The following is a 47142-nucleotide window of genomic DNA, read 5'->3' as shown; positions in this document are numbered from 1 at the left end:
TCATTTTCTTTTCAGCTGTTTTAGATTTTCTTGATGGAAGAATTGCGAGAAAATTAAAAGTGAACAGTGAGTTTGGCGTAGAATTGGATTCCTTAGCTGATATTGTTAGTTTCGGCGTTGCTCCTGCGCTTTTATTTCATACGATAGCAACACCTTCTATTTTAACTTCTTTGGCATTTATCCTTTTCCCAACAATGGGTGCTTTAAGATTAGCTAAATTTAGTATTAAACCAACTATTGGATATTTTAAGGGATTACCTATTCCAGCTGCAGGATTATCATTGACTGTTATGGGATTGTTTTCATATAGCAATGCATGGATTACATTAATTCTGGCTCTCTTAATGGTTAGTCCCATTAGATTTAAAAAATTTTAATTGAGGTCACGCCCAACGTCATTAAGGGAGCATTTCAAATGAATTTAACGCGTCAATTAGTATAAAAAAGCGGGAAAATAATATTAAATTAAATGCCATTCTTAAAAATTTAAACCTTGTTTTTAAGACTATTGGGTTAATTCATCGATATGTTGTTCTGGATACTTTTAACAGGAGCTCCCTTTATCAAGAGAGCTCCTGTTCTTATTTCTTCTTCTTTTCTGTCGGCTGGCTTTGTTTAGCAAAATTAGATGAATCATCAAAATTTGGTTGATTTTTACCAGCATTATTACTTCTACCTTTTCCCATATGTAATGCACCTTCCCTCCCCCTTACTATTCCTAATAAAAAAATTCTCTTGCATCCAAGAGAATTTTAAATTGGGTTCTTATTGATAATACCTAAGTACTTCCAACACTGCCATTCCATAAAAGATGGATCCACTGTTAAATTATTTAATGCTGAAACAAGCATTACATTTTCATATTTAACTGGATAACCAATAAGTAATGTTTTTAAGCAAAATATTATCTAACATCTTAGCTGTTACAATAAGTATATTCGCATAATTCACACCTATAACAAGTATTACATATTACTTATGTTTCGTTACCTTTTTCTGTATATAATAATAAAAAATTGTGAAATTTTATCGCATTATGTAAGACACTTGATATCAAATATATTACTTTTACTATGAACTAAATGTATTTTATAGGATTTTTCTAGATAAACAAGGTGCTAAATTAATTCTTGAGAAGTCATTACCATTACATTTATCTAAAAATTGAAAAAATATGTGTAGATAGATATCATCTTAAATACATATATAATTAACTTTAATTTTCTGACACGATTTCACATTATTCTTAAACTGACTTTTACGTACATTATGAATAAAAATTGTACCGTGTCAATCTTTAAAAGATTATATATCATAACTTTAAGAGAGGAAGGAAAACTATGAAGATGAAAAGAAAAAGCATCATGACAACAGCCCTTGCAGCTACATTAGCTACAGGTGCAATACCTACTACCTCAGTGTTTGCTGCAGAAAAAGAGGTTCCTATTCAACAAAAAGAGGCACAAATGAGTATTCAACCTTTTGCACAAAACAATTTGGAAACAGCCGTTCAAGCTGCCTTAAACGGTCCAGAAGTCAAAAAAATCAAAGTATTTGAGCATGAATTTAATGTGAAAGAAATAGAAGTAGTAAATCTAGGTGCAGGAAAAAAATATGTTAAGGGGCAAATTTCTCATCATTTAAGTTTTCGTCCAGATGATCAATTTTATTATGAGTTTACCGTACAAGATGGAAAGGTACTAGATAAACCTGTATTTAATATTGATAGAGGTGGTTGGACACCATTTGCTGCTCCACTTTTATCAATTCTTGCTGCGTATAATGGAATTCCAGTTAATCCAAATGATTTAAATACACTTGGTCAGCAGATTGGTAAAGTTATAGACGGAAGCTGGGAACATGCAGCCCAATCAATCGCAACTGTAGTTAGTCTAAGTTTTAATGAGTAGGATTTCCCAATTTTTATTAGCATTGTTATAAGAGATTCTAAAACAGCTATTAATAAATTTTTACCACTCAGTCACATTATCTTGATTTGTTTACCACCTTATCATTCATTATATGTCACAAAATAGAAGTCTTTTTTAAGGCTTCTGTTTTGTTTGTATACAATACGAGCAACGGTTGGTTTTTGGAGGCTATATTTCGATTTTTCAAGAATACGTTTGGCTATTAGGTACAATTCATAAAAACAAATTATTAAAGTCTCAAATAACTTACTCCCCCTATTTTTAATTATTATCAACTCCAAAAATTTATTACCTTAAGAATGAAAAACAATAAATATAGTAAAAAATCATCTAGCGATTATTTAAAAATCAGGAGAGATCAAATGAAGAAAATAAAAATGAGAAATTTCATTAAAATTAGCATCCTCACTTGTATTACACTAGCAAGTTTAAGTACACCATCTACTATTTTAGCTGATAGTCATTCAGGTTATTCCTATGAATCCAATATAGGATATCAAAATCCAGCGTGGATGTCGAAAATAGAAGATTCTACAAAATTAAGTGAAATATCTATTCCAGGGACTCATGGTACCATGGCTTTACATGGAGTAAGCTTTCTTGATGAAAATTTGACAAGAAATCAAACTATGAGTCTATCACAACAATTAAATTCTGGAATCCGATATGTAGATATGCGTGTTAAACGTGTAAAAGATTCTTTTGCAATGTATCATGGCATTGTAAATCAAAAAACTATGTTTGAAGATGTATTAAAAGAGACAATTCAATTTTTAAAAGATCATCCAACAGAAACAATATTAATGCGCCTAAAAGAAGAAACTACTCCTGAAAGCGGCTCTCTATCATTTGAGGAGATATTTTTAAAATATAAAAACGTTAATGCTTCATATTTTTGGAATCCTAATTCCGTATCAACTTCAGATAGAAATACCCCTACTTTAGGAGATACCCGCGGGAAAATTGTAATCTTACAAAACTTTACATCCACTCAATTGTACGGTATTGATTACGAAGGTTTGAATATACAAGATAAGTTTGAAATTGGAAGCGGACCAGATGAAATATATGCAAAATGGACTGAGATAAAAAACCATCTACAAAATGCAAATACTAACTTTAATAATGGAAAAATTTATCTCAACCATTTTAGTGGTACGGGAGGCGCAGCAGCATTTTTAAATAATGTATATCCTTGGTTTATTGCAAGCGGAAAAGAGAGCAGAAATACTGATAGTAGTCCTAAATTGATTCAAACGAATTCCACAAATGCATGGAGTGATTTCCCTCGCGATAGAAACGGACAAGTATACTATGGGGGAATGAATACACTTGGGACCGAACTCTTACAACAAGGCATAATTAAACATTCTGGTATCATCGCAGCTGATTTTCCTGGTCCAGGTTTAATTGATAGTATCATTAAATTAAATGGCATACATTCTAATGAAAAAGAAATATTAATTTCGCAAATTTCATCTGAATCTAGTCCATTATCCGGACAACAAAATCGATCCAGTCAAAACTTTAAAATTGATAGTTTACCTGTAGGTACCAAAGAATTAAAATGGGTTATTGAGCCTTCAGAAAAAGATTATTCTTCTACTATCTCTTTCAATGTAATGATTGATGTTTCCCTAGGAATAGATTCTACTCGTTGGAAAAACATTTCACATGGATCTAGGACTGAAGCTTACACAAATACTAAATATTATATTGCAAGTCCAATGGGTGCCACTAACAAATTCACAGTGAAAATATACGCTATTACAAATTAGAAAATAAAGAATCCCAATGAAATTCCATTGGGATTCTTTTTTAATTTCATTTCGTAAACATTAGGATGGGATTTAAATCTTATTGATTTATCGTTTTCCGAAAGAAGACTCCTTCCTCAAAAATGTGAAGGTGCGAAACACCAATTTTAGGTGGGAGATGAATGTCGGTTGGCATAAGTCAACATATTTGCTATCATTTACTTGTACAGATTGCTCTTCGAAAACTGAAGATATGAGGTTGGTTGCAGAAAAACGTTGCAACCGTAAAATCTTCAACGTTCTATCGCCCCACGCTTCTCAAAATCGCGAAAACCAAGCTAAAGTAGGGAGTGTGGTGAGTCAGCGTACAAGATACTTATGTTCTCACCGTAGGGACTGCGGGTAGAGCCTGCTAAGATAACTGATGGATACATCGGTGTTCGCAGGAATCTCCCACTTCAAACAGTCCGTTAGGACGTTAAGTGGTGAGTAGTTCAACATTTAAATCATAAGATAATTCATATTTGGAACAGCCCTTAATTTTTAAAAGAAAACCCAAAAATGTTAACTACCTTTTCCCACCTGTCACTTATTCAAAACTGGCTTCCAAAGCGATAAGGCAAAAATCCAATTTGAGTCGCCATTTCCTTGATGATCTTGAACTGCTTCATACACTTTTCCCTCATGTATTACTCTATCGCCTTTAGTATATGCTTTTCTTGCATCCCATTTTTCATATGTGGAATCCTCTGACTTTGTTGTTACATTCAAAACATCACTTCTACTAGATTCATTTCCAGCTAAATCAACCGCCGTCACTACATATTTATACGATGTATTAGCCTTCAAATCTTTATCCATAAAGGATGTATTAGCCGCTGTCCCAATTTTATTCATAACCCCAGCGCTTTCTCTATATACAATATAATGGTCAACACCTACATTATCTTCAGACGGACTCCACATCAAATCAACAGTTGTCGCTGTTGTACCCATACTATGTAATCCTTTTGGTTGAGTTGGAGCCTCTATATCTGGGATTGCATGTGCTGTCTTAACCTTTAGTTTTTCACTTTCTTTTGATATGTTTCCAGCAGAGTCTAATGCCTTTATTGTATAGGTATATTCCGTATCTGCTTTTAGTTTTTTATCAATAAAAGTTGTACCTGGTACCGTATCAATTACTTCGCCATTACGTAACACTTGATATTCTTTTACACCTATATTATCAGTAGAGGCCTTCCATGTTATTTCAACACTATTGGCAGAAACTTTAGAGGCATTTAATTCAGTTGGTTGACTTGGAGCTACTGTATCGGGAGTTTCATTATTTACTAGATTTACATCAATTACATTATAAAACGCATTTGACGTATCTGCTACATCCCATACAGCTAAAATGACATGATAACCATTGCGATCAGTTGGTACATTAATTGTATGTGTTAAATTATTTGATGCGGCAGAACCATCATGTTTCACAGTTCCAATTGGTTCTAATTCAGCACGTGTTAATGGTTTATTAGGATCCCATCCCTTTTTTGTAATGTAATAATGCCATTTACTTGTAGGATGTGCAGCTGTATATTTCCATGTAAAGGTATTTGCTCCACCCTTAATCGTGTTTTTGAACCAGCGATTTGATGTTTGTTGGTCAAGAATTCCTCCAAACAGTCCTCCTGCCGAAGCGATTTTTCCATCAATCGGTCCCCCATCTGGGAATCCTTTAGGTGCTTCTAGGCTTTGAGGTTCGTACATTATATTTCCACAATTTAAATTCAATGCTCCATAATTCTGACTACATAAAGCAGCACGGCTACTTGGCTTTTCAACAAATCCATGTGCATAAGCACTTTGAGGAATCATAGTAATAGCCGTTACCCCTGCAGCTAAAACACAAGCACCAATTCCTTTTTTACTTTTTCTTAATCTTTCCAATTTAGATGCAAATTTCAAATTCATTCTTGTCCCCCCAATATATTATTGTTATCGCTAATATAATAGCAATATAGAGATAAACGAACAAATTACTAATAAATATACTAATACCTCTCATACATTGGTACGTTTATTATTATTTTTAATCTCATATAAAAATAAAATAAATACAATAAGTCTATTTTGTAACATTATGTTTTAAAAAAAGTATAAAAACTTCGTTTAATTTCACAAAAAATTCAAATATTAAAACAGATAATTAAATCATGTAGGAAAAATAATTTTTTTATATTACAAAAAAGCAAAAAAAGTCTGGAAGAAACCGATTATATCCGTTTCTTCCAGACTTTCACTTCTTTTATAACACTCACAAATCCCTTAACCTTAAACATATACACTTGAGGTTAAAACCCACATAATCAATATAACCTATATGTTGACTAGCTGCTAAATGTTAAAATTCATAAATTAATAGTAACAGAACAATTAAAACAAGCCATTTAGCAAACACATATAATATTCTTACTAATTCAATCTAACGCTTAATTACTTATAAAATGACTTAAGGTATCTAGCTTAACTGTATTTTCTTTATTAATAACCATTGTCTATCCTGCATTTTCTCACTTTAAACAGATTATCAAGAGATTGTTAATATTTAAGGAGAAAAGATTTGAAAACCCATTTTTCATTATCATATTCTAAAAATTTATTATATTATTTTTATCTAATAAGGCACAGAAACAACGGGTAAACTTCAGTGTGCTTGAGAAACGTTCTTAGGGTGAAACGTTTAAAGGGTACTTTAGTACTGAGTTTTTATTAAATGTTCCTGTACCTAATATTTAAATTAACGTATGTCAAAATATTTTACAATACGAGTGTTAAACGTTACATATTTCTATATAAAATGATACATTTCATCAGCACGCCTCCCTAATATTTATGCTAAATATAGAAAATTCAGCTCGTTAGGATTTAATTTTAAAATTCTCATAAAAGCATATGATAGATTAGGCACGTAATTGTCACAAATTAATAGTCTATCTACTTTTTAATTACCTATGAAAACTCTATTACCGCTTTATTATTTACTCCTAAACCAAAGCACATCTATACCTACAATTTCTTAAAACTCTTTTAGATAATATTTCAAAAGAGTCGATAGTTTTATTTTTTTTATTTTTTTATTGTACATTTGTGCATTTGATGTTAGGATTATGCCTATTAAAATTGAATCCTAACGATTCTTCTTTATAATTTCCATATTTTAATTGTTAAATAAAAATATAGATTCTGATATATATTCAAAATCAGACCGAAAATATCTTTATTTTACAATGATGTCGTAGCATACCTTTAGAATGGAAAGATATATGCAACAACGTGTTAAGGGGTTACAGGAGGAACAAAAATGAGAGACTTTTTTGATGATAAGTACAAAAATATTGAATTAAAAAGGAGGTTAATCAATTTAATAAGTGAAATTAGCGAATTCAAAGGAAAATTAGCTGCTTATCAGGAACAAAACCCTGACATATTTAATAGTTTAGAAAAAACTATACCACTACATTACATAAAAAATTTCACAACTATTTATGAGGATATAAAAGTTCCTAATAAAAGATTAAAAGAACTTATTTTAGATGATATAGTACCTCAAAATATTTCTGAAGATGCTATTTTTTGTTATTATCAAACACTTTCTTTTGTACATAAAAACTCCTGTACTTTATCAATTAATCCAGCAACTATACAGGAATTACATTTTCAACTAATACATTACCTTACCTCTGACAGTGCCAAATGGCGTGAAAAACCTTTTATTATTCCAGGTATTCCTGAGCATGGAATGCACTTGAATAGTTACCGCATTCTTCCGCATGAACTCATTCCACAGTTTATGGAGCAATTATGTGATCAATACAACTCATTAAATACTAGTAAGGGGCTACATTCACTTTTATTAATAGCCCGTTTTATATTAAATTTTTATTGCATAGTCCCTTTCAATCAAGGTAATAACAGGCTGGCATTTATGTTAATGCAATTGCTGTTAATTAAGAGTGGACATACATTTGTAAAATATGTATGTTTGGATAAATATATTAAGAAAAATGAATCTGATTATTACAATTCGATTTATAAATCTTCGGTCAATTGGTACTGCGAGGAACATAATAATAGCTTTTGGTTAAAAACGTTTTTATCAATTATATTAGAGGCTTACAAAGATCTTCATAACACAGTTCTAGATTCTATATGTAAACATACTAAAGTTGAGAGAATTCAAGATTTTATACTTAAACAAAAACAACCTTTTACTAAGGAGAGTATTCGTAACACTTATCCAGACATTGCAGAAAGTACAATCAGTAAGGCTTTAAATTCCTTGCAAGTGTTTGGCCATATTAAGCTAGTTACAAAGGGAAGAAACGCAAAGTGGATTAAAATTTGACCATACTTTCAATACACCTGAGGTTTAAAAATTCAATTATAATCTTATCATTGAATTTCATTTTAATTTTAAGCTAATATTACTTTTTTAGTTATTTCTAATTCCAACAAAACATTTTATAGGAAAAGGTCCGCTTCCCCCGCCTTTTCCTATAATAAAATGAAATATAAACATAAAATAATTGTCGAAAAAAGTCTTATTTTAATATTTTTTCTTTATTTTCTGGTTGTAAACGCTTCTATTTCGTGTTACGATCTTAATCAAACAATAGATGGTCATAAAAATGAAAGTATTTCTTTCCCTTAGAAACATATAAGCGTACGGTAATATCATGAAAATAAGGCCAAAGGAATATTTGATACCTACCAAAATAATTAATAAGAATTTTGCCGCGTTATTTTTCTGATTATTAAGAAAATACATTTTGTCCCTAAACAAAATTTGTTAGTGCGCAAGATTCAAATACACTAGAACACCCAAATAAATGAAATATCCTTTTTCATTGAGCATTAAGGTATGGAAAAAGAATTCTTCCTACAAAATTCAGATGATTAACTTAAAGGCATCTAAATTACTACCTTAATCGCCATCTATTGTTGATAACATATTTACCAACTATGAAAAAGAGCCTATCAATGGTTCTTTTTTGTTATAATCATTGAAATTTTAATTCTATCTTGAAACTTAGATTTTCACACAAATTACCTCTACTTTTTTCCTCTCAATTATTGAATTAATAATATAGCACATCAAATTTATCAATTCTTACATCCAATTCAATTAAATTAATGAATAAAATTCAATTATATAAAAATAATAACTACAACTAATCGGTATATATTAAAGAGGTGTCAATTTTGTCCTTAAATGAAGAGACCTTAGAAACTAAGACATATAAAACCATTGAAAAGATCGAAACAAATAACCTAAAACAACTTAAAAATACACTAGATAATATCTTTGATATTAGTGCAGATTTGATTGAACATCCTTTGCAATTAAAAACAAACACGAATATTTTGCTTTATTATTTTGAAGGCCTTACAGATGGTGTTGCATTAAAAGCCAATGTTGTTACACCATTATTACAAGAAGTAAATGAAGACAGTCAAATATTTAATTCTAATATTATCGCTACTCATACCAAAATAGTATATACGTGGAATGAAATTAAAGAAGGATTACTTGAAGGTCAATGTGTACTATTTATGGAAGGAGAAAATCGTTCACTTCTAATAAATACAAAAGGCTGGGCAGAGAGAGCCATTCAAGAACCAATTTCAGAAGTTACTATTAAAGGCTCACATGATGGTTTTATTGAGAATGTCACAAAAAATATAGGCCTAATTCGTCGATATATTCCTTCTACAGAGTTAAAAATCAAAAAGCTGACGATTGGAGAACGAGCCACTTCTTTAGTCTATTTAATTTACTTAGGTGATGTAGCAAACGCAGATGTAGTCCAAGAAATAGAAACTAGAATCTGCAAAATCAAAACAGATGCGGTATTAAGTATTGGAGAGCTATCTAATTATACAAAAGATCAAAATTGGACTCCTTTTCCACAGGCTTATTTAAGCGAACGTCCAGACGCCATTTCAAATCATATACTTGATGGGAAAGTAGCAGTGTTAATGGATAGATCCCCTGGTGCTATGGTTGTTCCTATGAATTTGATTGGATTTTTTCAAACCCCAGATGACTATAATATTCATTGGCTCATTGCATCTTTTTTTCGCTTATTACGATTTGCAGGATTTATTATAGCTATTTTTTTACCCGCATTTTATATTGCTATAGTATCCTTTCACTTTGAGATCATTCCTATAGATTTATACACTTCTATTGCAACGTCAAGAGTTAAGGTCCCCTTCTCTCCCTTATTGGAAGCTTTTATAATGGAAATTACACTGGAAATGCTACGTGAAGCTGGTATTCGCTTACCACAACCTATTGGACAAACTATTGGTATTGTTGGAGGGATTGTAATTGGACAGGCGGCTGTTCAAGCTGGACTTGTGAGTAACGTTATGGTTATTATCGTATCTATTACAGCCATTGCATCATTTATTGTTTCTAATTATGATTTATCAAGTTCTATACGCCTTATTCGTTTTCCAATAATGTTATTGGCATACTTTTATGGGGTTGTAGGTATTGTTAGTGGATTAATGCTCTTATTTGCTCATTTTGTTTCACTGACTTCCTATGGTTCACCATACGGATTGCCAATCGCGCCATTTCGGCTTCAAGAGTTAAAAGATTCTTTTGTAAGGTTTCCTATTTCGATGATTACCACCCGCTCGAGTACTGGACAGCCGAAACAAGAAAAGAAAAAAGAAGGTGGTCCGCATGGGGAATCTTAAATTCAAAAATATAACTTTATTCGAATTTATTATTTTCATCCATTCGCTGCAACTTGCATCTGGTATGTTAATTATGCCAAGCCCACTTGCTACTACTGCTGGTACAGATGGCTGGATTTCGATCATTCTCGGATGGATAGTTACTTCTATAATCGGTGTAATTATTATATTAATGTTACAAAAAAATCCAAAAAAAAATTTCTCACAAATCTTAAAAACATACTTTGGTAAATGGATAGGAACAATTCTTTTTCTTGCATATGCCTCTTATCTATTTTTTGCTGGATTTAATACTTTATTAAAGGCAACTGATATTGTAAAAGTGTGGATATTCCCTTCCACTCCTGCTTATCAAATCACCATATTATTACTATTACCTTTTATTATTTTAGCTCTGAGTGGGTTAAGGGCTCTTACTAGTTATTCTATGCTTGTTTTCTTCTTCACTACTTGGATGCCACTATTTCTTCTTTTCTCACTAAAGACTAACTACAACCCTTTACACCTACTACCTATTTTTAAAGATGGATTATACCCTATTATAAAGGCAACAAAAGAAACCATTACACCTTATGCTGGCTTAGAAATTGCATATTATATATACCCGTTCTTACAAAAAAAACAAAAAGCCATAAAAGGGCTACTAATAGCGAATACTGGAACTATGCTTTTCTATCTATATGTGACTATTCTTTCTTATATATACTTTAGTCCAGAGGGGATAAAAGACGTAATCTGGCCAGTATTTCATCTGTTAAAAGGGGTTCGTTTTTCTTTCATGGAAAGATTAGAAATTATATATATCGCTTACTACTTGATTGTATTTTCCACTACAATATATCCGTATTTATTTTTCAGTTTTGAATCTGTGACCATTTCACTTCAAAAAAACGTTCGTAATTGGGCGCTACTTGCTTTTATGTTATTTATAGTTGGTCTATTTATTTTCCTAAATCCCGATGTGGATCAATATTTGTTTATATATTCTCTTATGGATATCTTAAATGTCGTTTTCTTTATTCTATTACCAATTATTTTTTTCGTTTACAGTATTCTTTTTACTTGGGTTACTAGGAGGAAACAACTTTGATTCGAAAATGGATATGGGTTTTAATTTGTTGTGTATATATAATTGGTTGTAGTCAAAGAATTCCTCTTGAGAAGGTTTCATTAATCCTGTTAATTGGCTTGGATAGAACCGCTAATGGAGACATAAAAGTTGGAACAAGTATACCACTCTTTCATCATAAGCAACAAAAAAGTACTATAGAACATTGGACAAAAGCATCAACTGTATATACTGGATTCAGTAAGATAGATACAAAGTTAACGGGCTTTATGACAGCTTCCAAAGCTGAAATCATTTTAATTGGGAAAAAATTAGCGCAAGAAGCAAATTGGTTACAGGAGCTTGATTCTTCTTACCGTGATCCTTACGCTACCATTAATGCTAAAGTAGTACTTGTAGATGGGCCTGCAGAAGAAATTTTTAAAATTTATAAGCCTAGTAAACCATCACTATCATCTTATATAAATGGTGTAATCGAATCCTCAATTCAAAATAACCAATCCGTCTCTTCTACAATTCAGCAATTAATGAGAGAACAAAATGAAGATGGAATGACGCAAACTGTTCCAATTATCAAAAAAACAAAGAATGAAATCGACACAGTAGGAATTGCATTTTTAAATCGAAAAGGGAAATATTTAACTTATATCCCTAAAAAAGATGTTAAATTTTTCAATCTTTTAAATAAGTCAAAAAGTAACGGGCGAATGATACTACACCTTGCACTGCCTCCTAAAAATTCCAACAAAAAAACAAATACTTCTATCTTCGTACAGAACGCGACAAGGAAGGTAGATGTTACTTTTCAAAACGGAAAGTTTGTATTTAATCTCGATATATATGCTAATGTAGCTTTAATAGAAAAAACCAATCCGAATTTAATTAAGGGGTACTATGATAATAAAAAAAATATATATCATTTAAAAAGTGCTATTCAAAAAGAAATTAATAATAATTTACAAAATATATTAAATGAAATACAACAGAATAAAATTGATCCAATCGGATTATCCCTATATGCTAGAGCTTTTCAATATAAAGAATGGAAAAAAGTAAAAGGAGATTGGTTGCAAGCGTTAGCAGAGGCTAAAATAAATGTAAAGACGCACGTCAAAATAAAAGATACTGGGACCATTAGAAATTAAAATAGACTAGTCTATATTTCTAAGTAGAAATTCCCTCTTTAATAATTATTATGCAAAAGATGCTAACTCGAAAAACTCTTTCCGTTCTCTTAAAAAGGCAATAATTTAACGAATTTCCCGAAAGAATTCTCCTTCCTCAAGCGTGTGAAGGGCGTAGCCCAACGGTAGGTGGGAGATGAATTTCGGTTTGGCGTAACCAAAAGGTTTTCCTTTTTATTTTGCCTCTGATATAAGCAGTCTTATCAATTATAAAGACTGGTATATAAATGAAATTAGATAGTAATAACCATTCAGTATTCTTGTTATATTATCACCTTGTGTTGGTCGTGAAATACAGAAGAAATGTGTTTGATGATGATATGTCAGACTATGCAAAAGATATGTTTGTTCGACTATCTGAAAACTATAACATCTCATTAGTTGAATGGAATCATAATGTAGACCATGTTCATATTTTGTTCAAAGCACACCCTAATACAGAAATGACAAAATTCATCAATGCTTATAAAAGTGCAAGTTCTCGACTTATTAAAAGAGACTTTCCACAAGTGAAAAAGAAACTTTGGAAAGAGATGTTTTGGTCAAGAAGCTTTTGCTTGCTAACTACTGGTGGTTCGCCAATAGACGTAGTAAAAACATATATTGAAAATCAAAGTGAAAAGTGAGGTGAAATGATATGACAAAGCAGAATAAAGCATATAAATTCCGTTTGTATCCAACAGGAGACCAAGCACATCTTATACGTAAAACCTTCGGTTGTGTACGTTTCGTGTATAACAGAATGTTAGCTGAACGGAAAGAAGCGTATGAAAAACATAAAGATGATAAGGATCAACTAAAGAAACAAAATCTTCCCACGCCTGCAAAATACAAAGCAGAATTTGAGTGGTTAAAAGAAGTTGATTCATTAGCTTTGGCAAATGCTCAACTAAACTTGCAAATTGCCTATAAAAATTTCTTTCGTGGTCAAAATGACTTCCCAACATTCAAAAGCAAAAAAGACAGAAAGTCTTATACAACGAATGTAGTGAACGGAAATATTATGTTGCTTAACGGTCATATCAAATTGCCAAAACTGAAAATGGTACGTATCAAACAGCATAGAGAAATACCACAAGGCCATATAATCAAGTCATGTACGATTTCTATGACACCTACTGGTAAATACTATGTGTCCATTTTGACTGAATACGAAAAAGAGATCGTACAAAAAGAAGTAGAAACAGTTGTTGGATTAGACTTTGCGATGGATCAATTATACGTCAGTTCTGAGGATGAGAGAGCCAATTATCCTAAGTTCTATCGTGAAATGTTAGACCGATTAGCAAAGGCGCAACGAGTATTATCAAGACGTACAAAAGGTTCAGGGCGTTGGAATAAACAACGTATCCGTGTAGCTAAGCTGCATGAAAAAGTAGCAAACCAACGTAAGAACTTCCTTCATCATAAGTCTAAAGAGTTAGCTACTCATTTTGATGTTGTCGCTATTGAAGATCTAAATATGAAGGGAATGTCGCAAGCACTTCATTTTGGAAAAAGCGTCGCTGATAATGCTTGGGGTATGTTCACCACTTTCTTAGCTTATAAACTACATGAACAAGGCAAACAACTTGTGAAAATAGACAAATGGTTTCCTTCCACAAAAACATGTAGCAGTTGTGGAAATGTGAAAAATATGTCATTGTCTGAGCGAATATATACTTGTATATGCGGTGTAAATCTCGATAGAGATTATAACGCAGCTATCAATATCAAAAATGAAGCAATACGCCTATTGGTGTTAGCATAGATAGCAATAAAATAACCCTTGGAACAAGGGATTTAGCTCGGCTGTCTTAGGACGAATTCGTTAGCTACCAAAAGTAACGACTAACCGAGAAGCCCCCACTTCAAACAGTCCGTTAGGACGTTAAGTGGCGGGTAGTTCACGAGGAACCATTTATATGCATAATAACTCAAATAAAATCGATACTATACTTAGGTTAGATCTTAAAATCTAAAAACCTTATTCCAAACTTAGACCTAATTGATTTCTCCTCTCCCTTCCCTGGAGCTAAGTAGCTAGCTTTTGCTAGCTGCTTTTTTATTAAACGGATAAAATTCGATATTCTAACAATACTACTCATAATACAACTTGAGCAGTTAACTTTTGGTAGCTGCTCTTTATTTGTACAAGGTACTCAATTGACTGGCGCACATATAATATCCTGAGTTCCTTTCTTTATAAAATAGTCGTTATAAAATGAGACTCGTCACGAGGGCACTTTACTAAGTGCTCTTTTTATACTCCAACTTAATACAAAATGAAAGTTTGATTAAGCTTATTTTTACTACCGCATAACATGTTTAATTCTGCTTATAATATAGTTGTAACTTAAAGTTACATATCTTTTACTTGTAGGGCCTAATTTTCTTTTGTACAACAAGCAGTTAGCTAATTAAGCTGGCTGCTTTGTTTTGCAAAAAGAAGTTTTTATACGATTTTAAACACATTTAAAAATAAATTCATATGATATTACGTATTCCTCTCTTTTACAAAATGGATTTTGGTCAAAAGAGCACTTTTACGAAGTGCTCTTTTCTCATGGAATTAAAGCTCTACAAAATAGCATTTTTGTTTAGTTTCACTCTAAAAGTAAAATTTTCATTTTTTCATTCCACCAAGTTCATAACATATTCTTTTCCCCCAATAAAATAATGATTAGGTGTCCCATGCGCATTTTATCCACTGGAAATAATACCTTTCACGTACTTACGTATTAGAAACTTCATTTCTGCTTCTTCTGCAATAGCAATTTTGTTCACTTTTTTGATACATTTATGAAACATTCACATGTTATCTTCAATATGTTCTATTCTTTTTGAAAAACCATGTGAGAATACCAAAACAAGAAGCCCTAGAGCCCTAACTCTAAGGCTTCTTGTTTTCAAATAAGGATTTTGTATTAAATCTGCACCAAGATTAAGAAGCATACATACCATATCTTGTGCACCTTTTTTACATAAATCTTGATCATTGGGCGCCTTTAAAAGCGCTCTTTTTTGTTGATAAACTACACAAAGAGAAAAAAAAACGCATACAATGTCACGTATTCTTTTTCATTGTAAGTTTGGGTGGAAGAGCGTCCTGGAGGACGCTCTTTATATTTGTTTATAAACAAATAATTTACTTAAAAATACTCACAGTTTGTATAAACCAAACATATATTTACATAGACAAGACATAGCTTTTTATTTAACAAAATAACTATTTTGTTAAATTCTTTATTAGTTCATTGCTTTCATAACTACTTTCTCTAGCTTTTTTAACAAATGAAATCTAATATTAAATTTCTAAATGTATACTGTACTAAACACCAGTTAACACTATATACATAGTGTTAACTATCTTAATTGAATATTAGTAATAGTAAGTATAAACATTATCAATTTACTATATATTACATTTATGTAAAAATAGATGTATGTTAAGCTTATTCAAAATCTTTCCCCTAATAAAGATTTGAAGTAGCATTTCATGATTCTCCTTACTGTTAATATGCCTTGAAAAAGAACCCTATAGGGTTCTTTTTCTTTTCATTATAACCTCAGTAAGTCCTTATTTAGCATGTAAAAAGGACTGCTAATTACCTGCAGCCCTTTACACTTCAAAGTTTAGAAGTATACAATAACAAATCTTTCCCAGCTTCCAGCTACATAACTAGTAGCCGTTAATTCTCTACCACCATTTGCTGATATATACCTACCATTACTGAGTGCTTGTAATACGTATATCCTATTGTCTCCACCATTATATAAGATAAACTTTTCCCATGTCCCAATTGATGTACGATCTGCTACTACTCTACCATTTGGCTCAAACGAAACATACTTCCCATTACTTTTGGCTTTTAAAGCGTACGTATATAATTCTCCAGTCGGAATTAATTCGAATTTCTCCCATTCATTAACTACATTACGATTTGCTGTTACATTTCCCAAAGGCTCAGCAGAAACATATTGTAAATTTGCTGCCTGTATAGCAACTGTCCAACTTCCATTAAATAAATTCACGCCTTTTAATGTAGCTGCTTTTGATAGGTTGGCTGCAGATACATCATTGGATGGTGTAATCATAAATATCATTAAAACCATCGACAACACCATTAAAACTAAATTTTTTGAGACTGTATTACCTCTTGCACGTGTTATAAACCTTTTCATTCCCATTCCTCCCTTAATATACATAGAACTCATTTACATCATATCAAATATGTAAAACATTGTAATATTTGAGAGGATTTATCAATAAATACCCTACTATTCTGTTTCTTTTTTCTCAAATCTATTGCACTTAAACATTTATTAATTCAAAAACATATTTATAAAAAAATGTAGCATTTGATGGCAACGAGAGTATATAAAAAAGAGAGCGTATTGTTAAATAAAAGCCAAATAGCCGTTCATAATGAACGACTATTTGCATCTAACTAATAATTAGAATGTTCTTCATATTAATCTATTTTGTTTAATCCCGTTGAAGTAACTAGATAGATTCTTTTTTTGCCTATATATTCTTGTTTATTATTCTCAAAGTTAATAAGTGTAGCGCGTGTCTTTTCCTTTACTGCTTCCCCTTCTATATGGGTCAACTCAATGTAATCTCCCACTTTTACCGGCACGGTTTGACTTTCAGCAGTTTGTTGACTATTTCCCACTATATCCTTATTGTATACAACACTACCGGTTGAATTCTTTACTGTAATACTTGCATACGTATTATTAAAGTAAGAATGTGGTACGCCTGCTTCTAAATTCACCTGCATTTTCTCTGTTGCCCTATTATAATCAACTTTTGCGATTTCTCTATCACTATATCCTTTTAAAGACCACCCAAAATGATTTCCATCTAAAACTGTTGTTTCTGGCATTTTTTCTACTTTCTTCAAGCCTTCTTTTGTAACTTGGTACATGACTTTTTTTCCAAAGCTTTCTTGTTTACTGCTGTCTACATTTATTAAAGTAGCTCTATGCACACCTTCTAGGTGTGTCAACTCAATATAATCTCCTACTTTAACTGGAACCTTTTGCGATTCAGCATTTTGTTGTTTGTTTCCATAAATGTCTTTATTGTATACTACTTTCCCTGTTGCATTTTGTACTTTAATACTCGCATACGTTTCATTAAAATAATGATGCGGTACGCCTGCTTTTAAGTCGATTTGCATTTCTTCTGTCGACTTATTAAAATTAACTTTTGCAAACTCGAAATCACTAATTCCTTTTAGGGACCATGCAAATTGATTTCCATCTAAAACTGTTGTTTCTGGCATTTTTTCTACTTTCTTCAAGCCTTCTTTTGTAACTTCGTATATGACTTTTTTTCCAAAGCTCTCTTGTTTACTATTATCTACATTTGTGAGAGTAGCTCTATGCACACCTTCTAGATGTGTTAACTCAATATAATCTCCTACTTTGACTGAAACTTTTTGCGATTCAGCATTTTGTTGTTTATTTCCATAAATGTCTTTATTGTATACTACTTTTCCTGATGCATTTTGGACTTTAATACTCGCATATGTTTCATTAAAATAATGATGCGGTACGCCTGCTTTTAAGTCCACTTGCATTTCTTCTGTCGATTTATTGAAATTAATTTTAGCAAACTCAAAATCACTAATTCCTTTTAGGGACCATGCAAACTGCTTTCCTTCTAAAATACTAGAAGAGTTCGGTATATCTGAATTAAAACCTAAGTTATCTAATATAGTTTTTAAATCAGGTAAAACACCTATTCTATCATTCCACGGATCTTGAGATTTTGTTCCTGTATTCGGATTACTTAAGATATTTCTTAATTCTACTGGTGTATAAGGAGAGCCTCGATGTTCTTTAGCAATACCTTGTATCGAAGTTGCTGCTCCAGCAATAATTGGTGAAGCACTTGATGTTCCACTAAATGTTGATGTATATAAATTTGTAGTATTTTGACTTGGATTTGCTGATGTTGTATCAACATTTTCTCCCCATCCATATACATCTAATCGACTTCCATAATTTGAAAACCATAAACGTTTATGTGGAACAGTTGATGATCCCGCCCCAACCATAATAGCACCTGAATCCTTGAAGTCTAGACTATTTCGATTTAAGATCTTTTTTCCATTACGATCTTTAAAATTATCTAAGTCGTTTGAACCATTTGCGCCAGCTTCTATAATAATAATCCCTTTATCTGCACCAACACGAATTGCATCAAAAATATCTGGATGTACTTCTACAGGTAAATATTTATCCCCATACCCATCATACGAAGCTTGTGCCTCTAATAAAAGAATATCTCCCGCTTGTAAATTATGTACAGCACTTAAAATAGCATCCGCCGTATTATAAATTTCATTATCCCTGATCTGGGATATTACTTTTACATTTGCTTTTGGTGCAATTCCAATATTTCCAATTTGATTATCTTCAGATGAAACAATTCCTAATACAGAAGTACCATGAGCTCTATGCTAGCTTATATTTTGTCCCGACATAAGCTTAATACTTTTATTGACTAAATCCTCATGGTTCAATAACCATCCATATTCCATATCCACAAAAGTTGTACCCTTCCCATCACCACCTTTAATGCTCCAAGCATGCGAGGCATTAATTCCCTTTGGTGCCGCTTCAAGATATCCTTGATTTTTAAATCTAGGATCATCGTACGGATTAACAGATAAATTTGGTAACTGTATTTCAGGGGGTGTCAAAATTTGTTTTTCTTGTATATAAGCCTCCTCTACGAGAGAAGATGTTTCAAATTTTTTCAGTAATAATTCTATTTCTATGTTATTAGGAGCTTGTACAATATAATAATTTAATAAATTATTAGCTGATTCATTAGCAACTGATTTAGATTGTACTGATAACTTTTCAATCTCTATCGGATTTACAGATGAGAACAGACGATTTAAAGTAAGTTCTGTATTTTCGGAAAATAACTGCTTTAAATTGTTATCATAATCCCCATTTTTTATTCGTTTCTCAATACCATCTTCATAAGGTAAGTCAATTTGATTTTTAAACTTTACAATTAATCTTTCTTCCTGTGAATCTCTTTCTTTGTATGTGACATTATTAGATTCAGCGTAAACTTTATTATGAATACTATCATTTTGTAGGATTAGATCTGTTCCTACAAATGTGGTCATTGCAATTGATGAAATTAGAAACCCTTTAAATATGTTCATACTATACCCGCCAATCTATATTCTCTTAAGCATTTTTTAATGCGTATAATGGTTAAGATTTTTATATAATATATAAATCTATAATTTAACTTTTGTATTGAAATCTATGGCTTTATTAATAATCCCATAGAGGTAACCTGATATATTCTTTTCTTTCCCATATACTCCTGTTTACTATTCTCAAGATTAGTAAGTGTGGCGCGTGTCTTTTCCTTTTGTGCTTCTCCCTCTATATGAGTAAACTCAATACAATCTCCTACTTTGACTGAAACAGTTTGGCTCTCAGCAGATTGTTGTCTATTTCCTATAATTTCTTTATTGTACAAAATATTACCGGATGAATTCTGGACTTTAATGCTTGCATACGTATTAGTAAAATAAGAATGGGGGATACCCGCTTCTAATTTAATCTGCATTTTTTCTGTTGCTTTGTTATATTCTATTTTCGCGATTTCTCGATCATTATATCCCTTTAATGACCAAGCGAATTGATTTCCATCTAAAACCGTTGTTTCTGGCATTTTCTCTACTTTCTTCAAGCCTTCTTTTGTCACTTGATACCTCGCTGTCTTTCCAATGGTTTCATTTTTGTTATTTTCAAGGTTAGTTAAAGTTGCTCGCGTTTTTTCCTTTGTTGCTTCTCCTTCTATATGGGTAAATTCAATGTAATCCCCTACCTTGACGGGCACAGTTTGGCTTTCAGCATTTTGTTGTTTATTTCCCACGATTTCCTTATTGTACAGAACGTTGCCAGAAGAATTTTGAACCTTAATACTCGCATATGTACTAGCAAAATAGGAATGTGGTACACCTGATTCTAGTTTTACCTTCATCTCTTCTACCGTTTTATCATAATCTACTTTTGCAATTTCTCTATCACTATATCCTTTTAATGACCACGCAAACTTGTTTCCTTCTAAAATTGTTGCTTCTGGCATTTTTTCTACTTTCTTCAGGCCTTCCTTTGTAACTTCGTATATAGCTTTTTTTCCAAAGCTCTCTTGCTTACTATTATCTACATTTGTAAGAGTAGCTCTATGTACACCTTCTAGATGTCTTAACTCTATATAATCGCCTACTTTGACTGGAACTTTTTGCGATTCAGCATTTTGCTGTTTGTTTCCATAAATCTCTTTGTTATAGACCACTTTACCTGATGTGTTTTGCACTTTAATACTTGCATATGTACTATCAAAGTAGTTATGTGGTACACCTGCTTTTAGATCTATTTGCATTTCTTCTGTTGATTTATTTAAATTTACTTTCGCAAATTCAAAATCTCCAATCCCTTTCAACGACCATGCAAATTCATTACCTTCAAAAATGTTTGGAGATTCATTTTTGATTTGTACCTTTTTCTCAACAGTTTGATCAAATATATCCGTTAATACAATTTTTGCATAAGCACTTGTTGGTAATGATATAGATTGACTGATTCCATTTTGATAAGATTTAATATCATCAATTACGCTAATAGGTTGGCCCGTCATATTTTCATTATTATAAATTTCAATTTTCCCCTTAAATTGCGGTGTACTATTTTCTTTTAGTTTCCAAGATACATTTAATTTTTCATCTTCATAATATATAGATTGGATATCATAATCTAGTTTTCCTATTTCAGGTTGAGTAGGTTGATTTAGCGTGAATATTTTTCCTGCCCCAATAGTAGACTGCGTATTACCTCCTGCTTTGACCCATACATATTCTGAAGTAGCTCCTCCATCATATTGATAAGTATTATCATGCGTTCCAGAAATACTTTGATTATTCCAAGAACTCCATTGTTTATCAACTAATTTTCGGCTATAACCATTTTTCAGGCGCGCTTCTCGAACATTCTGTCCACTATCAGCCCAGTCTTCTTGAAACATTCCTAACCCATGATTAAATGCAACATTAGCAACCGGAAAGTCCATAATTGCAATTTGATGCCATTTATTGTTTGTTACATCTTTCATCCATTGTCCAAATTTAGTATGACCATTTTCTTGCCATGAACGCATTGTCATTGTGTACCAATTGTAGTCTTTCCAACCATAAGTTGTTTGAACCTTCATTCCTGTTCCTTCTCCTCCAAAGGGTCCAGCTTGCGAATTCGGAGATAAGTATTCGGCCTTTATTGCTTCTTTAGAGGAAATTGGATCCCATAAGGCAAAATGTAAAGTACGTTTTCCATTTTCATCGAACCCACTTTGTTGTTGAAAACCAGCATATCCTCCAGCTTCACCACCTGCATTCCAGTTGTGTACAGCCCAGTACGTATAAGGTGGTGTCTGAACTGGTGACCAGTCTATACTAATAATATCTGAGGCAGATATATTTTTGGGACTCACATAAACTGCTGGAGCAGCTGAATGTGTTGCAGCTTTAGTGTGCAAAATAGACGTTCCAAACATAGAAAACATGCTACATGCTGCGGTCATTATAATAACTTTATTAAATCTTTTCTTCGTTTTCTGACTAATCACTAATCTACATCCTTTTCTAATTTTTATTGTTTCCCGACAGAAGACTCCTTCTTCAAAAATGTGAAGGTGTAAAACACCAATTTTAGGTGGGAGATGAATGTCGGTTGGCATAAGCCAACATGTTTGTTATCATTTACTTATACAGATTGCTCTTTGAAAACTGAAGATATGGGGTTGGTTGCAGAAAAACGTTGCAACCGTAAAATCTTCAACGTTCTATCGCCCCATGCTTACCGAAGTTGCGAAAACCAAGCTAAAGTAGGGAGTGTGGTGCGTTAACGTACAAGATACTTATGTTCTCACCGTAGGGACTACGGGTAGAGCCTGCTAAGAAAACCGGTGGATACACCGGTTTTCGCAGGAATCTCCCACTTCAAAAAGTCCGTAAGGGCGTTAAGTGGTGAGTAGTTCAATATTGAATAATAACTTAGTAGAGAAATCTATCAAAATTCAAGCAACATCCAGTAAATCTTTAAAATACTGCCCCAATTTTATGTTGTTCTATCTTTACATCTGATTCTTTCATGTTATTTGATTGTAATTGGTTTCCATAAAGATAACGCAAATATCCAATTCGGGTCCCCATTTCCTTGATGACTTTGAACCGCTTCATACACTGTCCCTTGATGTTCAACTTTATCGCCCTTTGTATATGCCTTCTTTGGATCCCATTTCTCATAAGATACATTTTGATCTTTTGTTTTTACCAGAAGAATTTCACTTTGAATTGATGTATTTCCAGCTGCATCTACAGCCTTCACTGCATATTTGTATTCCTTATTAACTGTTAAGTTTTGATCAGTAAACGTCGTTCCTTGTACCGTTTGAATCAATTGTCCATCGCGTAATACCTGATATTCTTTTACACCTACATTATCTGTAGAAGGATTCCATTTTAGCTCTACACTGTTAGAAGTAAGGTTGCTTGCATATAATCCTTGTGGCTGTGTTGGAGATTCTGTGTCCGGTTTCGGATTAACAATTTGATTTACTTTCTTCAGACCTTCCTTTGTAACTTCGTACATGGCTTTTTTTCCAAAGCTCTCTTGTTTACTATTATCTACATTTGTGAGAGTAGCTCTATGCACACCTTCTAAATGTGTCAGCTCAATATAATCTCCTACTTTGACTGAAACTTTTTGTGATTCAGCATTTTGTTGTTTGTTCCCATAAATGTCTTTATTGTACATTACTTTACCTGATGCATTTTGTACTTTAATACTCGCATATGTTTCATTAAAATAATGATGTGGTACGCCTGCTTTTAAATCAATTTGCATTTCTTCTGTTGATTTATTGAAATTGATTTTTGCAAACTCGAAATCACTAATTCCTTTTAGTGACCATGCAAACTGGTTTCCTTCTAAAATATTATTTACATTAGGCATATCTGGTTTAATTGGATTAGAATCCGTACCCTTCCAAATCTCTACTGTTAAAATCGGATATCCTAATGCAGCTACTTTTTGAATTGTATCGTTATTTGGACGTAATCCCCACTTCTCAAAGAAAGGAATTAAATTTTGTTTGGCTACTTTTGATGCTGAAATCATAAATAGTTGTTTTTTATTTTCATCAGTTTGTGGAAGTTCACTTGAAGGCATGTCTCTATACAATTGATGTAATTTAGGATAGAAATCCTCTCCATACGCTAACTGTAATTGCCAAAGCATAACAAGCTTTACAAAAACATCGCTAATTTCATCATAATTTTTATTCACTTGTTCTAGATATTGAAATGCTTTTGGATAAATTCCACTTTTCTCTAAGTTGGATGGTTGATTAAATGCTTTTTCTACAGAAAGGCTGTATATATTATTTTGTACTTCTGTCATATTATAAAACTTCCAGGGCGATTGTTGTCTCAAATGTCCTGCCTCATGCCAAGGGCCCCAGCCATCTGTTATAAATTTATTAATATCTAACACGTATTGGATTGCATCTCCTACATATGCTGTTCGATAAGAAGTTGCATACATATAATAATCAGGAGAATGATTTTCTTCTACGTAATGAACATAATGTTTATCTACTTGTTCTTCAGATAATCCAGCTACTTTGTCTTGAATTCGAGTAGCTTCATCCATCTTTTTTAAGAGTTGTACAGGATCTGTATTAGAACCCAACAAATATTTCTTAACACGTGCAGGGCTAGCCGTAATTAATACACGTTCTCCTTTTAACTCTACTGCATGTGCATTAGGATACTGGTCCAGCATGTTTATTAAATCTTGTTTCGTATGCTTTCCTAGTTCAAAGAAAGGCGTAGTCGTTCCACCTGTTGTAATTGTTGTTCGAATGCTACCACCTTGTTGTTTATTATAAAAATAAATCATCCCCCCATTTGGAGATTGGATTGTGTTTATACCAGGTTTTAATGTAAATGATTTTATCTTAGAATCTTCTCTCCAAGAAGCATCATACGAATACGTTCCAATATACACCTGAATATCTTGATTACCTTCTACATTAATCGTTATTTGTTCATTTGGCTTTGCATATAAACCAGTTGGTTCATATGGACTAAATGCCATACTTTTTCTTTCCTGTTGTTTCAGTACCTCAACATCCCCTTTTCCTGGGACTGTAAATGTTCTATTTTCTGATTTAACTGATTTTTCACTTTGCAGTGATGTCGATAAATTTTTTTGCTGCTGCGTTTCCTCTGCAAAGACATCTGATGAAGAAATCATTCCAGTCGCAAGCATAGTTACTGTAGCAGTAGCTGCAAGTATTTTTCTAGTTTTATGTTTTGAATTATTCCTCATATTATCTCCCTCATTTTTCCTTAGTACTCTTAAGGATTTTTTGTTTTCTTCTTCATGTTTTTACAATCTAAACTATTCATACTATTTAAGTTGTGTCTATTACTCTATATTTATATATATATATCTCCTTTTCTTTATGTATTATTGTATATAAATGTTATTTGATGACACATTAAATAACAACTTTACGATAAACTCATCGATAACAGCCTATTATGTTTTGATTCTGTATTCTAAACTTCCATCCAATTGGAGAAATATATCCAAATGGAGAAATAAGTAAATAAATTTCAACATTTAAGGGTTGGAATCTCACAAAAAATTCATAAAACTTTTTTCACTTTAAAGGTTTAAACAATTACGACCACATTTTTTTGAAATAAAAAGCATCTAATTCTATTTGAATTAGATGCTTACATTTAGTCCTTAACCCTAACAATCTAAACTATTTATGCGTTTGTAGATCTTTTTTTATTACATCCCAGAGTGAATTATCTTGACGCATCGGTTTACCCTCTTCATCCCATTTTAATTTTCCTGTTCCCAATTCATAATTCATCCCTGTCCATGTGTCTTCACGGAATGCATAGAATGATTTATGCCATCCTTTTTGGTTAAAGATAGAAATAAGATCTTGCATGTATTGGGTAGCACCTGGAACAGTACGGTTAATTCCAAACTCCTCTGCGATAATTCGATTAGATGGTACATGATTTATCTTAGACCTAGGAAACTTTTACGTATAATTTACCTATAGTCCTAAAATTTCTACAATCTGACGAGCTTTAGTATTATCAATATAATAATGCATCTCTAGTCCTTTTCTTTCTGCACGGAGTACGATTCCTCTTAACTTTGCTAAGTGTTGTGAAACAGTGGATTGTGGAAGTTTTAATATTTCTGTTAACTGTGTAACATTGCACATTTTATGATGTATTAATTCACTTATGATTTTTAATCGAACCGGATGCGCCATTACCTTCAATACATCTACATCTTCTTCACGGATTTTAGCTAGATCATTATTAGATATTACTGTTAACATTTCGCATTCTCCTTTATTATTAATTTCTACTTTCCTATTATCCTTATAAGTAATACTTATAGATAATTACAATTTTTCCTGTTGAGAAAATACATTCTACTCAATACAAAAAGACACCTATTCCGAAAACAGTTTTTTACCGTTCCAATGAATTGGTGTCTTATAATTTTTTACCAGACTCTTTTTATTCATATCATAATCTCTACATAACTTTGAATAATGTTTTCTAAGCAAAAACAATACTTCCACTCCTCGTTTCAAGAAAAATTTAATTGAAATATTTACTTTCTCATATTGCTAAACCTATAAGAACCCTCTACTCATCTCACCTTTTACATCATATATTATTTATTTCTCAACATAAAAACATGGAATAAAAATTCCAATAATGGTAATATAATGGTACCTTCAGTTGTTAACTGTCATCCCTTTTTTTAATCCCTGTCTTTAAAGACAGGGATTTTAAATTTCCTTAACTAAAACTGTCTATTAATTATTAGCCTAAAACTTCAATAAGCTGCCATTATAGTAGAGAGAGGCTTTCATATTTATTCATTCCACTTTCATGCAAACATGCTATTTTCCGACTCACTTCAATCACATCACGTTTGCTTGAATTGTTAATGAGAGAACTATAAATCAAATATAATTTGGTTATCATAATTAACTTATTTTTCTGAATTTTATTGAAAAATAAATATAATACAATTAAACGAACTGGATACTTTGCTATAATGGTAATATATAACATTAGTAGGCTTTTATAGGATGGGGGAATATATAATGATGGTTTCAGCTAAGGGGATTAATGAAATTACAAAGCTATTAAACGATTGGTATCTTGAAATCCGCTCAAGGCGTATAGGTAATGCACATCAATTAAAAGAAATAATTGATTCTAAGATGCATAATATTGAAGTGGATCAAGATTTAATACTCTACTACTCACTACTAGATTTTAGATACCAATTTGTAATTGATAATTTAAGCGTTTCAAAAAGCAGTTTTGACAAAGTTGAGGCTTTTGATATGCCTACAGACAATTTCTTAGCTTATTATTATCACTTTTTCAAAGGGATTCATGCCTCTACTATTGGCAAATACCAAATCGCAAAGGAGAGTTATGAAAAAGCAGAAAAACTTTTAGACTGCATTCCTGATGAATTGGAAAAAGCGGAATTTTATTATAAAGTTGGAGCTTTCCATTATGACATATATCAAGGGCTATTATCTTATAAAAAAGTATCAGAGGCAAGAGAAATCTTTGCTCAACATGCTGGGTATGAGATCAATGTAGCATTCTGTGATAATCTTATAGGCTTAGCTTGTACTCATTTGAGAGAATGGGAACTCGCTGAAGAATATTTCACGAAAGCAATGGATATGTTCCAAAAAATAGACGAAGAACAATTTATTTTAATGGTGCGTCAAAATTTAGGGTTAATGTATGCTACTCAAAATCTTTCGCCATTAGCCATTAGATATCTTTCAGAAGTAAATCAAAAAATGCCTAACAATTATAAGGCTCTTTTTATTGAGGCAAGGGAACACATGAAGGAAGGAAATCACTCCGTTGCCAAAGATCTCATAGCAAAAGGATATTCCGTTTGTCAAGAGATTGAAAATATAGAGTATCTACACCATTTTAAAATATTAGATGCAATGAATGGAGGTTTTCCTGCCGAAGCACTTGAAATGACAGTGTTAAAAGGCGTATCATATTTTAAAGAGCAAGAACTTTTCGAATTCATTAAGGAATACGAAGAATATCTTGCTACTGCATTTTATAAAGAGAATAACCATATTAAAGCAAGTCATTATTTCTATTCATGTTCTCAAGCAGGAAAAAAAGTTATTGAGAAGGAGGCATTAAAATGAAAAAGACAATTCTCGGTTTAGTTGGTGTAATTACTATTTTTACTTTAATGTTTGGTGCCCAATCCCCTACAGAAACACATAAAGCTATTGATGTTATTCAATATGCTCATGGAAATCATGGTGGTTAAGATCTTAATTTAGCGAGGATAAAATCATACAATATGCTCGCGGCCATACTAGCCTAAATAAACAAAGGTCTTCACTTCATTGTGAGGGCTTTTATTTTTATTAATAATAAAAAAAGAATCCTTAGTAAAAGGATTCACTCCAGGAAAATATATAGAATGAGATACATCAATAAAAAGAATTGACTATATTATAATATGAAAATAAACGAAATATATTGAGAAACATAAAATAAGATTGAATATTCTTTCTTTTTAACATAAAATCAATATGAGTCAAGTGACAACATCTCTCTAACTCTTCTAAAAGAATCCTTTATGACATGGTGATTCTTTTGCTTTAGACAAATTATTCTTATTTTAACATTTGTAAAAAAACTTTTCTTACCCAACTACTCAACAAATATAAGTAAGGATTTAATTTTATGAATATTTTTATGATCTAAGCAACAGGTAATAGCCTTCAATATTTGTTGGATGTTATTATCAGAAAATAAATATCCTAAAAAATAAAAAGATGCTCTATCAATACTGTAAGAAGATTTGCTGCTAAACATGCATTTTTTCATTGTACCTTTTATAATCTGAGCTTTTTAACACTAAAGAATTAAGTATAGATTTATAGCCATGAATTCTTCTATTTGTACATATAATATTCTTTATATCTCTCAAAATTTGTTTTTTTTGTTCGTGTTGATGTTATGGGTGATTTTAATGATTTAGATACTGCTACCTGCTTTGGTGTTTGTAATGTGCCCCGTTTCTTAAGTTCTCTATACAAACTACTCACATTGCACCTCAGATTTTTTGCAATAGTTGGATATTCCTCTCCTTGATTAAATAATTGTACTGCTTTTTTACATTTTATGTCCCATTTTTCTTCTGACGTTTGAAATTTTTGAGTTTGTTTTTTAACTCTATTTTTTTCTAAATTAATACCCTCTCTTTCTATTTTACATCGCTTGGAAGAATACTGTTCTGCGTCTGCCTTACGCCCGGAATGCTCCTCCTGTAAACGTAACATTTGTACTTTTTTCGCAATTTCTCTCAAGTTAAAGTCACCTCATTTCGTTTAATAAATTCTACCAGTACTTGATCACCCTATTGTCTGTATCCCCCAATCATCGTTTATAAACAAGCTATAAATACTCAAATTCCCCTTATAATAGTTTTCAATCTAATATTTACGGAAAATTATAATCAATTCTATCTTTACATAATTGGAAACTATAGTAAATTGATAATGTTGACACAGAATATTCTAAACTTTAATTCCAACTATACAAATCAGTAAACTAAATATTTTCTTTGCTTAAAAAGTCAAAAATATCGTTTTCGCATAGCAAAACAAAATACTTTATCTATTGTAGCTATGGCACAAAGAAAAAGAATGCACATGTACTGCACTCTTTTTTAGTAACTCCTATATCAATTTTTCACCACAGTCAGCTCCTCCATTATTAGAAGGACTAAACTTTAAGCTTGTGAATTTATCATTCTGCAGTACATCATCTTTTGCAGCTATATTTAACAACACTCTTTCTATCATCCTATTTCGATGTAGAATTAAATACCTAATACTCCGACAATCTGACATGCCTTGGAATTCACAATATGATAATACATCTCTAATCCTCTTCTTTCTGAGCGAAGAATTTTTCCACGCATTTTAGATAAATGCTGAGATACGGTAGATTGAGGCACATCTAATAGCTCTGTTAACTGTGTTACATTACAAATTTTGTGGCGTTCTAGCTCTTTCACAATTTGTAATCTAACTGGATGGGCCATGATTTTTAATAGTTCTATATCCGCCTCTGGAATTTTGTACATTTCATTACTTACTTGCATTGTTGTCATTTTTTATTTCTCCTTTTTTAACTCTTTTTATTTTTTATCTATTTATAGGTATTTTGTGTTTATTCGAGCATATTGTTCATAATCGCTGTATTGTTTATTCTTTTGTCTCTCTCAGATTTAATATATAGAAGTATTATGATAGCTAAAAATCCAACAAAAGATAGCATAGGTATCGAGATGAAACCGAATAAATTTAAGTAATCTTTTGTGCAAGAAACTCCTACTGAACAAATCTGCATCTCACTATTAGGAAACGCTTGAATTGTAATTTGATATACAGATAACATTAAACCGATACACGCAAATGGAAATGCATACGTGCTTACGTGCGAATCTTTTCTATATATCCCTACCCCCAATATTAATACTAATGGATACATGGCCATTCTTTGGTACCAGCACAAATCACATGGCGGCAGCTTCATCCATTCACTAAAAAACAAACTAATTAACATTGCACTAGTAGCTATCGTCCAAGCAATTACAATGTGATACTTTTGAATGATCAACATCTTATTTTCGCCTCACCTATTTTTTAAAATACAAAACATTTGCTAATATATGACTAGTTTATTTCCGTGTTTCGAGTACCCTGTTTTAATAGAAAGTATCCAATCATTGATATCTTCCCAGTCGTATCCCCTCTCATTTAATTCTAGAGGGAAAAGATTTTCAAAATCACCACGCATTTCGTACATGGTTTCTAATGCTTTTTCTAGCAGACCAAATCTATATACCATGTGTGTATGTACTTTTTTGTTTTTCTTTTCTGCTACAACTAAATATACATACCGTCTTTCTTTCGCTAAAACAAACTTTAAAAATCCAGGTACTTGACTCACCTTTCACACTCCTTTTCGGTTTTCCTTACCAAACTTAAAAGAATATGAGTAAGGAAAACTATTTAGCTTTAATTACTAATTTAATAAATGTCCCGTTTTTTTGCTTTGAAAATACAAGAAAACGCTCATCATCACAATATTTATTACACCAGCTGCAGCACCAATTTTTGAGATAACATACACATATTCATTATTACTAACTGGCAATAGACTCGCGAAAATAAATAAAATTGAAATGATAAAGGATAAGAGCATATTTCTTTTGTTTTCATTCATTCAAAAAACCTCCATTTTGCACAAATATTTGTATTGCAATGGGTTAGGGGTTAATCTGCATCATTACGGTTATAATGCCGGTTCTTTTCATCTACAAAGCCTTTAATGCTCCATACACCAACCTTTGATTCTTTTGCTTCGTTTTCTGCTTCTTTCATTTCAGATAGAAATGTAGTATTAGGTCTAGAAATATAGGCTATAATCCCATAACCCGACTTGACCATTAATTCGTTGATGTGTATTCCATCGCAAAATACATAAGCCAATTTCCTACGGTATTTGTCTTCTTTTGGTCCCCGATCATAAACAAATGTTACACTTTTCCCTTCTAGCTGTTTCTTTAAAAAGGAAGATGCTTCTTTTCCCATCTTTTGTGGTGGAATTTTTTGAGATACAGACTCAGGGGTATCTAATAACAGTAACCTTACCGTCTGTCTCTGCCCCTTTACGTTTACGTCTATTGTATCTCCGTCTTTTATATGTAATACCTTCCCTTTAACGGTCTCTAAGTCTTTTAATTTCCCCTTATAATCCCTGGAATATCAACAATAGCTTTCCCTTCTACGTGCTGTTGTATTCCGTTTTGTACTGCTTGGGCAGGTCTCGAATCATTTTTTGTTTGCGTCGAATTGCTACATGCTGTCATTTGAAATACAAATAATGTTATACAAATAGCCTTAATTCATATTTTCATATCGGAATTTCTTCCTCCTAATCAAAATACGTAAATAGCTACATCTAATAAACAAACGGACTCTCTATTGTATTTACTTCTCGATAATTACAACATAGGCAAAACTGTATCCATTTTGGAGAATCATTATAAAGTGCTCTAAATGAGCGTTTCTTACAATTCGGACATATTGACACTATGTTTTTTCATTCTCTTCCTGACTTTTCAATTTTTCAAAAGAAACATTAGTAGATGCTATATTACTGGTACACAATATATATCCCCCTTTTGAGTCTTGAAATCTTAAAAATACATAAAAAAGGACACACCTACGGCATATTTATGCGTAGGTGTGTCCTTTTGCAAGATAGTTTTAGAAGTATTTTGTTACTTTTATCATATCATATTTCGCGTTAGTTTTATATATGAATTTTCCACAGTATTAAAATATTTTTTGGGAAGATAAATTGTCTGATCTAATTTTTTAGTTTTTTAGGGACTATTTTTTCAGTTCTGTCGTGAAGATGAATATAGATCGTGAAACAATAGACAAAGTTAATTTTGATAACTTCCTATATAAAAACCTTCCTACCGCTGTTAGCGATTATTGACAACATCCTGCTTTAGCAAAATAAATGAAAAAGACCACCACCACTAAGGCCGTTTTTATTTCTTATTCAATTTCCTTCCATTTCGTCCAACGCATGCGCCTTCAAATATAAATACACAGTTATTTCTTCTTTCGCCATCCCTCTATCGGCACACATGCCGTCTAACAGGATCCATTCGGAATCCCCTACGAATTCCCGAAACCGTTTCTTATCTTCCTCGACTACCAACATCATCGTTAACTCTTCCATACTTGTTAACACACGTTTCCGTCCTAATTCATCGATATAAAATACAGATATTATTTTATCCAATCGGTACACTTTAAATTGAAACGTCTGCTTTCCTCGTTTTACTTCGATAGGATACCACTTCAACTTTTCGTAACCTGGCATAGATAATTCGTATAAACCTAACGGTATATTATTATCTAACAGTTGAGTGCTTGTCATATTTTGGCTCCTTTTTCGTTATGTAATAATTACAAAACTAAGTTTACCAGAGTACCGTTAAGTCACCTTTAAGCTTAAGGATTGTAGCTTACGTTTATTCTAAGTCAATAATATTGTTAAATTTAAATATTTTTGTTGCGAAAAGCGTAGAATATTATCTCGTAAATTAGACCCAAAGTTTTAAAGTCTGTACGGATTTTGCAGGTGTCTGTCGAACAAAAATTCCGAATACCTTCCCCGCCCCTAAAGAAAAAAGCCGGTATTATTTTACCGACTATATTTTAAACGGTTTTTATTTTCACACACACATTTTTTTACAAATTCAGAAATTCATTTGAGGAATAAGCTCTGTTAAATAACAATTTTAATTAATTTCTTCATTCGGTTTAGCTCTTAGACTCAAGGACTGATAAATGAGCCTCAAGTTTACCTAAATTCGTATGTAACTTTCTACATTTGATTACTTTATAGTAATGCGGGTACTGGGCCCAAATAAGCTTTAATGTTGGAAAATTATCGAAGATATGGTTAAAATGGTTACATATACTAAGAGTTTAGAAGAGTTAGATATCCCACCGGCTGTTGTAACTACTGACATTTTGAAAGAGAAAAAGTTTCCTTTATACAAACGGTTCGATCGTAGAGGCAGTTCGAGTTAGTGTATCTGTACCGAGAGTGTTTGTCCCAGAAAAAACAAATGACCACTTATTAGAAGATACTGAATTAATTGAACACATTCCTGTATCGGTTGTAAAATATTTAGAGGTTGATATTGTAATCGCAGTTGATGTAACTCTGATTAAAGTGAATGGAGAGATTACATCTATTTATGGTGTAATTATGCAACACGAACTTGTTATAAATCGGTAAATAGCAGCAAATTTAATGGTGCGCCAGCAGTAGAACAATTTAGTTCGCCTGCTTTTACACATATTAAGGCCAGGCATTATTTGGGTCTGAGAAGTGGAAGGAGAAATATCATGTTTAAGCGTTTTCAGTTTATATATACAATTTTAATAGGGATTATATTAGCGTTACTACTTGTTTATGTGCGTTTACCATATTATGTGACAAAGCCAGGTATGGCTGCGAAATTAGATCCATACATTCAAGTGGTTGATGGAAAGAAGGCGTCTGGTGATTTTATGGTTGTCACTGTCGCGATGAAACCTGCAAATATGGTAAGCTTAATAGCCGCACAGTTTAATACATATACACACGTTTTAAAAACGGAAGAAATTTTGCAAAAAAGTGAGAGTGATGAAGAATATAAATTCCGCCAAAGGTATGCAATGAAAGATTCGCAAAATGCAGCAATTTATAATGCTTATAAACGTGCAAATCGCACTGTTTCTTTTGAAAATAAAGGTGTATTGGTTACTGGTGTAGCGAAAGGGATGCCGTCAGAAGGAATGCTTAAACTTGGAGATGTCATCGTAGCTGTCGACGGAAAAACATTTGAAAAGACGGAGGAATTTATTGAATATATGACAGGGAAAAAAGAAGGAGATACAGTAAATATTGAGTACAAGAGAAATGGAAAACAGTTAAAAGAAAATCTAAATTTAAAAACCATTCCGAATGGAAATGGACGTGTTGGTATAGGTGTATCTATCGTTACGGAAAGAGAATTAGTGGTAGATCCAAAAGTGAAGATTGATTCTCATGAAATAGGCGGACCATCGGCAGGCCTAATGTTTACATTAGAAATATATAATCAACTTGTAGAAGATGATTTAACAAAAGGACATGAAATAGCTGGAACAGGTACGATTAATGAAAAGGGAGAAGTTGGCCAGATTGGTGGTATTCAGCAAAAAGTGGTCGCTGCAAGTGATGCTGGTGCTGAAGTGTTCTTTGCACCAAATGAAAAAGGTGCGGAGAAATCGAATTATAAAGACGCACTTGAGGCTGCGAAAGATATTAAAACAAAAATGAAAATTGTACCAGTGGATACGCTGGATGATGCGTTAATGTATTTGGAAAAAATGCGTGAGAAAAAGTAAACCTCTCTAAAAAAGAGAGGTTTTTTTTATAAAGATTCTTTATTTATTACTTCATAATGCAATAAGTTGTTAGTTTTCGAACTCTTTTAGGGATACCGCTACATCGCTGTCAAGCTAACAAAACAAAATACCCCCTAAAATGAAAAATACCCTATTCTTTCTGTAGAATCATAGGTGGTCTGACCCCATTTGGTGAGACAAAAAAAACACCTAAATAACATGTTTCCTATAAGCTATAGGTGACATATTATCTAATTTTCTCTGAATCCGTTCATTATTATAGTAGTGGATGTATTCATCCACAGTTTGTATTACACTAACATTATTCGATTGTTTTATATTTTGCTCATAGAATCCTTCGGATTTCAAATGAGAATGAAAAGATTCTATGAGGGCATTATCATGGCAGTTTCCTGTACGAGACATGCTTGTGATAATATCTTTTTCTTTGGCATATGTTTGAAATTGTTTTGATGTATACACTTTTCCTTGATCCGAATGTAAAATCGTATCAATCACATTTCGCTTTCTTAAAGCCTTTTTAGAGTATCTAATATAAGAGAAACATCCTGTGTCTCAGCTATTTTATAACTTACAATTTCATTGTTAACCCCTTCTATAATAGATGAAAAATAAAGAGTCTTATTGCCGAACATCAAATACGTGATATCAGTGAACCATTTTTCATGAACCAGTGGTAGCTTTAAATCTCCGTTATATTCTATTTTTAGCTACCACTGGTTCATGACCGAGCACAAATATCTTTTTCTTTTTTCTAACACGAGATAATACGTTATATTTCTCATGATACGTAATACTTTTTTATGATTCATTACGATGTTAAATTGATCACGTAGACAAGCTGTAACCCGACGATATCCATACCGATATTTATGATGTTGACATATTTCTATTACGGTTTTTTCTTCATGATTAGTTACTGTTCTCTCCTGCTTTTTCCAACGATAATAAATAGCACGTGAAATATTAAATATGGAACACAGTTCTGCAATTGTAAAAATTGATTGCCATTTCTTTATCATTTTCATTATTTCTTCTTTTCCTCCCACCTCCTTAAGATTTCTTGGCACTTTTCTAGCAATATAATTTTTGCCTTTAAATAACGTATTTCTAATTCTTTTTGTTCAAGTTCTGTTAACCTTTTTAAGCCTTTTCCATGTGCAGATTGTCTTCCAATAGATTGTTCAAACCGATAGGTTTCGCCTTCACGATACCATTTCATCCAAGTTTTAATTTGAGCCACATGTCTAATTCCTAAGGCATCCATAATTTCTTTATTTTTGAATCCTTGGTGTTTCATTTCAACTACTTTCCACTTTATTTCGGCGGGATAATGCGCCTTTTTCCCCATACGAAAAACCCCTCCATTAAAATCATAACTGATACTTACGATTTAGAGAGGTGTTTTTTATCGTCCCATTCTCAGGGTTCACTCCAAATAGGAAAGGATGGCGTTTTTGTATGTCTACTTCTGTATCTGATGAATTACAACTATTCGCTCAAGAAATTCAAAGCTTCTTATTTCCAAATATCTTACGAGATTTTGCTAGAGGTATTGGTTTTGTTCAACGAACCAGTAAGTACCAAGCAAAAAATCTAGTCGCTTTATGTGTATGGATGAACCAAAATGTCGCTAAGACGTCTTTAACTTAGTTATCTAGCTGTTTGAAGCATCAACAGAAGTACTCATCAGTCCTGAAGGACTGAATCAAAGATTTAATCAAGCAGCCGTCCAATTTTCACAACACATACTAGCTGAACTACTAAACCAAAAATTGGCCTCATCTATACCGATTTATTCTCCATATACTTCTATTTTCATAGCGTATCCGTATTTTAGATTTAACCGCATTTCAACTCCCAAATCCTTTTTCATTCGTTATGCAGCTATACAACAGGAATAAAGATTCATACACCCAAGAGCTATCAAAGATTCTCATTTGTCTGTTTAACCTCCTACAGCAAAATGGGCGAAAATCTCATCGATATGAGAAGAAAACAGTCTTTGATATTTTAGGTATCGTTTACAATTTTACCATGTCTGATAATCAAGCGGCTTAATTCAAAAAAGGAAACCCATTAGGGTCTATTTCGTAAGCAAATCTTTAAATTCCCTACATGTATCCTCTAGAAAAAAAGAAATAACCTCTACTAAAGTGACGTTGTATGAGCTTAGCTTGATAGTGATGTGGCGGTACCCGATATTAAAATAAATGACTATCAGAGTGTTGGGAAACCCAAAGTATTTCCCAACACTCTGATTTATTTTGGTATACCTATTCTATCCAATGGATAATATTGAAATTTAACTTCTCCTATAATGGATTCCTTAGAAACAAATCCAAAAGAACGACTATCCTTACTAATTATACGATTATCCCCTAATACAAATAATGATCCTTCAGGTACTTTTGTTTCACCAGTTAATTCTTGTAGAGTGAAGTCACCTGTACGCATACCAGATGAATTATTATCTCCCTTAATTCCCTCCAAATAAGGTTGTTCTATTTCTTTTCCATTAATATATAGTACTTCGTCTTTCATTTCAATACTATCCCCAGGTAGACCAATAACCCTTTTAATATAATACTCATTTGCATCCGGTGCGTCGAATACTACAATATCAAATCGTTGTAAATATGATAATTTACTTACCATAACTTTATCTTTATTTTCAAAAGTAGGTAACATTGATTCTCCAATTACGTTCATAGGTGAGAATAAAAATTGACGCACAATAAAAGCTATGATTAATGCCAATGCTAATGATTTAATCCAAGAATAGATCTCATTTCCCACATTCTCTTTCATATATTTCCCATCCCCTTATTTGTAAATAATATTAATATTTCACAACTTTATTTCTTACTTTTTAGAAAATGAAGTCATTTTTATGGAAGTGAAGAATTTTTATATTAAGATTATATCCTACAAATTTTATCGCATTAATCGCTTCGATAATTTTAAAAATAGATATAAAATTAACACTGAGTAAATAAATACCCAAATAAAAGGAAAAAGAGAAAGTTCTAAGATACTTTTACCACTCCAATGAATCAGTGTCGTTTGTGTGCTCACTGCAGGGGGAATGACCCAAACTATATTCTTAAAGGTGGAAGGTAAAAGATCATAAATCCCTATTGCTCCTATTGAAGTCATTACGGTAATTGCTAACCCTCCATAAGAATTCACAGGATTATCTACTATCCACTTACTAAATAAGCTCGCAACACTAATACCTAATGTTGCTAAAGCAATATGATTTACTAAAGAAACTAAGCCAACAATTATAGTTACAGGTTCATTGAACATATTAAAAATAATTGGATATAGAAATGCAAAAACAGCAAGTACAATTGAAATAAGCCATACTGAAATTAATTTAGAAATATAGTAACGATTACTACTTTTGATATGTAGAGTCATTATTTGTTTCTGAACAGGTGAATCAAGGGATAAAAAACTTACACAAATCCAAGAAGATATAATATATAAAATCAATGCAGTTATTGCATAACTACTAATGACTGGGTTAGGTTTGTATGTATAATTAACAACAATTAATATGAAGAAAGTTGAAATAGGTGGAAAATATTTATGGGAACGGATATAATCTTGTAAACTATATTTAATAAATTCTTTCAAAACAATCTCTCCTTTTATATTATGTATAGATCATATTTAGTACAAAATAAAAATACATAGAATTGTAATAACACAGATTTACATGGAGAGACAAACATGATAGTACCAAATGCTTGTCATTACAGCGTCCCTAGTGTGTGAGTCATGCTTGTAGAAATTCCATATCCGACTGATATTGCACTGCATTTTTATTTTACAGAAAACATAGGTCATTATTAGTAAAAGGTTATTCAAAAAAATTAAAAGGAAGACGCTTCATACATCTCGCTCATTATTAATCTTCCTATCGAAGTCTATAGTTGATACACTATTAATACTTCCTTTTAATTGAAGGATTCTTGATAGTATGACATCACTATTTTTTAAATGAACGTAAAGTAACAAATTATTATCCTTCTTTTCCATAGAAATGACTTCATGCCATTGCTTAACATGGGAATCATCTATTTGTTTTACCTCCAATAACTTAATCTTTTCTTGTTCTATTTTTACAGAATTCACCTTAGAAATAAGACCATTATTTAAATCATAAGTCTTTTCTACTAAGCTCTCAAAAATATTAGATTCATGGTATGTCAATAAAATGGTAGTACCCTGTTCTTTTAATTCCTTTAATACTGTCAATAACTCTTGCTGTGCATGTAAATCAAGGCCAGAAATAGGCTCGTCTAAAATTAATAGTTCAGGAATTTGCAAAATAGCCTGAATTATTCCCACCTTTTGGATGTTACCTTTTGACAAATTCATAATCCATTGATTATTTAATTCCTTAAGTTGAAAACGATTTAGTAAATAAGAAATTCTTTTTGTTAAATATTCTTTAGAGAGGCCATCAATTTTTCCTACATAATTTAAATATTCACTTGGTGTAAAACGAAGAAGTTTAGAGAATCTTTCTGGTACATATCCAACCCTAATACTTTTTTTAGGGTAAATAACTTTTCCTGAACTAGGTCGTTCTAGACCAGCTATAATCCGTAATATGGTGCTTTTACCAGTACCATTTCCTCCTAAAATTGCAATGATTTCCCCCTCATCGATTGTCAGCGAAATATCACGTAGTACGTTTTTATTTGTGTACACTTTACTAATATTCTTAAGTTCAACAAGTTTCCCCATAAAATACCCCTTTCTTAATAAATAACGATGATTTGTTAATATGTATTAGATTCTAACGATAAGTTCCTCGAAAGTAATGACGGTTACATTGTCCGGTAATATTGAATTTGCACAAGCAGCCAAACTATAACTGGAATCAAAATGATATAACTTAAATGATAAATTTGGACTTAAAATATTATCATTTTCCATACATAAGATAGAAGATCCATTTATCCTTATCGTAAAAGAATTTAATGGACAGTTTAATCCAGTACCAATACATTTAATATAACTTTCCTTTAAAGTCCATAAATTGAAAAAGTACTTTGTCCTCATGGGTTCAGGCAAAATGATAAGATCTTCATACTCAGTTTGGCTAAAATAACTTTTAACAAGATCCAGGTTTACCTTATCCATTTGTTCAATGTCCACTCCTACTTCTTGATTACCAAATATACAAACTACCCAGTCTTTAGAATGGGATATATTAAATGAGAACGGAAAACCCAAATCGATTTCTGGCTTTTCATATTTATTAAAGGAAATCGTAATTTGATCATTAGGAATAAGGAATTTATCCCATATAAATACACGAACTAATAAATCACCAAGTAGACTTCTATATGCATCTCTCTTATTAAAATATCTACTTAATTTTTCTTTTTTACTAGCTGAAACACAATTAACCAATTTTTCATAATCAGCATCTACTATTTCCTCTGGCACCTTTATTGCATGAATTTGCGACATTAAACCACTCCAATTCAATGAAAACTAACAGTTTCCATAAAATGAAACATTCATCAGTAGGCTTTACCTCCTACTGATGTTATTCACTCCTCTAATGATATAGTCCTGCAGAAGCTATCATCATTAGAGCATTGTCATAAGACTTTACATAAAAGATTTCGAAATTAAGCTAAGAACGAACCCTTTCCTGTTAGTCAGCTAATTTCTTTGTATCTTCCACGTTTGTTACTGATTTCTTACGTAAGAAGAAAAATAATTAACAAACGATTGACTTAACTATAATGTTGTAAAAGTAGAAAATAAGAATGCCAAATAATTACGGTTGCCAATGGTATTTAATAATCACTGAACATTCTAGATTCTAAGGCTAAAGATCCTATTCCTACTACTATTATAATAGTTATCATAAAAATTGGTCTCATTCTATTTTTTCTTGCTTTCACTAATGCACCTTGAATAGAATAACCTTCTTTTATAAGTTAATTCGATCAATCAATAATATTGAGTTTTTTAATACAATTACAATTAGTGTGACAATACCAACTACACACAAGATGCTAAGCTCTATTTGCATGATAAATCATTCTATTAATATTTATCTCCTCAGGATGAACTTCAGTAAATTCATATGCATTCGCCTTTTATATTCGTATATATTTCTGAAATTGTCCCTAATCTATTAATTTCTTTTACTACTTCTCTTTCGTTATCGTGTATAAAAAAATGCCCACCTTCAAAAGCGATAATATTACATGCTCTTGTTGTATAATTTTTCCACTCTTGTAGGTTGGTAAAACTAGTAGAATCATCTTGCCTTCCGTAAAATATTACAACATCTATATCTAGTGGGTTATAATCTCCTGGAATAGAGGACTCAATTAATTGAAAATCATATCTTAATATAGAAATAAAAATTTCAGCTAACTCTTTATTAGAAAAAATGTTTTTTGGTGTACCACCTATCGCAAGAATTTCTTCTATGAATTCCTCATCGGGCAACGTAGAAATTACTTTCTGCTTTCGTAACTTTGGCGGTTCTGCCCCAGAGAAAATAATTGAAATTGGCATTTTCTTATTCGATTCTAATATCTTATATACTAATTCATAAACTAATAGACTACCCATACTATGACCAAATAATATGTACGGCAAATCATCTAGTTCATTTTTGATTGCCTCAAATATGTCATTCACCATTTCTTTATAATTAGAAATTAGAGGTTCATTTATCCTTCTCCCCCTACCTGGTAATTCTATTGGTACTAAATCAATCGATGGATGTAAATGGGTATTCCATTTACCAAATGCATAAGATGATCCACCAGCGTATGGTAAACAAAAGAGTCTTATTTTCTGCATACATTCACCCCTTAATATTGTTTGTAGTACTAACAATTAAAAATAAACTATTCCACTAGTACCATCTACAGTTACTTCATCTCCATTTTTTAAAATAGAAGTAGCTACTTTTGTTCCCAACACAGCTGGAACACCATATTCTCTTGCAATAATTCCAGCATGAGAGAGAATTCCGCCACTATCCGTTATAATTGCACCGACTATTGGAAAGAGGACCGTCCAAGGTGGTGTCGTCGTTTTACTTACTAAGATATCTCCTTTATTAACCCTATGAAAATCCTCCTGTGAATGAATGATTTTAACCTTACCTTTGTATAATCCTTTAGATGCAGCGGCACCTTTAAAAGATTGTTGTTGTTTGTTTATAGGCTCTTGTGGGAAACCTACGATTTGCTCTAACTCATACGCATTACCCATATTTGCAGGGTCTCCTACAAAAGGAACTGGAATATTCTTCATGTTCTCTCGATGCTTTTTCTTTCGTGTCTCGATTAGATCTCTCACATTATTGGGTTGTTCTAACAATTCTTTGACTTCATTTATATATAGATAAAAAATATCATGCTTATCTAAAATCATCTGTTGTTCTACTAAATAGTTACCAACTTCAAGAAAGAAGAGTCTTGATCTAGCTGGAAGCATAGCATCAATATAGAAATGATGATCTTCTTCAATACGCCAAATATGTAAAGTTGTTTGAATCATGCTAATAAACCTTTGTTTTTCTTTACTATCAGGTATCTCAGATAATAATTGATTAAATAATTTATTTCTTTTTGTATTTAATTCGATAAACTTCTCATTAAAGTCATAATTTATATTTAAATATGTTTTTACAATCCCAAGGATATACTTAGGATTTTCAACCCAAGTTTCTTCATTAAAATCATGAAAATTAGCACTTCTATACCCATATTCATTCATGACACGTTGTAAATCTGAAATAAATTCCTGACCCTTTTCTATACTTGCTAATTGTTCAGCAAGACTTTCGATATCTGTCTTTTCAAATACATAATTTAATTTAGTTGAACTCTTTACTTTCCTTGATAATTCCCAAATAGCTTTATCGGTCTCTAATGATTTATTCATTGTTCCAATTAATAAATCATAAATAACCGACTTATCTTCAGAGCTGAACAATTGGCTATACATCTCTTCCAAAATCCAACCAGCTGCTTGTTTAGGAGTTAGTACCTCATAATGGATAACCCAAGCTTGCATAAAAAATTGTTCTAACTCTTTTACAGCCTGAAGAATTAATTGACTGGATTTATTTTTGGTTTGAAATGCTGATAAATTCTCATAAAAAGGATTAAATATATTATCAACATAATCATCTAATTTTTTTGTAATATTTGGAATTTCGTTCATCATAATTGATTTATGTTTTTCATGACTATAATCTTCTTTGCTTCTAGGAACAACCGACTGATAATAGTAGCCATTTAAGGATTTTACATCAACTTTTTTTATTTGCATCTTCATTTTTTCATAACATACCTCTGTACCATTACTCATTGCAGGCATAATAAGGGATGTAAAAAGTGGTGTTAATGGTCTGGGAAAATGGACATCATTTTGTACCCAGAATGCTCTGTCCATATCATCATTAGACAACAGAAAATCTTGTTCTATTAGTTTATTTTTCAAAGTTGACACGCTCCTTTACAGTAGTTATAGGCCTTACTTGTAATACATACATTTCATTTTCATTTATTGCAAATTCAACATCAACTGGATATTGATAATAATTTTCTATTTTCTTCGTTACCTCCGTAATCTGTTCTACTTGATTATCATGCAAACTAAATAGTGCTTTTTCTTGCTCAGTCGTTGGTATTTCCTTTGTACCATCCACTGTTCCCACAACCTTAAATTCTTTAAGTCCTAACTCCTTATACAAAATGGTATTATCTTGTTTTGAAACAATAAACATATCTGGGGTTATGAGACCTGATACAATTGCCTCACCTAGACCATAACTGGCATTAATAATGATTTCATCATATAACGAGGTTACTGGATTCACACTAAATACCACGCCAGATGTATCTGCCTGTACCATCGATTGTACCAAAACACCAATTTTAACCTGTTTTATGTCAATATTGACATTATGTAAATATTGAAGAGCTTGATTAGACCATACGGAGGCCCAGCATTCCTTTATACTCTTCACTAAACCTTCAAAACTTCCAACGTTTAGAAATGTTTCATATTGTCCGGCAAAAGATGAATCATGTAAATCTTCTGCAGCTGCAGAAGATCTTACCGAAACTTTTGCTACTTCTGTTGAAGAAAGCAAGTTATCGTATGCATTTTTTACCTGCATTTCTAAGTCACTTGGAATTTTGTTAACATGAAACAATTCTTTAATACTATGACTAGGATTTTCCATCGTTTTTAAATAGTGATTAATTTGATTAGCTAGATTATTGATTTCAATAAATTCCCAAAAGGATTTGGAGGATATAATAAAACCATTCGGTACTTTTATTCCAGCCTCCATTAATTTCGATAGATTTCTTGCCTTTCCACCTACTAGTGATCGATCTTTACTATATCCTTCTCTTAAAGGAATAATCATATAGAACTCTCCCTTCAAAGTTAGGATGGGAATTTCATGCTTATTTCCCATCCTTTCCATCTAATAAAATCTTTTATTTCCCCTTAAGATACCCAACTTCTTTCATATGTTTAAGCAATTTTCCAATATAAATTGATTCAATAATTGGATAGTTAAAATTATCCAACTGTTGTAAATACTTTCTAGTAAAAGATGAATCAACATGAACATCCCATTTATACTGATTAGATTCCACGTTTATTAATTCAGTAATAATTGTTGATAATTCATCCTTTAGTTCATTGTTTCGATATATTGTATCGATAAATGTATTAAATTTATCTTCTTGAAGCACGTTAATCCTAATTCCTAGTGAATCTAACATTGCTTTGATATCAACCATTTTTACTTGATTGTGATTAAACAGATGAAAAACATTACCACATGATTCCTCTGTTTTTAAAATTTTAACAATAGCTTTACTACATATATCTACAGGCGTAAATTCAATTAATTGGTTTAGAAGATAATCTGGTATCGCTTTAAAATCAACTAAAAATTTAAATTTACGATAAAACGCATTTTCTTCTATATTCTCTTGGAAAACCCCATCAGTAAATCTTCCAGTTAAATTACCAACCCGATAAATACTAGCTTGTAACCCATTTCTCTGCGCTTCAAATATTCGTGATTCAGCTTCAAATTTACTATTAAGATAAACATTGTCAAAAATATCTTGTTTAATATAGAGGTTATTTTCCGTGAAATGCCTTTGATATTGATCCATCGTTCGAGTGCCCGAAATACTAATTGTAGAAATATAGTGAAAATAAATATCATGATTAGAACAGAAATCTATCATTTTTTCCGTTCCCTCAATATTTATTTTGTTAAACTCATCTTTATCGCCATAGTGTTTAACAATAGCAGCAGCATGAATTACTGTATCTATTGTATTACCAAGTTTTATATAGTCATCTTTTACCATCCCTAAATTATCTTGCTTTATATCACCTGCGATAATTTTTATTCTATGTTTGATATCATTCCAGTTTTCCAATAATGTATCATTAAAATATAACCTTATCTTATTTAAAAAGCGTTCTTCTGCAACCGGTCCTCGTACCAAACAGTGGATTGTTGCATCCGTTTCCTCTAGTAACTCTCTAATGATATGAATCCCTAGAAATCCCGTAGCACCTGTTACCAAAATATTATCCATTGTTTTTATATTTCCGCTAGGCATAATTTTCCTATTATTAGGTGAATTTATATTCATTATTTCAGGATGATGTACTACCTCAGCAGAATCTTCTACTAACTTAATTTTTTCAACTAAACTTCGAATTGTCGGCGTTGTGTAAAAATCTTTAACACTAATATTCCAGCCATGAAAATACATTTTAGTTAAAGCTTTCAAAATTGATATGGAATGACCACCCAGCTCGAAAAAGTCATTGGTAACTCCAATACGATTATCTTCAATTCCCAATACTTCTGACCATATTTGCACCAATTTAGCTTCCATTTCATTTCGTGGTGCTATGTATTCCTCTTGATTTAAGATAACTTCTTCTTTAGGTAATGCCTTTCGGTCTAACTTACCATTTAATGATAATGGCATGTTTTCCAAATGCACAAAATTAGTTGGAATCATATATTCTGGAAGCTTCTCTCTCATGTAGTGATGCCATACTTTATTACTCCATTCAACATCCGACACAATATATGCACATAAATATTTTCTTCCATGAGGATCTTCCCTATCAATAACAACTACTTCACGAACACCTTCACGTCGCATGATGCAATACTCTATCTCCCCAATTTCAATACGATATCCTCGTACTTTAATTTGGAAATCTTTTCTACCTAAATACTCAATATTCCCATCTGGTAACCATCTGACCAAATCACCTGTTTTATATAAGACAGTATCTTTTTTGTAAGGATGGGAGATAAATTTCTCCTTCGTTCGTTTCTCATCATTGAGATATCCTCTTGCTACCCCTTCTCCAGCTATACACAATTCACCAGGAATGCCTATCGGTTGTAATTTCCCTTCATTACTTAATATATACACGCCTGTATTATCAAGTGGTTTTCCAATCGGTAAAATTGACATTTCAAGATTATTGTCTAGCGCATACCCTGTTGTATAAATACTCGCTTCCGTTGGGCCATAGAGATTATATAAATCAGTATGCGATAATAACATTCTTGCCGATTTAGCCAATTTGGGCGATAATGCCTCACCAGCAATAAACATATATTTTAAATCTGTTAATTCCTGTAGCTGTTTATCAGGGACCATGTCGACAAATGCTTGAATCATAGAAGGTACAAAATTGACATGTGTCACCCGTTCTTTTTGAATCACCTTATATAGTTCCACTGGATCCTTTTCCATTTCAGGCTCTAAAATAACCAGCCTTCCTCCTCCAAGCATCCAGCCAAATAATTCTGCTACCGAGACGTCAAATATAAAAGGTGTTTTTAATAAATATGCATCCTCTTCTGTAATAGGAAATTTTCTCTGTAATCCGAATAATGTATTTAAAACATTTCGATGTTCAATCATAACACCCTTCGGCTTACCTGTAGAACCTGATGTATAGATGACATATGCTAAATTTTCAAGATTACTAACTCGACTTAAATTAGATACTTCTTCTTTGTGATCTTTTTGGTCATCCACAACGATAACCTTTTCATGATAGAAACTTAGTTTTTCTTTAAACTTATCTTGTGTTAATAATACGCACGTTTGACTATCTTTGATAATTGTTTCTATTCGCTTACTAGGATGAT

At 32.0% G+C, this 47142-nt stretch carries 31 protein-coding genes and 7 pseudogenes (1 of these 38 cut by a window edge); 15 read left to right on the top strand and 23 right to left on the bottom strand.

Features of this window, described 5'->3' with window-relative positions; genetic code table 11:
* The 3 genes from pssA to MHB52_RS30450 all read left to right on the top strand — a co-directional run.
* A partial coding sequence (gene pssA, locus MHB52_RS30460) for a CDP-diacylglycerol--serine O-phosphatidyltransferase (protein WP_137026867.1) occupies positions 1–377 on the top strand: 377 nt, incomplete at its 5' end.
* A gap of 963 nt (positions 378–1340) precedes the next feature.
* Positions 1341–1910 (top strand): hypothetical protein, encoded by a 570-nt coding sequence (locus MHB52_RS30455; RefSeq protein ID WP_061662966.1) that lies wholly within the window; start codon positions 1341–1343, stop codon positions 1908–1910.
* Between the two features lie 383 nt (positions 1911–2293).
* Positions 2294–3709 (top strand): phosphatidylinositol-specific phospholipase C, encoded by a 1416-nt coding sequence (locus tag MHB52_RS30450; RefSeq protein ID WP_061662965.1) that lies wholly within the window; start codon positions 2294–2296, stop codon positions 3707–3709.
* A gap of 564 nt (positions 3710–4273) precedes the next feature.
* Here the strand turns inward: MHB52_RS30450 and MHB52_RS30445 are convergent.
* A complete protein-coding gene (locus MHB52_RS30445; protein ID WP_061662963.1) occupies positions 4274–5650 on the bottom strand; it encodes a lytic polysaccharide monooxygenase in 1377 nt (458 codons plus the stop codon).
* Positions 5651–7040: 1390 nt separating this feature from the next.
* Between MHB52_RS30445 and MHB52_RS30440 the strand changes: the two genes are divergently transcribed.
* From MHB52_RS30440 to MHB52_RS30415, 6 genes are all read left to right on the top strand, one after another.
* Complete coding sequence (locus MHB52_RS30440; RefSeq protein WP_061662961.1) at positions 7041–8084, top strand: Fic family protein; 1044 nt, start codon at positions 7041–7043, stop codon at positions 8082–8084.
* 857 nt (positions 8085–8941) lie between these two features.
* Positions 8942–10450 carry a spore germination protein gene (locus tag MHB52_RS30435; RefSeq protein WP_061662959.1) on the top strand — a complete coding sequence of 503 codons (1509 nt, stop codon included), beginning with the start codon at positions 8942–8944 and terminating at the stop codon, positions 10448–10450.
* Positions 10437–11540 (top strand): GerAB/ArcD/ProY family transporter, encoded by a 1104-nt coding sequence (locus MHB52_RS30430; protein WP_061662957.1) that lies wholly within the window; start codon positions 10437–10439, stop codon positions 11538–11540. Before MHB52_RS30435 ends, MHB52_RS30430 begins: the two co-directional genes overlap by 14 nt.
* Positions 11537–12664, top strand: coding sequence for a Ger(x)C family spore germination protein (locus tag MHB52_RS30425; protein ID WP_000619992.1), 1128 nt, complete (start codon positions 11537–11539; stop codon positions 12662–12664). Before MHB52_RS30430 ends, MHB52_RS30425 begins: the two co-directional genes overlap by 4 nt.
* Before the next feature lie 266 nt (positions 12665–12930).
* Positions 12931–13329: an IS200/IS605 family transposase gene (gene tnpA, locus MHB52_RS30420; protein ID WP_061662955.1), complete on the top strand. Its 399-nt coding sequence runs from the start codon at positions 12931–12933 to the stop codon at positions 13327–13329.
* Between the two features lie 11 nt (positions 13330–13340).
* On the top strand, positions 13341–14453 hold the full coding sequence (locus tag MHB52_RS30415; protein ID WP_061662953.1) for an RNA-guided endonuclease TnpB family protein: 1113 nt from the start codon (positions 13341–13343) through the stop codon (positions 14451–14453).
* 1865 nt (positions 14454–16318) lie between these two features.
* Here the strand turns inward: MHB52_RS30415 and MHB52_RS30410 are convergent.
* The 6 genes and pseudogenes from MHB52_RS30410 to MHB52_RS30385 form a co-directional block, all read right to left on the bottom strand.
* Positions 16319–16867, bottom strand: coding sequence for a fascin domain-containing protein (locus MHB52_RS30410; RefSeq protein ID WP_047387444.1), 549 nt, complete (start codon positions 16865–16867; stop codon positions 16319–16321).
* Positions 16868–17157: 290 nt separating this feature from the next.
* Positions 17158–19881, bottom strand: a pseudogene (locus MHB52_RS30405) (putative mucin/carbohydrate-binding domain-containing protein).
* A gap of 104 nt (positions 19882–19985) precedes the next feature.
* A complete protein-coding gene (locus MHB52_RS30400; RefSeq protein ID WP_086423800.1) occupies positions 19986–22352 on the bottom strand; it encodes a putative mucin/carbohydrate-binding domain-containing protein in 2367 nt (788 codons plus the stop codon).
* A gap of 527 nt (positions 22353–22879) precedes the next feature.
* Complete coding sequence (locus tag MHB52_RS30395) at positions 22880–25120, bottom strand: M60 family metallopeptidase (RefSeq protein WP_227593332.1); 2241 nt, start codon at positions 25118–25120, stop codon at positions 22880–22882.
* A gap of 445 nt (positions 25121–25565) precedes the next feature.
* A pseudogene (locus tag MHB52_RS30390) lies at positions 25566–25844 on the bottom strand (glycoside hydrolase family 5 protein); the annotation flags it as partial.
* A gap of 27 nt (positions 25845–25871) precedes the next feature.
* Complete coding sequence (locus tag MHB52_RS30385) at positions 25872–26165, bottom strand: ArsR/SmtB family transcription factor (RefSeq protein WP_000958631.1); 294 nt, start codon at positions 26163–26165, stop codon at positions 25872–25874.
* 783 nt (positions 26166–26948) lie between these two features.
* Here MHB52_RS30385 and MHB52_RS30380 point away from each other — a divergent pair.
* Positions 26949–28043: a Rap family tetratricopeptide repeat protein gene (locus MHB52_RS30380; RefSeq protein ID WP_047387458.1), complete on the top strand. Its 1095-nt coding sequence runs from the start codon at positions 26949–26951 to the stop codon at positions 28041–28043.
* Positions 28040–28171, top strand: coding sequence for a hypothetical protein (locus MHB52_RS30375; protein ID WP_000751016.1), 132 nt, complete (start codon positions 28040–28042; stop codon positions 28169–28171). The genes MHB52_RS30380 and MHB52_RS30375 overlap by 4 nt, the downstream gene beginning before the upstream one ends.
* A gap of 634 nt (positions 28172–28805) precedes the next feature.
* Here MHB52_RS30375 and MHB52_RS30370 read toward each other — a convergent pair.
* From MHB52_RS30370 to MHB52_RS30335, 7 genes and pseudogenes are all read right to left on the bottom strand, one after another.
* Positions 28806–29219 (bottom strand): hypothetical protein, encoded by a 414-nt coding sequence (locus MHB52_RS30370; protein ID WP_061663133.1) that lies wholly within the window; start codon positions 29217–29219, stop codon positions 28806–28808.
* A 515-nt stretch (positions 29220–29734) separates the two neighbouring features.
* On the bottom strand, positions 29735–30028 hold the full coding sequence (locus MHB52_RS30365) for an ArsR/SmtB family transcription factor (RefSeq protein WP_000210393.1): 294 nt from the start codon (positions 30026–30028) through the stop codon (positions 29735–29737).
* 59 nt (positions 30029–30087) lie between these two features.
* Positions 30088–30540 (bottom strand): disulfide oxidoreductase, encoded by a 453-nt coding sequence (locus MHB52_RS30360; protein ID WP_000905546.1) that lies wholly within the window; start codon positions 30538–30540, stop codon positions 30088–30090.
* Between the two features lie 42 nt (positions 30541–30582).
* Positions 30583–30870, bottom strand: coding sequence for a hypothetical protein (locus MHB52_RS30355; RefSeq protein WP_061663134.1), 288 nt, complete (start codon positions 30868–30870; stop codon positions 30583–30585).
* Between the two features lie 75 nt (positions 30871–30945).
* A complete protein-coding gene (locus tag MHB52_RS30350) occupies positions 30946–31146 on the bottom strand; it encodes a hypothetical protein (protein WP_061663135.1) in 201 nt (66 codons plus the stop codon).
* Between the two features lie 50 nt (positions 31147–31196).
* Positions 31197–31792 (bottom strand): annotated as a pseudogene (locus MHB52_RS30345) (thermonuclease family protein).
* A 704-nt stretch (positions 31793–32496) separates the two neighbouring features.
* Positions 32497–32880 carry a hypothetical protein gene (locus tag MHB52_RS30335; RefSeq protein ID WP_253703314.1) on the bottom strand — a complete coding sequence of 128 codons (384 nt, stop codon included), beginning with the start codon at positions 32878–32880 and terminating at the stop codon, positions 32497–32499.
* A gap of 509 nt (positions 32881–33389) precedes the next feature.
* On the opposite strand from MHB52_RS30335, the pseudogene MHB52_RS30330 reads away from it, so the two are divergent.
* Together MHB52_RS30330 and MHB52_RS30325 are read left to right on the top strand one after the other, a co-directional pair.
* Positions 33390–33818: pseudogene (locus tag MHB52_RS30330) on the top strand (patatin family protein); the annotation flags it as partial.
* A gap of 42 nt (positions 33819–33860) precedes the next feature.
* On the top strand, positions 33861–34886 hold the full coding sequence (locus tag MHB52_RS30325; protein WP_061663137.1) for a SepM family pheromone-processing serine protease: 1026 nt from the start codon (positions 33861–33863) through the stop codon (positions 34884–34886).
* A gap of 210 nt (positions 34887–35096) precedes the next feature.
* Here the strand turns inward: MHB52_RS30325 and MHB52_RS30320 are convergent.
* A pseudogene (locus tag MHB52_RS30320) lies at positions 35097–36258 on the bottom strand (IS3 family transposase).
* A 110-nt stretch (positions 36259–36368) separates the two neighbouring features.
* Here MHB52_RS30320 and MHB52_RS30315 point away from each other — a divergent pair.
* Positions 36369–36788: pseudogene (locus MHB52_RS30315) on the top strand (IS4 family transposase); the annotation flags it as partial.
* Positions 36789–36794: 6 nt separating this feature from the next.
* Positions 36795–36968: pseudogene (locus tag MHB52_RS36905) on the top strand (IS4 family transposase); the annotation flags it as partial.
* Between the two features lie 201 nt (positions 36969–37169).
* Here MHB52_RS36905 and lepB read toward each other — a convergent pair.
* From lepB to MHB52_RS30275, 8 genes are all read right to left on the bottom strand, one after another.
* Complete coding sequence (gene lepB, locus MHB52_RS30310; protein ID WP_061663204.1) at positions 37170–37718, bottom strand: signal peptidase I; 549 nt, start codon at positions 37716–37718, stop codon at positions 37170–37172.
* 126 nt (positions 37719–37844) lie between these two features.
* Positions 37845–38552 carry a hypothetical protein gene (locus tag MHB52_RS30305; protein WP_061663203.1) on the bottom strand — a complete coding sequence of 236 codons (708 nt, stop codon included), beginning with the start codon at positions 38550–38552 and terminating at the stop codon, positions 37845–37847.
* A 255-nt stretch (positions 38553–38807) separates the two neighbouring features.
* The gene (locus tag MHB52_RS30300; protein WP_061663202.1) at positions 38808–39671 is read right to left on the bottom strand and encodes an ABC transporter ATP-binding protein; all 864 of its coding nucleotides are present in this window, start codon (positions 39669–39671) and stop codon (positions 38808–38810) included.
* Between the two features lie 45 nt (positions 39672–39716).
* A complete protein-coding gene (locus tag MHB52_RS30295; protein WP_061663201.1) occupies positions 39717–40403 on the bottom strand; it encodes a 4'-phosphopantetheinyl transferase family protein in 687 nt (228 codons plus the stop codon).
* A gap of 624 nt (positions 40404–41027) precedes the next feature.
* Complete coding sequence (locus MHB52_RS30290) at positions 41028–41762, bottom strand: thioesterase II family protein (RefSeq protein WP_061663200.1); 735 nt, start codon at positions 41760–41762, stop codon at positions 41028–41030.
* Positions 41763–41798: 36 nt separating this feature from the next.
* Positions 41799–43415 (bottom strand): PEP-utilizing enzyme, encoded by a 1617-nt coding sequence (locus MHB52_RS30285; RefSeq protein WP_061663199.1) that lies wholly within the window; start codon positions 43413–43415, stop codon positions 41799–41801.
* Positions 43405–44403: a PEP/pyruvate-binding domain-containing protein gene (locus MHB52_RS30280; RefSeq protein WP_172796995.1), complete on the bottom strand. Its 999-nt coding sequence runs from the start codon at positions 44401–44403 to the stop codon at positions 43405–43407. Before MHB52_RS30280 ends, MHB52_RS30285 begins: the two co-directional genes overlap by 11 nt.
* A gap of 22 nt (positions 44404–44425) precedes the next feature.
* Positions 44426–47142: the 3' end of a non-ribosomal peptide synthetase gene (locus MHB52_RS30275; RefSeq protein ID WP_340768450.1), read on the bottom strand. It continues 4156 nt past the right edge of the window; only the last 2717 of its 6873 coding nucleotides appear in the window; its start codon lies off the right edge, out of view; it ends in the stop codon at positions 44426–44428.

Source organism: Bacillus sp. FSL K6-0073 (assembly GCF_038006085.1).
GTDB lineage: Bacteria > Bacillota > Bacilli > Bacillales > Bacillaceae_G > Bacillus_A > Bacillus_A cereus.
This window is presented reverse-complemented; position numbering and strand designations above follow the sequence as displayed.

What these genes read in the sequence shown, in the direction of transcription:
- MHB52_RS30455 (WP_061662966.1), top strand. Translation starts at nt 1,341, where the DNA reads ATGAAGATGAAAAGAAAAAGCATCATGACAACAGCCCTTGCAGCTACA.
- MHB52_RS30450 (WP_061662965.1), top strand. Translation starts at nt 2,294, where the DNA reads ATGAAGAAAATAAAAATGAGAAATTTCATTAAAATTAGCATCCTCACT.
- MHB52_RS30445 (WP_061662963.1), bottom strand. Translation starts at nt 5,650, where the DNA reads ATGAATTTGAAATTTGCATCTAAATTGGAAAGATTAAGAAAAAGTAAA.
- MHB52_RS30440 (WP_061662961.1), top strand. Translation starts at nt 7,041, where the DNA reads ATGAGAGACTTTTTTGATGATAAGTACAAAAATATTGAATTAAAAAGG.
- MHB52_RS30430 (WP_061662957.1), top strand. Translation starts at nt 10,437, where the DNA reads ATGGGGAATCTTAAATTCAAAAATATAACTTTATTCGAATTTATTATT.
- tnpA (WP_061662955.1), top strand. Translation starts at nt 12,931, where the DNA reads ATGAAATTAGATAGTAATAACCATTCAGTATTCTTGTTATATTATCAC.
- MHB52_RS30415 (WP_061662953.1), top strand. Translation starts at nt 13,341, where the DNA reads ATGACAAAGCAGAATAAAGCATATAAATTCCGTTTGTATCCAACAGGA.
- MHB52_RS30410 (WP_047387444.1), bottom strand. Translation starts at nt 16,867, where the DNA reads ATGAAAAGGTTTATAACACGTGCAAGAGGTAATACAGTCTCAAAAAAT.
- MHB52_RS30395 (WP_227593332.1), bottom strand. Translation starts at nt 25,120, where the DNA reads ATGAGGAATAATTCAAAACATAAAACTAGAAAAATACTTGCAGCTACT.
- MHB52_RS30385 (WP_000958631.1), bottom strand. Translation starts at nt 26,165, where the DNA reads ATGTTAACAGTAATATCTAATAATGATCTAGCTAAAATCCGTGAAGAA.
- MHB52_RS30380 (WP_047387458.1), top strand. Translation starts at nt 26,949, where the DNA reads ATGATGGTTTCAGCTAAGGGGATTAATGAAATTACAAAGCTATTAAAC.
- MHB52_RS30375 (WP_000751016.1), top strand. Translation starts at nt 28,040, where the DNA reads ATGAAAAAGACAATTCTCGGTTTAGTTGGTGTAATTACTATTTTTACT.
- MHB52_RS30365 (WP_000210393.1), bottom strand. Translation starts at nt 30,028, where the DNA reads ATGACAACAATGCAAGTAAGTAATGAAATGTACAAAATTCCAGAGGCG.
- MHB52_RS30360 (WP_000905546.1), bottom strand. Translation starts at nt 30,540, where the DNA reads ATGTTGATCATTCAAAAGTATCACATTGTAATTGCTTGGACGATAGCT.
- MHB52_RS30350 (WP_061663135.1), bottom strand. Translation starts at nt 31,146, where the DNA reads ATGAATGAAAACAAAAGAAATATGCTCTTATCCTTTATCATTTCAATT.
- MHB52_RS30335 (WP_253703314.1), bottom strand. Translation starts at nt 32,880, where the DNA reads ATGACAAGCACTCAACTGTTAGATAATAATATACCGTTAGGTTTATAC.
- MHB52_RS30325 (WP_061663137.1), top strand. Translation starts at nt 33,861, where the DNA reads ATGTTTAAGCGTTTTCAGTTTATATATACAATTTTAATAGGGATTATA.
- lepB (WP_061663204.1), bottom strand. Translation starts at nt 37,718, where the DNA reads ATGAAAGAGAATGTGGGAAATGAGATCTATTCTTGGATTAAATCATTA.
- MHB52_RS30300 (WP_061663202.1), bottom strand. Translation starts at nt 39,671, where the DNA reads ATGGGGAAACTTGTTGAACTTAAGAATATTAGTAAAGTGTACACAAAT.
- MHB52_RS30295 (WP_061663201.1), bottom strand. Translation starts at nt 40,403, where the DNA reads ATGTCGCAAATTCATGCAATAAAGGTGCCAGAGGAAATAGTAGATGCT.
- MHB52_RS30290 (WP_061663200.1), bottom strand. Translation starts at nt 41,762, where the DNA reads ATGCAGAAAATAAGACTCTTTTGTTTACCATACGCTGGTGGATCATCT.
- MHB52_RS30280 (WP_172796995.1), bottom strand. Translation starts at nt 44,403, where the DNA reads ATGGGAAATAAGCATGAAATTCCCATCCTAACTTTGAAGGGAGAGTTC.